Raw genomic sequence first — 57,671 nt, forward strand, 5'->3', positions numbered from 1 at the left:
GGAGGACTCCAGTTTAATTAGGGGGCCTAAGAGCGGACAAGATTTAATACAAATTATTTGTATTGTTGGTCGGTTGGGAGGCGGAATTAGCAGCGCCTACCTCAACCCTGAATGCGCTAGACCATTCGGGCCAGAACTGCCCCCCGCCAAGCCGCCCCACCGACAAGCGGGCGCTAGGCCACTCGGGCCAGAGGTGCCACCCGCCCGGCCGACCGCCCACGGCAAACGCCGGCCACTAGCCAAGCCGTCCCCGCCCCAGCCCCATCCTACCCCTCATAATACACGCGGAAAATGACGTCCTGGTTGTAGTTGCCGAACCCGGCACCGTACAACGTCATGCCGCCGACATGCACGGCGTCCTCTTCAACGGCAAAGCGCAGCGTCCATTGGTTGCGCTCCAAAGGCAAATCCTCAATTGTCGTGTCGGACATGCGCTCCCCGTCAATGTACGTCCCATCCGGCCCGACGCGGATCACCTTCAAGAACCCGTATTGGTTGATTTCATCCCGCCACCAATCCGGGCTGTACGCCCCTCGGCCCTCGCCGGAATCCCCCGGACTCGTCCAATAGCCGAGATCAACTCCGTTAACGTAAAAACGAATATCGGAAGGCCAATTCCGATTGACCCCCGGCGCCTCCGATCCAATCTCAAGCGCCAGCTCCAGCTCACTCACCCGCTGCGAAGGCAGCAAATAATTGGGCACCTTGTATTCTACGAACCCTTTGCCAAGCCATAAAATATTCGCATGCATCCGCTCCGGATGCAGGAAATAGCGCGGGTCGTCCAGCTGGCCGATCAGCTTCTCGGTGGTCGCTAAGCCGCAGGTCGGATGCACATCGAACTGAGTGTAATGTCCGACGGGAACAGAAACCTCGTGAAACGCGCGAGACTGTCCTTGACGCTGCGGAAGCGAAATCTCAATTCCGTCAACGGCAAGGGAATTGACCTTATGTGTCCCGCCCTCAAGGCGAATCATGTTGGACGTGATAATCCCGGCCTGCTGCAGCTTTTTCACATGCATGGACACGATGGCCGCACTAAGCCCGAGCCGGGCTGCCAAGTCTTTATTGTTCATCGGCTGCTCGGCAAGCAGCTCGATCATTTTTAGCCGAACCTCGCTGGCCAGCGCCTCGTAAAGCGGAAGCCATTTTGGATCAACGGATGATTTTATCATGCTTTTCCCTCCTGTAACTCCATAGAAATAATATAAAGGTAAATTCAAAAAAAACAAACCGGAATCTTGGAAAAGGTATTGTCACGTTCTTCCATTCCTTTTACAATGAAAATGGGTTAATAAAAATCAACACTAATTCATGTAATTATTAATCCAATAAATTGTTTATATTTACTCGTTTCTAAATGTGAGGAGGCAATGACGATGGCAAACCGGCTACTAATCAACACGGACGTAACCAATGGCATCATCGATAAAAACATTTACGGGCATTTTGCCGAGCATCTGGGGCGCTGTATTTACGAGGGGCTGTGGGTGGGAGAGGAGTCGCCGATTCCAAATGTGAACGGCATTCGCAGCGATGTATTGGAAGCGCTTAAAAAGCTGCAAATTCCGGTGCTTCGCTGGCCCGGCGGCTGCTTTGCCGACGAATACCATTGGAAGGACGGCGTCGGTCCGCGCGAATCGCGTAAGCGGATGGTCAATACGCACTGGGGCGGCGTGGTGGAGAACAATCATTTTGGCACGCATGAGTTTTTGATGCTTTGCGAACTGCTGGGCTGCGAGCCATACATATCCGGTAATGTCGGCAGCGGCACGGTGCAGGAGATGTCGGAGTGGGTGGAATACATGACGTTTGACGGCGTGTCACCAATGGCGGAATGGCGCAGGCAAAATGGCCGCGAGGAGTCATGGCCGCTCAAATATTTTGGCGTAGGGAACGAAAATTGGGGCTGCGGGGGCAATATGCGGCCGGAATATTATGCGGATTTATACCGTCAATACCAAACCTATGTACGAAATTATGGCGAGAATCGCATTTACAAAATTGCCTGCGGGCCGAACACGGACGATTACCGCTGGATGGAGGTGCTGATGCGCGAAGCGGGGCGGTTTATGGATGCGATCAGCCTGCATTATTACGCTGTTCCCGGAACGTGGACGAACAAAGGGGCAGCAACCGGATTTACGGAGGAGGAGTGGTTCGATACCTTTGTGAAGGCAACGTACATGGAGGAGCTCATTACGAAGCATTCCGCAATTATGGACCGGTATGACCCGGAGAAACGCGTTGCGCTCATCGTCGATGAATGGGGCACGTGGTACACCGTTGAACCCGGCACGAATCCCGGCTTCCTCTATCAGCAAAATACGATCCGCGATGCGCTCGTGGCGGGCGTTACGCTGCATATTTTCCACAACCACTGCGACCGGGTGAAAATGGCGAATATTGCGCAGCTTGTGAACGTTCTACAATCGGTGATCCTAACAGAAGGCGAAAAGATGCTGCTTACCCCGACGTATCATGTGTTTGAAATGTTCAAGGTGCATCACGATGCGGAGCTGCTCTGCTCTCATGTTTCCAGTGACAGCTACGAAATGAACGGCCGCAGTTTGCCGAAAACGTCAATGTCCGCATCTAAGGATGCCCAGGGTCGAATCCACGTCAGCCTTTGCAACCTGGATCATCGTGATGGAGCGGAAGTGCTTGTTGATTTGCGGGGCACTGAGGGCGGAAGCTATCAGGTGCACGGCAGGGAGCTGACGGCGGACGCACTGGATGCGCGGAATACGTTTGAACAGCCGGAGGCGGTGAAGCCGTCTGAGTTTCAATCCTTTGCTTGGGAAAATGGCCGGCTTAGGGTAACTCTTTCGCCTAGATCAGTCACCGTGCTGGAGCTGGTGTGTGAATGAGCGCGGGTTATGGACAGAGAGGCAGGGCTGCAAGGGCTGCGACGACCGGTATCGCGTGACGGATCAAAGCATTGCACGGCTCGTTGCAGCGGTGGATATGGACCCTGAAAATTGTGTGCCTGGTGAGGAATACGAGCGAAGGCTTGCGGTTTGCGAAAGCTGCATGAAACTCTCTGACGGGATCACCTGCAGCGTTTGCGGCTGTATTATCCGCGTTCGAGCAAAGCTGAGGAGCCGCGGCTGTCCAAACCCGTCCGGCGATCTTTGGCGCCCTGCGATAGCAGAGTAAGGTGCGGCGCATTGATTTACCCGCGGCCCAGCACACCTAAGACATTGTTTCCGGGATGGTGGAAATGCCTAAACGTTAGCGGTGATGCTTGGGACAGTGTTGGCATGTGCTGGTGTGTAGTGCGAACGAGGCAATGAGGAGGGGCAGTGATGACGGTACGAAGCCTGGCGCGGCAGTTATCCGGGAAATCCATTATCCGGACGATGCTGTTTTCGTATCTTGGCGTGAATCTGCTCCTCCTTTTTGCGCTTGGCTTTGTCGCCATCCGCGACTCGTCTTCCACTATGACAAAGCAAATAACGGCAGCCCGCAACGAGGTAATGGAGCAAGCGGCACGGGGCTTTGATCTCCACTTGGAGGAAGTGAAGCGGCCGCTGATCCAATATGCTGTGCATCATTCCGTGGTTACGCTGATGAGCCGTGCGGGGAGCATGAGCGTCGAGGAGCGGATACGTCACGAACGCAGCATCGGCGAGCTTTCTGCAGGGGTGACGTCCCTTCAATCCTTGATCAGTGATGTTCTCATCCTGGGCAGCAACGGTTATGTAAACAACCTCGATAATCGTAAATCGCTGCATTGGAATTACCCGTTTCAGGAGCAGTCCTGGTTTCGCGAAGCAGTTTCATCGATACCTAGTAAAGGGTTTATTCCGCTGTCGCTGCATATACAGGATTACTATGTAGACACTTACTTGTCCAAACAAAATCAACCGACGCTATCCATCTCTATCCCGGTAAAAGGATACAGCCAGCAGGTGATCGGAACAGTCATTGCCAATTTGGATTTGCAAAAGGTGAATGCGCTGTTTGAGAGGGATCGCCGGATCGGCGATGAAACTACGTTTATGCTGGATAAGGAGCATGTCGTAATCGCACACCCTAATCCGCAAAAAATAGGCTCAACACTGCGTTTTGCAGGTGATGAGAATGTATTTGCGAAGATGTCGGGAAGCTTTGTTTCGGAAATGGAGGGGCAGGAGACCCTGATCTTATTTCACCCGTCGTCGCTGGAAGGATTGCGGCTTGTTTCCACGGTTCCCATGGAACAAATCCGCGCACAAACGGGGCCGCTCAAAGCGAAATTGGCCCAATTTTTATACCTGTGCCTTCTATTAAACACCCTCCTGTCCGTTATGATTACGGTGCGGATTACTAAGCCGTTCAGCCGTCTGCTGCATGCGATTGACAGACTTGGCGAGGACAGCTTGTATGTCGTTCCCAAGCGGTACCGTTACCGTGAGCTCAACTTAATCGGTAATAAATTCAAAGAGCTCGTCGGGCGGATTGAACAGCTTGTGAAGCAAAATTACGTATCGCAGATTGCCGTGCGGGATGCTCGACTCAAAGCACTGCAAGCGCAGATGAATCCGCATTTCTTATTTAATACGCTGCAGCTGCTGCAAACGGAAATTGTTTGCGGCAGTGCGGAGCAATCCAATCAGCTTTTGTTATCGCTAAGCAATTTGCTGCGTTATTCTTTGCATGCCGGAGATCCATTGGTGATGCTGTCGGAAGAGCTGCGAAACGCGGAGGATTATTTATTCATCATGAACAAAACCTTCGACGAAAGGATCTCTATTCAGGTCGATGTCGAGGACCCTGCGGCCCTGCGCTGTCATGCGGTGAAGCTGATGCTTCAGCCGGTGCTGGAAAATGCGTTAATACACGCCTTTCGTGAAAATCCACGCGAGGCTGCGATCCGAATTTCGGTGTCCAAGGGGCGAAAAGGAGTGCTGGTCGCGATCGCGGATAACGGTGCCGGGATCGAGAAAGGGCGTCTCGCTTGGCTGAAAGCTCGTCTTCGTGCAGTGGAAACGGACCAGGATAAGCTGGACCCGGTATATGAATGGAATTCCCAACGCGATAAGGGGGGTCGCAGGATTGGAGAAGCGGATGCTGGCGAGGCGGGGGGAGCTGTTTGGGGAGGTGCGCCGCCCGCGACAGGTACCGCTTCGGAAGTGCCTGAGCAGCCCGCGACAGGTACCGCCGCGGAAGTGCCCGCGCCGCCCGCGGCAGGCACCGCTTCGGAAGTGCCCGCACGGCCCGCCACGGACGCCGCAGCACAAGGCACCTCGCTTCGCGAGAGCATCGGCCTCGCCAACGTCCATCAGCGAATACAGCTGCACTTTGGGGCCAGCTATGGGGTACGCGTTAGAAGCCGGCAAGGCCGGGGAACGATCGTATATCTTCTTCTGCCCCATCCCGCGCTTACCCATGAGGAGGGATGCTCATGAAGCTGATCATAGCCGACGACCAAACGTCTATTCACCGTTTTCTCCATAAAATGATAGAGTGGCACACACTCGGAATTACCGAGGTGCGAAGCGCCTTCACCGGCAAGGAGGCGGCCGAAATGACCGAGTCCTGGGAGGCGGACATTTTACTGATCGACATCCGGATGCCGGAATGGGACGGAATCGAGGCGCTGCGGCAAATCGGAGAACGGCTGGGGCGCAAGCCGAAGGTGCTTATTCTAAGCGCATACGACGAATTCGCTTATGCGCGGGATGCGCTGGCGCTCGGCGTTTCGCAATATTTGCTGAAGCCGATCGATACGGTACAGCTGAAGGAGGCGCTGCAAAGGCTGACCGCAGAAATTCAAGCGGAATGCGGGCAGGCCCTTACGCAAGAGCTGGAGCTGGCGGCGTTGGAGAGCCGCAGGGCCACCGCCGCTCTCACCACCCCCAGCGCAGCCGCTGAATGTTTTCCTGAGCTCCAGCGTGCCTTCCGAGTGTTTGGCATTCACGGTTTCGCCGTTATCGCCGTTCGAAGCTGTCAGGAGAACGGGCTCGCTGCAGAGTTGTTTTCTTTCCTCACAGCGGATCATTTTCTCATCCTAGCATCGATTGACCGGCGTGACGGTGAGGGCGGAGCCATTGTTTTGTTAGGCTTTCGCGAACCCGACGTCACAATAGATCACTTGACGCAGGCGTGGCTGCATGGGGCTTCACACAGTGAAGAAAGGCATGATTATCCCCCCGCTGTACTCGGTATCAGCTCCTTGACCGCCAACTCCGATGAGCTGCCGAACAAGATAAATGAAAGCCTTCTAGCGCTCCAAGCCACCTTTTACCACAGCGAAAAAATGGTGTTTACATACGAAGAAGCTCGTCTTTCGAGCCGCCGGACAGGCTGGAACGAAAATGAAAATCGTGGGAATGCCATCGATCCCGGAATCCTCCTTACGCTTGAGGAACACATTCGCAGAGGGTACGATTACGCAGCATTGCAGAGCGGAATATCGAAGCTGTTTGCACATATTCGGGAACAAAAGCCCGAGCCGCAAAAGGTGTATGAGGCGGTGTACCGGATTTTACTGGTCGGCTCGTCCATGTTCGAACGCAGGCAGCGTGAAGGCGGAGGGCAGCAGGCCCAGCTTCCCTTCGGAGGGGCTGAGGACCTGCTTTACTTAAAGCGGAGCTTTCGGACGCTGCCAGAGCTGGAGCATTTCCTTCATTCCATGCTGCCTAGGTATGTCGGAGCTGCATTCCCCCGCGAGGCATCGGATCGAGGAACGGCTCCCAGCCAAGTTATCCGCACGATTAAATGCTACGTTGATGAGCATTTTGATGCCGATCTTAGTTTGCAAGCCGTCTCCGACCGTTTCGCAATTGATAAGTATCGGCTGAGCCGTGAGTTTAAAGCCGCATTCGACGAAAATTATTGGACTTATGTTACCAGAGTTCGTATGGAACGGGCGGCCGCCTTTCTGCGGGAAACCGACTGGAAAATTAGTACGATTGCCGAGCGGGCTGGGTACTGGGATGAGAGCCATTTTAGCCGGACGTTCAAAAAGGTTTATCGAGTATCGCCCAAGGAATACCGCTGCAGCAACAATTGACAAGTCGAGACGCAACAATATGCATTCAGAACGAAAGTAAAAGTCAATATACTCCTATATGTAAGTGCTTACAATTCCAATTATTAGGAGGAGACTTGATGAGGTTGAAGAGCAGAATCTGGATGTCTATATGCATGGTATTAACGGTTTGTCTTGCAGTAGTTGGCTGCAGCACCCCGGCTGGAACGGGGCCTGAGGGAGAGGACTCCAAGCCAAAGGGCGGCGATAAGGTGAAGCTCAGCATTCTTTCCTGGAACAATGAGAAAGAAATGACGCCGGTGATTCAGGGCTTCCAGGCGAAATATCCGAATATCTCCTTCGACTTTCAGCACGCGCCGCCGGTTAAAGATTACATCGCGAAGCTGCAGACGATGCTGCTCTCCGACTCGGCAACGGATATTTTTATTATCGCGGCGGAAAACCGCAACGAAATTATTGACGGAGGCTACGCGATCGATTTAACGGATCAGCCGTTTATGTCGGCTATGATTGAGAGCAACAAGCCGATGCTCAGTAAAGACGGCCGAACGTATGCCTTCACGCAAACGGGCTGGGCAGGCGGCCTTTACTACAACAAAGAGCTGTTTGCGAAAGCGGGTATCGATAAGCTGCCTGAGACATGGGAGCAGTTCATCGAGGTTTGCTTAAAGCTGAAGGCGGCGGGTATACAGCCTCTTTACGATAACATGCAGGATGTAACGACCATTCACAACACACTCTTTGCCAATCTGACTTATTCGAAGGACCCGAAATTTGATGAAAAGCTGTTTAAAGGGGAAAAAACGTTTGCCGATGGTTGGGGTGAGGTATTTAAGCTGTGGAAGCGGGATTTGATCGATAATGAAATCTTAACCGCGGATATGATCGGACTGACCAACGATCAAATCGTCAATGAGTTTGCTCTCGGCAACGTGGCGATGTTTCCCGGGGGACCGTGGAACATTAATACGCTGGAGGAAACGAACCCGGATTTGCAGTACGGCATGATGGCTGTGCCGGGACCGAACGCGACCGGTGGCAATTATTTTGCGGGGGCTCCGGGGGTAGGCTATGCCGTGAACAGCAAAACGAAGTATAAGAAAGAAGCGCTGCTATTTATTGAGTATTTGGCATCGCCGGAAGGGCTGCAGAAGTTTGAAGAAGGTACAGGAGCAATGATTACCGCGCACGGTTACGAAAGCAAGGTGCATCCGGCAATGGAAAGCGCTTATAAGGACGGCCTGCTGGCCGGCAAGGTGTATTTGCCGATGGTATCGTGGCCCCGTCATCAGGAGGCGCTGCGCAGCCAGTTTGTAATCTCGATACAGGATTTGGCGGTTCATAAGGTAACGCCGGAGCAGGTGTCGGAGGCGCTTGACAAAAAGCTGAAGGAAATGGACAGCAAGTAGGAGGTACGCATGGTGAAATGGAAAAGGCATCTGCAGTATCAGTGGTTTCTGCTGCCGATCCTGCTCATTTATACAGTTTTTACAATCTTTCCGCTGCTCAAGTCTGTGTATCTCAGCTTTACGAACTTCGACGGTTACCAAAAAACCTATGATTTTGTCGGGCTGCAAAACTATGCGCGAATTTTTACCGATAATGCGATCGTTTCCGGCATCAGCTTTACATTGCTCTTTGCGTTCGCGAGCACCTTGGTGATTACGATCCTCGCGATTCCTCTGGCCATCGTCCTGGACCGGAACTTTTATACAAAAAACATCCATCGGGCGATCTTTTTCTTTCCCTCGATACCGAGCGGGCTGCTGCTGGCTTATATTTGGGGCTTTATTTTGGCGCCGATCTCTTCCGGGGTGCTGAATGACGTGCTGCATACACTGTTCGGGATGAAAGCGCAGCCTTGGCTGTCCGATCCTGTGCTGGCGAAGGTGTCAACCGTCATGGTAGCGGCCTGGGCGGCGACCGGCTGGCATGCGGTGCTGTATTTGGCGTTTCTGCAGTCGATTCCTAAGGATTATTATGAAGCGGCCTCGATTGACGGCGCGTCGCGTTTGCAGCAGATACGGTATATCACGCTTCCGCTGCTGGCACCGGCCATGACAGTGAGCGTCATGCTGCTGCTGACCGGCGGCTTTAAAGTTTTTGAAATTCCGTTTGCGCTGACCCGCGGCGGGCCCGGCTTCGAGACGCATACGATTACGCAGGTGATCGTGCTGCGCGGCATCTCTGAAACGCAGTATGGGTTAGCGTCGGCAATGTCGGTAGTCTTTTTCGCCATCGTGCTCGTTATCGCTTGCTTCCAAGTCAAGCTCATGCAAAGACGGGAGGAGCGCATCCAATGACGAATGAGCATAAACGGAGCTGGCTGCTTGATCTTGTCATGCTGCCCATAGGTCTGATCACGTTTTTCCCGTTCTATTATATTCTCATTAATACGTTCAAAACGATGAAGGAAACGGCAGCCTCCCCGCTCCACTTGCCGAAGCAGTGGGTATTCACGAATTATGTCACCGTTTTTCAAGAAACGCCGCTGCTGCGCAGCTTTGGCAATACCCTTACGATCACCGTCATTTCTGTGCTGCTGATGGTGCTGATCGGCGCGATGGCCGCTTACCCGATCGTTTATAACCCGGGCCGGGTAAACCGGATCGTCATGCTATATCTGCTTGCCGGATTTATGATCCCGTTCCAAACGACGCTCATTCCGCTGTTCCAGCTTATGACCGACCTGCAGCTGGTTGATCGGCTATACGGGCTGATTATGCTGTACTTGGGTGGTGCGGTGTTCGTTTTTTTCTTAATGATGGGCTATATGAAAACGATCCCGAGGGAGCTGTCTGAGGCGGCGATTATTGACGGCTGCGGCATCGCGGGCATTTTTTGGAGGATTATCCTTCCGCTGCTGAAGCCGATTACGGTTACGTGCATTATTTTTCAAACGATGTGGATTTGGAACGATTTTTTGGCGCCCATGCTGTTTCTGAATTCTAGGAGCAATGCGACATTAGTGCTGCAAATCTACACGGCGAAGGGCGAGTTTTCCGTCAATTGGCCGATGTTTATGACGCTTACGGTGATTACGCTCGTTCCGATTTTCATATTTTTTATTGTCATGCAGAAGCAAATCGTCAAAGGCATTGTCGGCGGGGCTATTAAAGGCTAACGGAGAAAAGGGTTCGGAAGTAGTTGCAGCGAAGCGCTCGTGGTATGATGGATTGGAGCCAAGCCTTGCCTTGCAAAGATTTGGAAGGCTGAAGGCTGGCTCCAATTCACAGAAGCGAGGGAACATTCATGATTGACCACATTGTATTAGTAAAATTCAGCGAAAGCACTACACAGGAGCAGCTTAACGAGGTTTGCGAACGCTTTAAGGCGTTGAAGCCCCACTTGACGGGCATCGTTGATCTGCAGGCCGGTATCAATTTTTCGGAAAAAAACCAAGGCTACCAAGTAGTGCTGAGCGTTCGGTTCGAAGATCGGGCTGCGCTTGAAGCGTACGGCCCGAATCCGCAGCACCAGGCAGTGGCTGCTTATATCCGCGAAGTCGGCAGAGTAGACAGCATCGTCGTAGACATCGAAGTATAAGGCTCCGGCTTTGCCGCATTCCAATTCATAGGAGTGGTTCGGCTTATGAAAAATTTGTCCATCGGAGCTGCGCAGCACGCTCAGATTACGGACCCATTCTGGTCCCGATATACGTCGCTCGTTTGCGAAACGATAATTCCTTATCAATGGAAAGCGTTAAACGATCAGATTCCGGATGCGGAGCCAAGCTATGCAGTCCGTAACTTTCGCATCGCCGCCGGTCTGGAAGAAGGCGAATTCGGCGGCATGGTGTTTCAGGACAGCGACCCGGCCAAATGGCTGGAGGCGGTTGGTTACAGTCTGCAATCGTATCCCGATCCCCAGCTGGAGCAGATGGCTGATGGGCTGATTGATGTCATCGTATCGGCCCAGCAGGAGGACGGGTACCTGAACACGTACTTTACGATTAAAGAGCCCGGCGCCCGATGGACGAATCTTCATGAATGCCACGAGCTGTACTGCGCCGGCCACCTGATTGAAGCGGCGGTAGCTTATTACGCGGCGACTGGCAAACGCAAGCTGCTTGATGCGATGTGCAAATATGCGGATTACATTGACACGGTGTTTGGAGCGGAGCCGGGCAAGCTGCAGGGCTACGACGGACATCAGGAAATCGAGCTCGCGTTAGTGAAGCTGTATGAGGTGACCGGCGAAAGCAGGTACTTGCGGCTCAGCCAATACTTCATCGACCAGCGCGGCCAAAAGCCGTATTTTTTCGTCGGCGAGTGGAAGGCGCGGGGAGGTATTTCGCATTGGCGCGGCGGTCCGGTGCCCGAGCCGGACATGGAATACGGACAGAGCCATCTGCCCGTAAGAGAGCAGACGGTTGCGGTAGGGCATGCGGTGCGTGCCGTTTATATGTATACGGCGATGGCTGATCTCGCCCGGCTGCAAAATGACGAAGAGCTGCTGAACGCCTGCCGGCGGTTATGGGGCAATATCGTAACGAAGCAGATGTACATCACCGGCGGAATCGGTTCGACGCATCACGGGGAAGCATTTTCCTTCGATTACGATCTGCCGAACGATACCGTCTATGCGGAAACCTGCGCATCGATTGGGCTCGTATTTTTTGCTCAGCGTATGCTGCGGATCGAGCCTAGGCGCGAGTATGCGGATGTGATGGAACGCGCGCTGTACAATTTGGTGCTCGGCAGCATGTCGCTGGACGGAATGCACTACTTTTATGTTAATCCGTTGGAGGTTTGGCCGGAGGCCTGCAGGTATAACCCCGGCAAGCACCATGTTAAACCCGTCCGGCAAAAATGGTTCGGCTGCTCCTGCTGTCCGCCGAACGCAGCGCGCCTGCTCGCATCGTTGGGACAGTATTTGTATACGGTCGTTGATTCGACGCTTTATGTCCACTTATTCATCGGGCATGAAACGAATGTCGATATCGGCGGCAATCGGGTTCGCATCAACCAGCAGTCTGCCCTGCCTTGGCATGGTCAAACTTCGATCACGTTAGGCATGGACAGTGCGCAGCGGTTTACGCTTGCGATGCGCCTGCCTTCCTGGGTAAGCGGCGAAGCGAGGCTGACTGTGAACGGACAGCAGGTTGAGGCAGCCGCTGGAGAAAAGGGATATGTGCAGTTGGACCGGGAATGGGCCGACAGCGACCGGATCGAATGGCAGCTGCCGATGAAGGCGGAGCTGATTGAGGGGCATCCGTCAGTGCGGGCGGTCGCGGGAAAAGCGGCAATCCAGCGCGGGCCGCTGGTCTACTGCTTTGAGGAGCAGGAGAACGGCCGATCGCTATCCGCCTTGACGATTGACTCCCGCTCGGAGCTTACCGAGAAATTTGATCAGCATTTGCTCGGCGGGGTGTGTGTCATCCAGGCCCAAGGCTGGAAGAATCGAAGCGATTCCTGGAACGACGGGCAGCTTTACCGGCCGCTTAAAGCGGAGACCGTATCCGTTACGCTGACTGCCATTCCGTATTTCCTATGGGGCAACCGCGGTGAAGGCGAAATGTCCGTCTGGCTTCGTGTCCGCTAGAGTTAGTGAATCGCTCACCCCATTTTTAAGAGCCGTCTCTTCAAGTAAATGAAGAGAGGGTTCTTTTTTCATTTGAAGCGATGACAAAGCAGGAATTTTATTAAGAATACACCCATAATTTCGACATTTTTTTCTTTTTCGACAGCAGGAATACTGCCAAAAGACACGAATAGTTGAAAGAGATGGAATAGCTGGAAGGACCCATAGAGATGCGGCTGTTTCAGATGTATGATGCATTCGTAGGTAGCGGGAAACGGGAAGAGCTGTGAAATCAATCGGCTGATGGAAGAAAGGGAGATGCGGGAATGGGACAAAAGGTAGTCGTTCTGGGCGGCGGTGTCGCGGGTCTTACAGCGGCGCATGAGCTAATGGAGCGGGGGTTTGAGGTCGAGGTTTACGAATTTAAAATGATTCCCGGCGGCAAGGCAAGAAGCATGCCGTTTACCGGTTCGGGAAAGGATGGGCGTGCGGATTTGCCCGGCGAGCATGGTTTCCGGCTGTTTCCGAAGTTTTATCGTCATGTGATCGACACAATGAAGCGGATCCCGGACGAAAAGGGGACGGTTTTTAACCATTTGGTAGAGGTTCCGCGTCTGGACATCGCAACGACTACCCACCCGCTTGTTGAGCTTGTGGCAAAAATGAACTTTACGATTGAGGATCTTAAGGCTGAAATGCGTGTGCTGTTCGATAACGGATTAGGGCTTAGCGGTGAGGACCTTGATCACTACGTAGCGAAGCTTTGGCAGGTCATGACCAGCTCCGATGAACGGATCGAAAACGAATACCAGGACATTCCTTGGTGGGAGTTTATTGACGCCGACAAATATTCCCCTGCATTCCGCAATGTGTTCGGAAATATTACGAAGACACTCGTCGCCTGTAAGTCAACCCGGGCCAACACGAAGACGGTCGGTACGGTGGCCGCGCAGATGACGATGGATATTCTTACTCCGGGTACGTCCTTTGTACGAATTTTGAACGGTCCGACAAATGACCGCTGGATCAACCCGTGGGTCAGCTTCCTGCGGGCTAACGGTGTGAAGTATTATACCGAGGCGAAGGCGGAGCGTATTCATTATAGCGATGATCGTATCACCGGCGCGGAGGTTTCCATAAAGGGCGGCGAACCGGTTACGGTTACCGGCGATTATTATATTTGCGCTTTTCCTGTTGAGGTTATGGCTGGATTTATTCCTGACGATATGGCGGAGGCCCATCACGATATGGCGAATATTCGCCTGCTGGCGAAGTCGGTCGACTGGATGAACGGCATTCAGTTTTATTTAAAGGAAGATGTGCCGGTTACTCCGGGCCATGTCATGTATTTTGATTCGCCTTGGGCGCTTACGTCGATCTCCCAGCGCCAGTTCTGGCCGGCATTTGACTGGAGCAAGTACGGGGACGGTACGGTCAAGGGCGTTCTGTCGGTTGACATCTCGGATTGGGAAACCGAGGGCGTACTGTTCGGCAAGCCGGCTATGCACTGTACTCCGGAAGAAATTCGCCAGGAGGTTTGGGAGCAGCTCAAGCGCGGCCTGAACGTAGGGCAAGAACTATTGCGGGATGACGTACTGCATTCGTACTTCCTCGATACGGACATTCATTTTGACAACCCGCATGAAACCGTTAATTTGGAGCCGCTGCTCATTAACGAGGTCGGTACGTGGCAGCTGCGCCCGAATGCATATACATCCATCCCGAATTTATTCCTGGCATCGGATTATGTGCGGACGAATACGGATCTTGCCACGATGGAAGGGGCGAACGAGGCGGCTCGCCGCGCGGTTAACGCCATTTTGCATGCGGCTAACTCCAAAGCAAAGCCGTGCAAAATTTGGGAGATGTATCAATACGACGTTCTCGGCATCGATTGGCTTGCTCCTTGGCATGCACATGACCGGCACCGGTTTCATCGGGGCCAGCCGTGGGACGGAAAAATTTTATAAAAACGAGCTTTACATTCAAGGTCCTTCGGGTGCATTTCAGTCCCGGAGGGCTTTTTTTCATTTGCATGCGACCGTCCGTCTTTAAACGATCTTTAGCTCTCTTTAACAGATCTTTAGGTTTCCTTGATTAGGTCTTGAAGTAGGGGCTGTACTATAAAGTCAATAAGATCAGTGAAGGCAAGGGAGCTGGTAGCATGAATTACACTAGATCGCGTCCGGTGATTACAAAAATTGCGGTAAGTCTTTTTGTCGGCGAGGAAACCTTAGTTGCAGTGAAAGACTCCGCTGCTGCTACAGGCTACAGCTGGTCCATTCAGCCAAGTCCTGGAATCGAGGTGGAAAGCGAGTATTACACTTCGAAGGATAGCGGCGGCAAGGAGATGAACGGTGAGTCGCAGCTCCGTGTGTTTCGGATTAAACCCATTCGTGCGGCTGATCCGATTTTTATCGAAAGAATCGAGCTGCTTCCTCCGCAAAAGGGAGAGGGACCTGTGCAGGTCATCGAGGTTTACATCACGACGAACGTCAACGTCTAAGGGACTGCCGCATGAATAGCCGCTTGCTTTTTGATTGCAGCCGGATCATCGGGGCAATTCTTTCCGAGATGAACGGCGAATTGGAAAGGACGAGATCATATTGACACGAGTGATGACGGAGAGTCGGAAAGACCCTGTACAGGAAAGGAAGCAGAAAAATAACTTCAATAAGCTCCCCCGCTTATTCGCTGGAACCGGGATGATAACGGCTGCACTCGGATGGAGTGAGAAGCTGTATGCCAGTATCTGCAGCACGTTTGCCAAGAAGGATGAATTTCTTTCTCTAGAGGAGCAGCAGCGGAAGAAAAAGATCAGCGAGCTCGCTAGGGAATGGCATTCGAAGCCGGATGAGCTGTTTTGGAACGACCTAGCAAATTACGTATCGGACCAAAATAATAAGACGGATCTTACCATCCATGATCAAATCCGGTTCATGAATTTCACGATTGAATTGGTTCCGGAAGAGGTGTGGATTTGGGATAAGGCGAAGCATAAGGCGGATATGGTAGCTCGTTTTATACAGCTTTACAAGGATGGCGGTATGCGAACGGAAGCGATGTACCGCTGTGTGTCTCTAGAGAAGTACGGGGACAAGACGATGCCAAGACATGTAGCTGCGGACGTGCTTCGTTACGCGCTGACCGAAATATTGATTCTGATCGAATAGGGTGAAGCGAAGGAGGTGAGGGGCTTTGTCGGAAACGGTGATCAGCTTGCCGAATCAGACGGTTTTGCAAACCGCGCTTGCAGTGAGCGAAAGCTTAGTCTGGGTTATGCCGCCTCCATGGGGCCTGGCTGAATCAAGACCGCAAACACTACCCGATTTGTTGATCGGCGGTGGAAGCTCGGGATTGCATATGTTGCAAATGGCGATTCATCAAACCGAAAGCTGCATCACGCAGGGAGAGCTTAGCAGCTGGGTGAACGACATTCAAGAGCTGGCAAAGTGGGTGCAGCAGCAAATCGTCCTTCGGGATTTTAATGTCGAGAACAGCAGCTACATAACGGAAAGCTTGCTTCCCGAGCTTCGGCGCATGACCTCTCCCGGAACAGGTACGGTATATACGGCAATTGAGAATATGAAAAAGGAGCCGTTTATTCGTAGAGAAGGCGCATTTGGCGTTCTTGTTTTAGGGGTATCGATGTATTTGCTCGGATTGAAAATGACCGTGCAGCTTGATGCGCAGCTGGCCGCGAATCATAAGGCGCAAAATGATTTTGAGGGATTTAATTTTTACACCTCTCTATGGGTGGCCGATTATGCAAAGTATGTGATCGCGGTGAACGGCGATGTGAAGACACAGTTTAGCGGCTGGGCCAGTGAAGTCGCACAGCTTGTGAACAAATTCGAATCGAGTCGTCTCTCCCAAATCGGACCGGTTCAGCAAAAGCCCTCGGGTGTATGGGGATTTACGGATCACGGTGTACAGGGGAAGGAGACGTTCATCCCCGAGCCGGCTTATGAGCAGGCGGCCAAAAGACGCGCCGACTATGCCAAAGGAATTGCAGTTGAACTGGATGAAACGTATGGCGTGGCGGTGAAAACGTTGAAAGCATGGCTGTCCGCTGTGAAACAGTGGGACGAGCGTTTGCCGCCGACGCGGCCCAAGCTTGCGCCTGCCATCGACGCCGGCAGCCGGCAAGCGTTCGAGCCCCATGGGCCGAATTGGGTCGAAGGCAATGCCGTTAGCTATGCCGTTGCCTTTGTAAACGGCAGGGGCCCATCTCCGCCTGGACCGTGGTCTTCCCCGGCACAAATTAACGCGCGGGCGTTTCCTACGGTTACAAACATTCCGGTAGACCCGCTGCAGCTAACGACGGAGCGTTGGATTTACCGGAAATTTGCGAAACGCTCCGGCCACGTCCAGCTGGTGAAAATTGTTCCCGACAATACGACCACCTCTTTCATCGATACGAAAGAGTAAGAATAGAATGGTCGCTTCTTGATGTGAAGTGGAAGCAGCCGGAGCCTCGCTGATTGCAGCTTCGAGCTGCATCAACCTGAACACCGCGGGTTGTCAAATTCATGTGTTCAAGGCTCACTTCGCAATCATGCACACGCCGTTCGTATCTGATCCTGCCCGACTTCCTCCCTTTTAAGCGGCTTCCGCTGCTTCCCCTAAGTCGGGCACAGATGCGGACTCCATCAACCTCCATACCGCAGATGAGCACAGCCTTGTCCAGCAGTATTAATTTCGGCAAGTGGATACTTGCTGATAAGTTTGAATACAGGTTAGGAAAGAGGCGAGGCCGACCGGCCTCTCTTTTTCATTCCCAGTCCTAACGAAGTCCAGTATAATGAAGATTAGGTACTGTATTTGATCCTTGTACAATAGATAGCATTTTATACATTTCATACATGTCATACTTTACAACAGTCGGGAGCGTTAGCAGATGAATGCGGTTGCGGGCTTTAAGCTGAACGAGCGAATCCATGAGGGCACAAGAACAGCGATTTATCGGGGGATTCGAGAAGAGACAGGAGAGAAAGTAATTGTAAAGCTCTTGAAATCGGATCGTCCGATACGGGATGAGGTCATTAAGCTGCGGAAGGAATTCGAGCTTGCTTCCGGTCTGGACCGGGAGAAGATTGTTGTCCCGCTGGAGCTTGTTGAGCACCCAAGGGGATTTGCGCTTGTCCTCGAGGATTACGGCGGGATTGCACTGCAGCAGCTGCTTAAAACGCGGCCAACCGGCTTAGATACGATTTTAAATATATCGGTCCAATTAAGTATAATCGTCGGTTATTTGCACCGGAACAAGTTGATTCATAAAGATATAAAGACTAACAACTTCATTATTCACCCGGAGACGCTTCAGGTGAAGCTGACCGATTTCGGAATTTCCACTCCTTTTGGATCGGGAGAGGAGTGGGAGCTGCCTTCAGTACGAAGCGGGGAGCTGGAGGGTACGATGGCGTACATTTCGCCTGAGCAGACGGGCCGGGTGCATCGCCGGATTGATTATCGGACGGATTTTTATTCCCTGGGCGTTACCCTGTACGAAATGTTCACCGGAAGACTGCCCTTCCGCGCTCAGGAGCCTGCAGAGCTGATGCACAGCCACATTGCCAAGCAGCCGATCTCCCCTTCGATGCAGGACGTTCGGATCCCCATCCCGATCTCGGAAATTATTATGAAATGCTTGGCCAAAAATCCGGAGGATCGATATCAGAGCGCTTACGGGCTTCAATACGATTTACAGCAATGTTTAGAGCAGGTTCAGCAGTACGGTCATGTTGCACCCTTCGAAATCGGAACGAAGGATTTAAAAGATATTTTTCTCATCCCGCAAAAGCTGTACGGAAGGGAAGAGGAGCTGCATGCCGCAGCATCCTTCTACGAACGGCTTCCGTATGGAGGCGGCGGGCTGATTCTGGTATCGGGCAGCCCGGGCTCCGGTAAGACAAGCTATGTCCAGGAAATTCAAACGACGGTGCTTAAGCCCGGCGAGCTACGGTTAACCGGGAAATTCAACGAGCTGCAAAAGCATATTCCGTATTATGGATTTATCCGTGCATTCCGCCGCGTTCTCCGCCAGCTTCTCGCCGGACCGGAGGATGAGCTGGATTTGTACCGTCAGCGCTTTACAGCCAAGCTGAAGGAAAATGGCCGTGTATTGGCACAGGTAATGCCGGAGCTGGAATGGATCATCGGCAAGCAGCCGGAGCTGGAGGCGATGCCCTCCGCAGAGGCTGTAAACCGGTTCCATTATGCGGTGTACCATTTCCTTGAATGCTTGACTGAAACTTCATTTGTTACGGTCGTTTTGGATGATCTGCAGTGGGCCGACGCGAGCTCGATCCAGCTGCTTCATTTTTTGACGATAGAGCTGCAGATGTCCTCCGTTTTGTTCATTGCAATGTACCGCAGCGAGGAGGTGCGGGAGTCGCACTTCCTCTCGTGGTTAATCGATGAGGCTGCGTCGGCCGGTCATCCTCTGCAGCTGGAGCTTCAGCCGCTTTCCGGAAAAGCCATTCATGAGCTGCTCTGCGATACATTGGGCTGCAGTAAGGAGCGGAACGAAGCTTTGCTTCGCAGCGTTGTGCATAAAACCGGCGGAAATCCATTTTTTGTCAAGCGGCTGCTGAGTGAGCTGCATGAACGGAAGCTGATTTATTTTGATTATGAAGCGGGAATTTGGGCATGGGATGAACGGGCGATCGCTGCATTGCAGGTAAGCGACCAGGCGGCCGGCTTTATTGCCGAGCAAATGGTACGTCTTCATCCGGCTGCGCTAAAGCTGCTGAAGCACGCTTCCTTTATCGGCGGGGAGTTTTATGTCGATTTGCTCGGAAGATTGACGCAATTGGAGGAGGAGGAAATTTCCCGCCGCCTGCGCGATGCGGAGCTTTCCCCGTTTGTAGCCCCTATCCATGAAACGGGCGAGCCGGAAAAATACCGCTTTCTGCACGATAAGATCCGAGAGTATTGCTATTCCTTATGGTCGTCAGAGGAGATTCGGGAAGGACATTTGCAGCTGGCCCGCATGTATACGCAGTCGGAAATCAATCCGCAGGCCTCGGAAGAAACGCTGTTTGCCGCCGTCAATCATTACAATTTTTGCTATGATGCTGTGACGGATGCGGCAGAACGAAGCGCTGTCGCCGCGCTGCACGTAACCGCCGGTAAACAGGCGATGAGCTGCGCGGCCTTCGCTTCCGCCGGAACCTATTTTGAAAGCGGATTGAAGTGGCTTTCAAAGAACAGCTGGAAACATGAATACGAGCTCGCGTTCGGCATGAACCTTGGTCTGATGGAGACCGCGTTTTTAAACGGACGGTTTGGCGATGCGGAGCAGGTTTTTTCCTTACTCAAGGAGCATTCTCAGACATGGCAGCACCGGGCGGCGGCCTATCAGGTTTGCGTCAATCTCTATACGCAAATGGGTCAGCATGCGAAGGCGGTGGAAACGGGAATCGAAGGCTTGGCAGCCTACGGAATACGGATCAGCCCTTCGCCTACCCAGCTGGAGCTATTGCAAGCACTGGCTAAAGTTCGACTGCGAATGACGGGGAAAACGGAGGACCGTGTCGTTCACCGGCACAGTAAAGCGGATGACAGTCTCGGCGCTCTCATGAAGCTGATGAATGAAACGGCGACCTCCGCGTATTTTACCAATCCGAACTTATATATTTTTATGATGCTAGAAATCGTAAGCTTATCGCTGAAGCACGGTCATTCGGTAGAAACCTCGAACGGCTTTATCGCGTATGGGCTGCTGCTTGGCTTTGGCATGGGACGTTACAGTAAAAGCATGGATGCAGGTCAGATTGGCCTTGAGCTCAGTGAAACTTATTTCCATCGCGGGATGAAATGCAAGGTCAACTTTACCTTCGGCGTGTTTCTTAGTCCATGGAAGCAGCCTTTGCAGGCTTCGCTTGATTATTTGTGGAAGTCGTTCCATTACGGAATTGAATCGGGAGATCTGGTGTATGCCGGCTATGCCGTGACGTATATCGTACTTGTACATGATTTCCTCGGACGCCCGCTGCAGGATGTGCGCCAGGAGCTGGAGCGGCAAATTTTATTTGTGCAGAAAACGCGAAATCCGGAGACCTTGTGGATGCTGGAGATGTTCCGGTATATTTTTGCGAGTCTGGACGGAAGCGCGGTGCTGCCGCTGGTGATCGGCGACAGTCCCGAAGAAGAGGAGCTCAGGCTCGAGCGGTTGAAGGGTAGCCATAATCAAGTCATCGTTCAAGTGTTCTACATGAAGAAAGCGATGCTAAATTATTTGTTCGGCGAATACGAAGAGGCGCTGCGTATGGCAAGGCTTTCGGAATCGGTTGTTTCCGTGTCGTTCGGATTGTTCCACGCCGTTGAACATGCCTATTTTTCCGCTTTAGCGGCATGCGCGTGTTATAGCAGAGCGGAAGGAAAAGAACGGCACAGGCTGCAAAAGGAGATTCGCACCTATGCGGCAAGGCTGCGTAAGTGGGCCCGGGAATGCCCGGAAAATTACGCCCATCTGTACGGGCTGGTTCAAGCCGAGCGTCACCGCTTGGCCGGCAGAAGCAGGCAGGCCGAGCTGGCGTACGAGCAGGCGATGGAAGCGGCGCTCGATCACGGCTTTACTCAGCATTACGCGATCACAGCGGAGCGGGCGGCATTATTTTACCGGGAGCAAGGCCGAAAGCAGGCGTGTTCTTTCTATATGACAGCGGCATATCAAGCTTATGAGCAGTGGGGGGCTTCCGCGAAGACGGCCCATATGGAAGGCGCTTATGGCCCGTTAATCTCCCAGCCTTCACCGCAGGCCCCGGGCATTTCAGCTACGATGACGAAGAGCACCAACACCTCTGCGCAATCGATCGATTTTGCGGCGGTGCTGAAGGCGACGCAAACGGTTGCCGGGGAAATTGTTATGGAGCGTCTTTTGACACGGCTCCTTAATATTTTGCTGCAGACGACCGGTGCCAGCCGCGGGGTCATTGTGGTGAAGAAAAAGGAAGGCTTGTTTGTGGAAGCGGAATCCGATCCGGGGCAGCGGATGGATGGCGCGGCGGACGGGGAAGCGAAAGCGGAACCGGAAGCGGTCCGGGTGCTGCAGGGGCAGGAGATTGGAAGCTTCGCAAGGCTTCCGCTGTCCGTTGTGCACTATACGGCGCGTACGTTGGAAACGATGGTGCTGAATGACGCTGCATCCGAAGGGATATTCATCAGCGATCCGTATATTCAGCGTTATCGTCCGCATTCCGTGCTGTGCACGCCGATTTTACTGCACGGCCAATTGGCCGCCATTATTTACTTGGAAAATGAAATGACGACGCATGTGTTTAACGCCCAGAAACGGGCGATTATCGATATTATCGCCGGACAAGCGGTGATCTCACTCGAGCATGCGCGCTGGGTTCTCCATTTGGAGGAACGTGTGAAAGAGCGGACAGATGAAATTATCCGCATGGAGGAATCACGGCGTAATCTGCTTTCGAATATTTCGCATGATCTTGGCACGCCTTTAACGTCGATTCAAGGCTACGTGGAGGCGATCTTGGATGGAGTAATTACGGGAGAAGAGGCGCAGGCAAAGGTTCTGAAGGTCGTGCACAGCCGTGTGCTCGGCATTCAAAGGCTGATGAAGGATTTGAAGCAGCTGAGCCGGATGGAAACAGGGCAGCTTACGATGAATAAAGAAGCGTATCCTGCACTGGAGTTAATGCGCCAGCTGTTTTCAAAGCATGAGATGGATGCGGAAAAAGCGGGAATTCGCTATTCACTGACAATAGGCAATTTGCTGCCGGAATCGCGGGATGCGGAGGGATCCGAGCCTTTTGTGATCGCGGACAACGACCGGATCGGCCAGGTGGTAAGCAATCTTGTTTTCAATGCACTGCGTTATACCCCGGCCGGCGGGGAGCTGCATGTGCATATATCCAAGGAAGCGGATTGCAAGCAGCTCCTGATCAAAATATCGGATACGGGGGCCGGCATTGCCGAGCATGATGTCCCCTTCGTATTTGACCGGTTTTACCGGGGAAGCAAAGCACGCAGCTCGTCCGATGGGGGAAGCGGCTTGGGCCTTGCCATTGCCAAAGAAATCATTGAGCTTCACGATGGGCAAATATGGGTTGAAAGCGAGTTGGAAAAAGGAAGTACCTTTTACTTTACGCTTCCTTTGGTTTGGAGCGAGCCGAAACGCTCGCTGCGCTGAATTTATACCCGACCCCCCGGACCGTTTGAACAAAGTCCGGGCGGGACGGGTCTTTTTCTATCTTTTTGCGTAAATTGCTGATGTGCACCATGACGGTGCGCGTATCGCCATAGCTGTCGGACCCCCAAATGAGGTCGAACAGCTGCTCCACCGGATACACTCGCCCCGGAGTTAAGGCCATTTTGCTGAGTAGGCTGAATTCGGTTGCTGAAAGCGCAACGGGGGCTCCGTCCAACCGCACCTCGTGCGAGACGATATCGATTTCAAGCGGGCCAAAGACCATCGCGGAAGCCGGTTCCGGCTGTATTTCCGAGGTGGTCCGGAGATTGCGGCGCAAATGCGCCTTCACCCTGGCAACCAGCTCTCCGGGACTGAACGGCTTCGTCATATAGTCGTCGCCGCCAACGTTCAGGGCAATAATTTTATCCCAGTCCTCACCCTTGCAGCTTAAAAATAGTATCGGATTATGCGTCAGCTCCCGAAGCTGGCGGCAAACCTCCAAGCCGTCCTTCTCAGGCAGCAGCACGTCCAAAATAATCAGATCCGGCTTATGCCGGCGCACAGCCTCTACCGCTTCAATTCCGTTGCAAGCAGTCACTACCTCGAACTGCTCTTTTTCGAGATAGAGCCGGATGACATCAATAATCTCCTCCTCGTCGTCTACAATGAGAATCCGTCCGTTATTCACATCCGTTCACCTCGATCGAAAAAACTAAACATATGTCGTGAATGTCAAATACTATCGAAATTGTAACACACCTTAAGCTGAATGTAGGTATACTTTTGTAAAATATGAGAAAACAGATGTGCTTGATGGCTGTGAAGAAAAGGATTGACAAAAACGATACGCTCGTTTATATTCGTAAACGTAATAATTACGATTATATGCAAATGATTATAGGAAACAACTTCATTGAATGGATAGGGGGTCAAGCTTCGGCTTGGCTTTAAAAAAAGAGTCAAATCGTAATGTCTACGATCAGTATAGAGCGCATAAGCTTTAGTGTGTGTATGCTCTTGATCAACGCAGCAAAGGTATCTTTCTGTTTCTGTTTAATCGTAAAAATTACGTTTATAAACCATGGGGAGTGGAGTAATACATATGAAAACGTTGGTACATAAGAAAATGTCGCTGCTGCTGGCGGCAGCATTAGTTTTCACAGCGGGTTGTGCGGTGAAGGAGGGCTCGGACAATACCTCGGTTCCGGCTGCTGCAGTTGATTCCAAGAAAATCACCCTCATGCTGCATTTTAAATCGGGTACGCTTGATCCGCATAATGATTTCACGCCCCTCCGCGCCGGGGTGACGGAGACACTCGTGAAGCTCGACGATCAATTGCAGCTGAAGGGCTGGCTTGCCGAAACATGGGTGGCCAAGGATGAGCTTACCTGGGAATTTACGATTCGGGATCACATCACCTTTCATGACGGAACGAAGCTGGACGCAGCCGCGGTGAAGGCGTCCTTCGAGAGGGGTCTGAAGGTAAGCAAACGACTTGCAGGCCTTAAGATCAAATCTATGGATGCGAATGGACAGTTATTCACAGTGGTTACCTCTGAACCGAATCCGGCGCTGCCGTCCGAGCTGGTTAATCCGTACGCGTCGGTCGTCAGTGTAGAAGCGGAAAAAAAGATGGGCACAGAGGCATTTAATATGGCGCCTGTAGGAACGGGGCCGTTTGTAGTTAAGCAGTTCACGCCGAACATTGAGGCGAAGCTGGAACGTTACGATGCGTATTGGAACGGAAAGGCGAAGCTGAAGGAAGCGGTTGTTAAGTTTAATGAGGACGGCAATGTGCGTGCGCTGGCCCTGCAGTCCAAGGAGGCGGACATCGCATGGAGCCTTCCAGCCGAGAGCATCGAGGTGGTTCGCAAAGAAAAGGAATTAACGGTGGAGTCGATTCCGAGTTTGCGTGTTCATTTTCTACTCTACAATCAGCAAAAACCACAGATGCAGGATGTGAAGGTGCGTCAAGCGATCAGTCTTCTGCTGAACCGTGAAAGCGTAGCGAAGGATATTATGCTGGGCAATGCAACGGCGGCGAACGGTCCGTTTAACGACAAGCTCCCATTTGCGAGCAGCGCTCCTGTTCCGAAGCTGGATCAGGAAAAGGCGGTCAGTCTGCTTAAGGAAGCGGGGTATACACTGACAGCGGATCATAAGCTGGTCAAGGATGGAACGCAGCTTACGCTGGAGCTGGTGACGTACAATGCAAGGCCGGAGCTCCCTCTTATGGCGCAGCTGCTTCAGTCGGATGCGGCCAAGGCCGGCATTAAAGTGAATATTCGCAACGTCGAGGATTCCGACAATTACTTGAAGGAAAACAAAGACTGGGATGTGGCGACGTACAGCAACCTGACAGCCCCTCGCGGGGACGGCGGCTTTTTCTTGAACAGTGCCTTTATGCCAAGCGGCTCATTGAATCCGGGGAAAATTAACATTCCGGAGCTTACACAGGTTATTGAGAGCTTAAATAAACAAAGTGATGTAACGCAGCGAAATAAGCTCATTCAGGAAGCCGTTTCGATTGTGGATAAAGAAGCGGTGCACAGCTACGCAGTGTTTCCGAATTTAATTATCGGTGTAAATAAGCGGGTTACGGATTGGACGCCTGGACGTGAGGAGTTCTACATCCTGACGCCTACAATGGATGTGAAATAGAATGGGGAAACTGGCGGGGCAGAGGCTGATCCAGCTGCTCTGGGTGCTGCTTTTTTTATCGGTTGTTACGTTTACGCTCATGAAGCTGGCACCAGGCGACCCGGTACGATCGATTTTAAAGCCGGATGAATTTCTGGTGACGGAAGCTGATATGGCTGAGCTTCGAGAGGAGCTTGGCCTTAACGAAGCAGTTGTCGTTCAATATGGAGCTTGGCTGTGGAAGGTGCTTCAGCTTGATTTAGGGAATTCCCATTTAACGGGGAAACCAGTTTGGGACCTGATCATGAGCCGGTTGACGGTAACTTTACAGCTGACTGCGGGGGCTTTGCTCGTCATGCTTTTGATCACGTTTCCGCTAGGGATGGCTGCGGCTCGTTATACGGGGAGGTGGCCTGACCATATCAGCAGGCTGCTGGCGATCGTCGGGGCTTCGATTCCGAATTTTTGGCTTGGACTTATTTTGATGTATTGGTTTGCCTACAAGCTGCAGCTGCTTCCCTCGACAGGCATTGGCACGTTGGAGCATATGATTTTACCCTCGATTGCGCTCGGGTTTTCATTTGCCGTTGTCTATGCGCGAATTTTGCGGACAGGGCTGCTGGAAAGCTTGTCGCAGGATTATATTTTGGCGGCAAGAGCAAGAGGGGTTCCGGAACGAACCATTTGGCTCAGGTACGCGCTTCGTGCCGCACTGCAGCCAGTGGTGACTTTATTCGGATTAAATATTGGAACGCTTCTCGGAGGGGCTGTCGTGATCGAAACGATGTTCGGCTGGCCGGGACTCGGGAGCATGGTCGTAAGTGCAATTTTTGGACGGGATTATCCGGTTATCCAAGGCTTTGTCTTATTTTCCGGGTTTGTCGTTGTTGTCATTAACTTCTGCGTGGACCTGATCTATCGGTGGATTGATCCGCGAATCCGGCTTGGAAAGGAAGAGGTTTTGTGAAAATGATTCGTCTTGACAATGCTGCCTCCGCCCTTCCTTTGCGTGGATTTGTGCGGGTAAAGGGGATGCTGGATCAGCCGATGCTGATGCTTGGTTTAGGGATGATTTTGCTGATCGCAGGATTTTGTTTAGCGGGGCCTTATATCACGGGGAACGATCCGCTGACCGTGAACATGGCGGAACGCTTGCAGCCTCCGAGCTTGCAGTATCCCCTTGGGACGGATCACTTAGGACGGTGCATGTTTACAAGATTGGCCGAGGGGGCGAAGGTGACGCTCGGCATTACGGTGCTTGTTGTCATCACAGTGGCTGCGATCGGCATTCCACTCGGCTTATGGACAGGGTATGCGAGAGGCAGGCTTGATGCGTTGGTCATGCGCTTTCTGGATGGGATCATGGCTCTCCCTGAATTTATTTTAGCTATCTCGATTACGGGGTTTCTTGGTCCGAATTTGTTTAATCTGATGATCGCGGTCGTTGCCGTGAAGTGGATCAGCTACGCAAGAATTACAAGAAGCATTGTGCTTTCCGAACGAGAGAAGGAGTACGTTCTTGCGGCAAAGGTAGGGGGCTGCAGCACGTGGAAAATACTGTACAGACATTTGCTGCCCCAGATCATTTCGCCTGTGCTCGTACTTGCATCCTTGGATATTGGAAAGGTCATTTTAGCGATATCGGCGTTGTCGTATTTAGGTCTTGGCGCACAGCCTCCCACACCGGAATGGGGAGCGATGCTGAATGAAGGGAGAACCTATTTTCAATCGGCTCCGCAGCTGATGCTGCTGCCCGGAACGGCGATTTTAATTGTAGTTATGTCCTGTAATATGGTGAGCGACGGGTTAAGAGAGAGGCTGGATGTGAAAAACGGCAGCAGATAAGATACCAAAAGTGCCGAAGATGGCTGGGCTGCAGTGATTGTACGAGACTATGCTGCTAATGAAAAATGGTTCCGGTCGAGCCGGATCAGGGAAGGGAAGTCGTATCGTGTATTCAAGTGTATCCCAGTACCAATCGATCGAGATGGCGCCTAAGTCAACGGAAACGGAGACGGAAACGGAAACGGAAACACCTGTTTTAGACATTCAGCAGCTGGAAATTTCTTCGGTAAACCGCAAGGGAGAAAAGCTGGAGCCGATCGTGCATGGAATTAGCTTATCGGTGAAATCGGGTACAATGACCGGCCTTGTCGGGGAAAGCGGCAGCGGGAAAACATTGACAACGCTGGCCATCCTAGGGCTGCTGCCCTCTTCGCTAAAGGTAACGGGCGGAACGATCAAGCTGAACGGCGAAGAGATTTCAAGCATGCCGGAACGAAAGCTGCGAGCGCTGCGCGGCAAGAAGATATCGTATTTATTTCAAAACTACCAGGGCAGCTTTAGCCCGTTTCGTTCGATCGGAAAGCAGTTAGTAGAGGCGCTTCGCTTTAGTTTGGGGATCGGGCCGACGGAGGCGAAGGCGGTCGTCTTCACATGGCTGGAACGGGTCCGTTTACCGGCGGAGCGTGTGTTTTCCAGTTGTTGTTTTCAGTTGAGCGGCGGGCAGCTGCAGCGGGTGGCTCTTGCGGCCGCGTTAATGGTAAAACCGAGCCTGATTATCGCGGACGAACCGACAACCGCTCTTGATGTATTATCGGGCGAGCAGGTGCTCGATCTGCTCTCTGAGTTGCAAAGGGAAACCGGCTGCGCCGTGCTTTTTATTTCGCATGATCTGGCCCATGTATTGAAACGGACCGATCGTGTCGCGGTAATGTACAAGGGCAGAATCGTGGAAATGGGGCCGACGTCCGCGCTTCCAAGTGCAGCAGGACATCCATACACGCAGCGGCTGCTGCAGGCAAGGCCTTCGTTAAGGGGGACAATTCCTGAGAGGCTTTCCGTGCTTGAAGCGGATGTTCGTGCGTTACCGGGCGGCAGCTTGAGCTTGCAGAATGGGTGTTCATTTGTTCCGTACTGCTCCTGCCGTACGCAGCACTGTGAACATACACCCGAATTACGAAATGAAGGCGCGCATGCCGTCGCATGTCATGAATGGCCGGTGAAGGAGGCGAAGCCGAATGCGGAAAGAACAGCCGCTTCTGCAGGTGAAGCAGCTCGAGAAGTCGTATACAGCTGAGGCGAAGGCGCTTACCGGTCTCTCCCTAGAAGTTGCCGAAGGGGAGTGCCTTGGCGTTGTGGGCGAGAGCGGAAGCGGCAAGAGCACGCTTGGCAAACTCATTCTCGGCTTGGAAAAGCCGGATGCGGGCGAAATATGGCTGGGCGGAGTCCGTTATGATCAGCTTCGCGGCAGGGCGATGCGGGAAGCGAGGAAACATATTCAGGTCGTATTTCAAGATCCGTCTGCATCGCTTAACCCGAAGCTGCCGATTTGGAAAACCGTTATCGAGCCTCTGGAAAATTACCCGGAGGTGAAGCCCTCCTTTCTTGCGGGAGCTGCGCTTACCAAGAAGGAGACAGCCGCCGTTTTGCTGCGAATGGTCGGCTTAAGCGAGGAGCTGCTGGAACGGTATCCGCATCAGCTGAGCGGAGGGCAAAAGCAGCGTGTTGCCATCGCCCGCGGCATCAGCCTGCATCCGCGGCTTCTCGTTTGCGATGAGCCGACCTCGAGCCTGGACGTTTCCGTGCAGGCGCAAATTTTAAATTTGCTGAAGGAATTGAAGGAATCGTATGGCATCGCCTACCTTTTTATCTCGCATGATCTGGCGGCGGTCCGTTTCCTGAGCGACCGGATGATTGTCCTAAAGGACGGGGAGCTGGTCGATCATTTTCCTGCGGATGCGCTTTTTGAAGAAGAGCGTCATCCCTACACGAAAATGCTGGTCGATGCGGCAGCAGGCTAAGACGGGGTTGGAATGTTTTGATGATGTGTTCATATAAGCAATTCGATAGAGGATATTCGCATAGATAGCGAAGTCCTTTTTTTGTTTCCCTTTGATTGTGGGAAATATGCTTTGTTTTTGTTTGAAAAAACCGTATTCAAAGATAAACAAACATGTTATAGTGAAATCAAACAAAAACAAAAACAAAGAAATGCAAACGGAGGGCGAAACAATGGTTCAAAGCTTATGGGATCAATCGAAGGCATCACAGCTGCAAAACGGGTTGGAGGAGCTGGTTTACCGCTCGAATCTGATCGGTTCTGACCGCAGAGTGTGCAACTGGGGCGGTGGCAACACGTCAAGCAAAACGACGGTAACCGACTTCCGCGGCCGTGAGGTGGAAGTGATGTACGTGAAGGGCAGCGGCTCCGACCTGGCCACGATGAAGGCGGGCAATTTCACGGGCCTGCGAATGGAAGACATTCGCCCGCTGTTCGAGCGCGAATCGATGAGCGACGAAGAAATGGTGGCTTACCTGGGCCACTGCATGATCGACGCGAAGCACCCGCGAGCTTCGATTGAAACGCTGCTCCACGCATTTTTGCCGTTTAAGCATGTCGATCATACACATCCGGATGCGATTATCAGCTTATGCTGTGCACATAACGGGAAAGAAATTGCCAAAGAAATTTTCGGGGACCGTTTTGTTTGGGTGCCTTACGTGCGTCCGGGCTTTACCCTGTCCAAGATGATTGCAGAGGGCGTGCTGGCGAACCCGAAGGCAGAGCTGGTGCTGATGGAGAAGCACGGTCTTGTCACGTGGGGAGAAACCTCGGCGGATTGCTATGCCAAGACGATTGCGATTATTAATGAAGCCGAAGCTTATATTGAAGCGCGTGTAAACGAAGAGTCTTTGTTCGGCGGAGTGAAATATGCAGCGCTGCCGGCGGAAGTACGCCGCAGTATTGCCGCTGAAGTGATGCCGGCGGTTCGCGGTGCGGTCAGCGATGCGAAAAAAATGATGCTTACCTTCGATGACGAAGCGGATGTGCTGCAGTTTGTCGGCGGACGTGAAGCGGCACAGCTTTCGCAAATCGGCGCAGCTTGCCCGGATCATCTCGTGCATACGAAGGTTGTTCCCCTGTACATTGATTGGGAGCCGAACGCAGAAGATGTGGATGGCTTGAAAGCGAAGCTGAAGGAAGGCATCGCAAGCTATAAAGAGCAGTACAAGGCTTACTTCGAGCGGAACAAAAATGAAGGCGACGTCATGTTCGAAGCGGCGCCGCGCGTCATCCTCATTCCGGGCGTAGGCATGATCAACACCGGCAAAAGCTGGGCGATGTCCAAGGTCAGCGGGGCATTGTATCATCGTGCGATTGCCGTAATGAGAGGCTCGACAACGCTGGGGCAGTTCGTTTCTCTAAGCGAAAATGAATCGTATAACGTCGAGTATTGGCCGCTCGAGCTGTATAAGCTGACGCTGGCTCCGCAGGAAGCCGAGTTTTCGCGCAAAATTGCGTTCATTACCGGCGGTGCTGGCGGAATCGGCAGCGAAACGGCACGCCGTCTCGTTTCCGAGGGTGCGCATGTCGTACTGGCGGATTTGAATCTTGAAGGCGCGCAAAAGGTTGCGGCGGAAATCAACGAAAAGTATGGCGAAAATCGTGCAATAGCGGTAAAAATGGACGTGACAAAGGAAGATGAGGTTGCTGCTGCGTACGCAGAAACAGCTCTTGTCTATGGCGGCATCGATATCCTGGTTAACAATGCAGGCCTTGCAACCTCCAGCCCGTTCGATGAAACGTCCCTGAAAGAATGGAATTTGAATATGAACGTGCTCGGCACAGGATATTTCCTCGTTGCCCGCGAAGCTTTTAAGATGATGAAAACACAGGGCATCGGCGGCAACATGGTATTCATCGGCTCGAAGAACTCCGTATACGCCGGTAAAAACGCGAGTGCTTACAGTGCGGCGAAGGCGCTGGAGGCGCATCTGGCACGCTGCATCGCGGCAGAGGGCGGAGAGTTCGGCATTCGTGTGAACACGGTATTGCCGGATGCGATTTTGCAGGGTTCGGCCATTTGGAACTCCAGCTGGCGTAATGAGCGTGCGGCGGCATACGGCATTGAGCCGGATCAATTGGAGGAGTACTACCGCAAGCGCACGACGCTGCTCGTGAACATTTATCCGAAGGATATCGCGGAAGGAATTGCCTTCTTTGCTTCCTCGAAAGCGGAGAAGACGACAGGCTGCATGCTGACGATCGATGGCGGCGTCCCGGCAGCATTTACACGCTAAGAGGAGCCGGGACATATAGGCTGTGTTCGCCATTCCGCGGAAGCTGCGCGGCTGCGATGATAGGTTAACTTTCCATATTAGGAGGAGCACCGAATGGAACAGCATATCGAAAGAAGCTACGAGGAAGCAAAGAAGCTGTATGCCCAGCATGGCATTGATGTCGATCAAGCGCTGGCACAGCTTGAGAAAATTAAAATTTCCATGCATTGCTGGCAGGGCGATGATGTTCGCGGCTTTTTATTCCGCGAACAGCAGCTCAGCGGCGGGATTTCGGTCACCGGGAACTACCCGGGGGCCGCTCGCACGCCGGAGGAGCTGCGCTCCGATTTAGAGAAAGCGTTTTCTTTGATCCCGGGTAAGCATAAGGTGAACCTGCATGCGATTTATGCGGATACGGACGAAAAGGTGGACTTGGATCAGCTGGAGCCGAAGCATTTTCAGAAATGGGTCGATTGGGCAAAGCAGCAGGGGCTCGGGCTTGATTTCAACCCGACCTGCTTCTCCCATGAGAAATCGAAGGATGGCTTTACGCTCAGTCATCCCGACCCGGAAATTCGCGGGTTCTGGATTAACCACTGCAAGGCGTCCCGCAAAATCGGCGCGCACTTTGGCGAGCAGCTCGGCCAAACCTGCGTGACGAACGTCTGGATTCCGGACGGCTACAAAGACGTTCCGGCAGACCGTCTGGCACCGCGGCAGCGCCTGAAGGCTGCGCTTGACGAGGTGTTCGCCGAGGAGCTGAATCCGCAGCATAATCTCGACGCGGTGGAGAGCAAGCTGTTTGGCCTTGGCTCCGAGGCTTATGTTGTGGGCTCCCACGAATTTTATATGGGGTATGGCATTCAAAATAATAAGCTGATTTGCTTGGACGCCGGTCACTTCCATCCGACGGAGGTCATTTCCAATAAGCTGTCGGCCTTATCGCTGTTTACGAACGGAATTTTACTGCATGTCAGCCGTCCGATGCGCTGGGACAGCGACCATGTCGTGGTCATGGACGACGAGCTGTTGGATATCGGTCGCGAGCTGGTGCGCGGCGACCTGCTGGGGAAAACGCATATCGGGCTCGATTTCTTCGATGCGAGCATTAACCGTGTCGCGGCTTGGGTGATCGGCACGCGCAATACGATTAAAGCGCTGCTGCGCGCCATGCTGGAGCCGGTGGACGCGCTGAAGAAGGCGGAGCTGGCTGGCGACTATACGACGCGTCTGGCGCTGACGGAAGAATTTAAATCCTACCCGTTCGGCGCGGTATGGGATTATTACTGCGCGAAGCAGGGCGTGCCGGTGCGCGAGCAGTGGCTCGTCGAGGTGAAGGCTTATGAGCAGGAAGTACTGCTGAAGCGAAATTCGTAAGCTCGTGCACGTCAGTATAACGATAAGGTGGTGAACGCGGGTGGCCATTCTCGCGTATGACTTAGGGGCGAGCAGCGGCCGTGCGATTCTCGGCCGGCTGACGAGCCGCAAGATGGAAGTGGAGGAGCTTCACCGCTTTCCGAATGATCCGGTGCAGGCCGGAGACAGGCTGCATTGGGATATCCTTCGGCTGCACCATGAGATCAAGCAGGGGCTGCTGAAGGCAAAGCATCAGGGCTTGAGTCTGGAAAGCATCGGCATCGACACGTGGGCCGTCGATTTCGGATTTATCGGCGGGAACGGCGAGCTGCTCGGCAACCCGTATCATTACCGCGACAACCATACCGACGGCATGATGGAGCGGTTATTCGAAGAAATGGCGCCGGCCGATATTTTCGAGCGCACCGGCATTCAATTTTTGCCTTTTAATACGATATTTCAGCTGTATGCGCTGCGGCAGGCCGATTCGCCGCTGCTTCGCGAGGCGAAGCATTTTCTCATGATCCCGGATCTGCTGCGTTATTTCTTAACGGGGGAAATGTGGAACGAGTTTTCCAACGCAACGACGACACAGCTTTACAACCCGGTTCAGGGAAAATGGGATTCGGTCCTGCTGCAAAAGCTTCAGCTGCCGCAGGAGCTGTTCGGCACGGTGCTGCAGCCGGGCAGTGCTGCGGGGCAGCTGCGGCCATCCGTATGCAGCGAGCTGGGCATCGGCAGCGTGCCGGTGGTCGCCGTCGCGGAGCATGACACGGGCTCGGCGGTAGCCGCCGTTCCGGCGACGGAGCGCTCGTTCGCTTACCTCAGCTGCGGTACGTGGTCGCTGATGGGGACGGAAACCGATCAGCCGGTGATAAATGAAGCGGCGCGGCAGTACAATTTTACGAATGAAGGCGGCGTGTTCGGCACGTACCGACTGCTGAAAAATATTATGGGGCTGTGGATCTTGCAGGAGGCGCGGCGGGAATGGGAGCGCGCAGGTCAGGCCTACAGTTTCCCTGAGCTGGTCGCGAAGGCGGAAGCGGCGCAACCGTTCGGTACCTTCATCGATCCGGACGATGTAAGCTTCCTGCCTCCGGGCGATATGCCGTCGCGCATTCGCGATTACGCGCTGCGCACCGGGCAGCGGCCGCCGCAGGACGTGGGCGAAACGGTTCGCTGTATTCTCGAGAGCCTTGCTATGAAATATCGCCGTGTGCTGGAAATGACGGAAGAGCTGTCGGGGCAAGCCTTCGGCGGACTGCATATGGTTGGCGGCGGAATTCACAATACGCTGCTCTGCCAATGGACCGCGAACGCCATCGGCAAACCGGTTTGGGCGGGTCCGGCAGAAGGCAGTGCCATCGGCAACCTGGCGGTGCAGTGGATCGCCCAAGGCGAGCTCTCCGATATTTGGGAAGCGCGCAGGGTCATCCGCGACTCGTTCCCGGTAGCGGAATACGAGCCGCAGCATGGATCCGATTGGGCCGAGGCTTACGGCCGCTTTTGCCGGGTAACCGGATTGAAATAGGAGGAAGAGAGGGTGCTTCGATGCTGGTCGCAGAACGCTACGAAAAAATTGTGCAGCTCGTGAACGAACGCGGAAGCATCCGGGTTTCGGAGCTCAGCGAGCTGTGCCAAGTGACGGAGGAGACGATCCGCCGGGACTTGGACCGGCTGGAGCAGGCGGGAAGGCTGCGCCGGTCGCATGGCGGAGCCGTCAGTGTGAAGGATGCCGATGCACAGCCGGAGATTCCTTATTCCGAGCGGGAAATTGCCAACGCGGAGGAGAAGAAGCGGATTGCCGAAGAAGCCGTTCAGCTGATCCGGCCCAATGACCGAATCGTGCTGGACGCAAGCTCGACCGCCTGGTACATGGCGAAAATCGTACCGGATCTCCCCATCACCGTGCTGACGAATTCCATTAAAGTAGCGACGGAGCTCAGCACCAAGGATAAAATTGAGGTGATTGCGATCGGCGGGCTGCTGGCTGCGCGCTCGCTCTCCTTTGTCGGTCCTTTGGCCGAGCGCTCCCTGGATGTGTACCACGTCGATAAAGCGTTTGTCTCCTGCAAAGGCGTTCATATGGAGCGGGGAATCAGCGAGTCGAATGAGCTGCAGGCACGTGTAAAGCAGAAAATGGTGTCGATCGCTGATGAGGTTGTGCTGTTAGCCGACTCCACCAAGTTCGGCTTGAAGGCTTTCGCACATGTGGCCGATTTGGCGGATGTCGATACGATGGTGACGGACCGCGGCGCTGCCGAGGAAACGATGGAATGGTTTCGCAGCCAAGGCATGCGCGTTCTTATCGTTTGAAGGACCGCAGCCCGCTTGCGAGTAATACTCCTTGGGAAGCTGGCTGTTTTCAAAGCATATTTTATTGCGATCCCTTACGATATCGAAATGTAGGGGCCGCTTTTTAACTAAACCTGTCTGACAACCTGATGAATAACAGTTCCGTGACGAAAAATGAGGTGCTGCGATGAAGGTATCATTGTTTATTACTTGTTTAAGCGACGCCGTGTACCCGAGAGTCGGGGAAGCCATGGTCCGGCTGCTGGCAAGATACGGTGTCAAGCTGGATTTCCCGGATGTTCAGACCTGCTGCGGTCAGCCGGCGTTTAACAGCGGCTATTGGCAGGAAGCGCGGACGGCGGCCCTGACCATTCTCGAGGCTTTTGAGGACAGCGATTTTGTCATCTCTCCCTCTGGCTCTTGCGCGTACATGATTCATCACTACGGCGATTTGTTTAAGGATGATCCGGTCATGCTGGCGAAAGCAGAGCGGCTGAAGCAAAAAACGTATGAATTTACTCAATTTGTCGTAGAAGTGCTGGGCGTTACCGATCTTGGCGCCGAGTTTCCTCATAAGGTTACGTACCATCCTTCCTGCCACGGCAGCCGCTTGCTTGGAGTGAAAAGCGAGCCGATGGAGCTGCTGAGCCGCGTTAAGGGCTTGGAGCTTGTGCCGCTGCCGTTTGCCGAGGACTGCTGCGGCTTTGGCGGTACGTTTGCGGTGAAAATGTCCGATATTTCCGGAGCCATGGTTACGGAGAAGGTGGATCATGTAAAAGAAACGGAGGCTGAGGTGCTGGTCGGGCTCGACATGGGCTGTCTGATGAACATCGCCGGGAACATGCGTTATCGCGGCGAACGGGTCCGGGTGATGCATTTGGCCGAGCTGCTGTACGAAGGGGTGAAGCAGGCATGAGCGGAATGACAGGGGCAAGAGCTGCAACGGTGAAGGAACGTGCCGAGCTTGCGCTGAACAATGAGTTTTTGCGAAAAGCGGTGCGGTTTACGACCGAGCGGCTCCGCAGCGGCAAAAAGAAAGCGGCGGAGGAGCATGGAAACTGGGAGGATTGGCGGGAGCGCGGACGGCAAATTCGTCTTCACACCATCGCCCACCTCGATTATTATTTAAATTTGTTTGCCGACAATGCGCGGGCGAATGGCGTCCATGTGCATTTTGCCGAAACCGCTGCAGAAGCGGTAAAGCTGACGCTCGCGATTGCCGAGCGTAAATCGGCGAGGTCGGTCGTGAAATCGAAGTCGATGGTGACGGAGGAGCTGCATTTAAATCAGGCGCTGGAATCGATAGGCGTCGAAGCGATTGAGACAGACCTTGGCGAATACATTATTCAGCTGGCCGGGGAAACGCCGTCGCACATCATTATTCCGGCGATCCACAAAAACCGGTATCAGGTGGCGGAGCTGCTCTCAAAGGAGGCTGGAGAAACGCTTCCGCCGGAGACTTCGGTGCTGGCCGGCTTCGTACGCAAAAAGCTGCGCGAAAAATTTCTTGAAGCGGATATCGGTATGACCGGTTGTAATTTTGCCATTGCCGAAACCGGATCGATGGTATTGTTCGAAAATGAAGGCAATGCGCGTATGGTCAGCACCGTGCCGAAGACGCAAATTACATTGATGGGTATGGAGCGAATCATTCCGTCGTGGGCTGATCTGGAGGTGATGGCCACACTGCTGCCACGCTCGGCAACCGGGCAAAAGCTGACCGTCTACATGTCGGGCATCACCGGCCCGAAACGGAGCGCAGACGCTGACGGTCCGGAGGAAATGCACATTATCATTATCGATAACGGCCGTTCGCTGCAGCTCGGAGACCCGGAGTTTCAAGAGCTGCTGAACTGTATCCGCTGCGGCGCCTGCTTGAATGCCTGCCCGGTATACCGGCATATCGGCGGCCATTCATACGGAGGCACGTACAGCGGGCCGATTGGGGCGGTGCTGACCCCGGCGCTCAAGAAGAACGTCGCCGAATGGGATGATATCGCCAACGCATCCAGCCTGTGCGGCGCCTGCTACGAAGCGTGCCCGGTCAAAATTCCGCTGCACGACATGCTGGTCTATCTGCGCCGCCGTAAAGTGGAAAGCGGCCATGGCGACAAGCTTGAGGCAGCCGGTATGAAGGGCTATGCGGCCGTCATGAAAAGCTCCGGACGCCTGAAGGCGGCGCTGAAGCTGGGCAAGGTCGGCCAAAAGCTGGTCGTGCGCGGCGGCGAAATTCGCTCGAAGCTCGGACCGCTCAAGGGCTGGAACAGCTACCGCGTAGCTCCGAGCCTACCGAGTCAGACCTTCCGCGAACGCTGGGATACGCTGGATCAGGAAATCCGCGAAGGGCTGAAGGAGCTGGATCCAGCGGTACGCAGCCGGATGGAGGACATGATTAAGCGCAGGGCGGAGAAAGGAGGGAGCGGGCATGGCGGAAACGGATAAACAGGAGCAAGGGCAAGCTCGCGAGAAGCAAGAGCATGAGCAGTGGCTGGCGCAGCTGGAGGAGCAGTCGCGCCGCAGGCAGCAGGCTTTTATGGACGGAATCGCGCAAAAGCTGGGCCGCGCAAGGGTGACGGAGGCGCCGCAGCATCCATTCCGCGGCGCTCCTAGCTTCTGGCAGGACTACGAGTTGCCTCTTGAGAAGCGAATCGAGCAGTTTACGGAAAACTTTCAAGCCGCGGGTGGTCATGTGATTCGAGCCGGGGGCATGGAGGAGGTAAAGCAGTTTATCGTGAAGAAAGCGGCGGAGCTGAGTGCGAAGTATATGCTTCGTCAGGATGAGCCGCAGCTCGCGGAGCTGGCGTTAGAGCAGGAACTGACAGTTGACGTGCAGCTCTCCGTCTGGAACAGCAGCGAGGAGGAGCGCTCATGGAAAGCTAAGGCGGCGGAGGCCGACATCGGCATCGTGCTTGCCGATTACGCTGCCGCCTATACGGGCTCCCTTACTGTGCTTTCTGCAAAGGAAAAGGGTCGATCCGTCAGTCTGCTGCCGACCGTTCTGATCGTGGTACTTCCCATCGAGCGGTTGAAAACCCGGCTTGGCGAAATTTTGGTTACCTTCGATGAAGCCGGCCGGGAGCAGCTGCCTGCGGGCATTCATTTTATCTCAGGGCCGAGCCGTTCGGCCGATATCGAAAATGACTTGACCATCGGCGTACACGGCCCTGGCATTGTTTATACGCTGATCGTCGGGTAAGGCGGGAGCATGCGATGGATGTGACAAAGCTGGTGAAACGCAATCACTACGAGGAGATCACGGAGCAGCTGAAGCGAATGATCGAAGAGAGCAAGCTGAAGGTGGGCGAGCGGCTGCCTTCCACAAAGGAGCTGTCCGAAAGTTTCGGCGTCGGACGCTCGACCATGCGTGAAGCGCTCAGCGCCTTAAAAGCGATGGGGCTCATCGACATCCGCCAAGGCGGCGGCGCTACGGTCATTCGCAGCAGCGCCATTGGCGGCATGCTGGAGCTGCCGGAGCTGAAGTCGCTGCGCATGAATAAGGCGACGCTCCTCGAGCTGATGGAGGCGCGCCAATCGCTTGAAGCCTCGAATGCGGCGATCGCCGCAGAAAGAGCGGCTGCCGCAGACTTAGATGCGCTGCGGCGGATCGTCGAGGAGATGGAGCTGGCCATCGGGGACGAGGTAAAGGGGGAGCGGACGGATGTGCTCTTCCATCTCACGCTGGTAAAGGCGACGGGAAACTCGATCCTCGTTCGCTTGTATGAAAGCATTATGCAGCAAACGGAAGCGGCGATCCGCGATATCCGCAGAGTGAAGATTTACGCCGATCCCTCAGTCGGGCGGCGGCTTTATGAGGAGCATTTGGCGATCTACGAGGCGATTGCCTTACGCGACCCGCTTCTTGCCTCCCGGCGGATGAAGGAGCATTTGCAGCATGTTGCCGGTATTTTGGCGCAGCTGCTGACGTAAACAGAAGCTCTGCGCGGAGTGCGCCGGTTACATTTTCCATAACTCCAGCCCCCTCTTATATAAAAAAACAAATCCTGTGCTATAATTGTTAAATAGTACGCATGAATGTGAAATAAGTACAAGCCGTTTGGCATTCAAGGATAACATTTGGTCAAATGGAGGGGGCGGTTGGTATCGAACTTACACCTCGGCAGCTCGAGATTATTGAGATTGTCAAGAAGCACGCTCCGATTACGGGAGAACAAATCGCAGACCTGCTCGGTGTAAGTAAGCCGGCCCTGCGCTCTGATCTGGCTATTCTCGTAACGGTTGGCTTCGTTCGCTCGAAGCCAAAGGTCGGCTATTTTCCCGGGGAGGCGTCGGAACCGAATCCGGCCGCGCTGCAGCGGCTGAAGGGTTATAAAGTGAAGGACCTGCAAGGGAAACCGATTTCTATAAAAGGCTCAACGACCGTTCATGATGCGGTTATTATGCTGTTTTCGGAAAATATCGGAACACTGGTCGTGACCGATGAGTTTGATCATCTCGAAGGGATCGTGTCACGCAAGGATTTGCTTAAGGTGACCTTGGGCAATCCGTCTTCAGCCGGTATGCCGATTCACCTTGTCATGACGCGCCACCCGAACATTGTGACGATTTCTCCGGATGAATCGGTCATTGAGGCGGCCCGCAAAATGATTCATCATCAAGTGGATAGTTTGCCGGTGGTCAAGTCCTCGCCCCCGGAGGCGGGAAAAAGCAAGCAAATCGTGGTTGGGCGCATCACCAAGACGCATATGACGAAAGTGCTTTTGGAGATGGCGCTGGAAGGATAGTTTCATGGTATAAGGTACGTTGGCGCTTCAAAGCGAACGGAGGATCGGCTGCCTTGGGATTGGCAGGCACGTGGAGGAAAATGAACTGAATATGGACGAGGTATCGGAGCTCCGCCGTTTGGCGGGGCTCTTTTGTTTCGATTTACTCCGATTAAGAAAGGAAGCGAGGCGCACCCGATGATGCGCGGGACAGTTTAGTTGCTCAAAGCGATTCGTTTTCAGCAGACTAAAGTTTCTTATAGATGTACTTCTATTGAAGCAAGTTATGAGGATTTAGTGCGGTATATATCTCTATGTGGTTAAAAAGTATGGTCTTTTGTGAACGTTTACTTTTAACTATTGCGAATCAATTGGGGTTCGGTGTATATTATTTCATATAAATAGTATACGTTAATGAATTGGTATGATGTACACTTATTCTTCGGTGCAGAGCCAAAGGAAGGATGGATGGACGATGAAGCGTCATGCGGTCGGAACGGTGAGCGAACAGGTTGTTGGGGGCGTAAAGGTATATCGGGATCTGTCCGTTTCCGGACTTATTCAGGAAGCTTTAGCACGAAAGGAAGGAACGTTGAGCTCGACGGGAGCGCTGCAGGTGACAACAGGCGCAATTACCGGCCGCTCGCCGAAGGATAGATACATTGTGCACGAGCCTTCTGTGGAACGTGATATTGACTGGGGCACCGTGAATCAGCCGATGTCGGCCGAGCATTTTGACAGGCTGTACCGCAAAGCGCAGGAGTATATGTCCGGGATCGAGCGCTTTGAGTGGAGCGGGTATGCCGGGACGGACCCCGACTATCAAATCCCCGTCCACGTCATTACCGAATACGCGTGGCACAGCTTGTTTGCTCAGCAGCTGTTCATCCGGCAAGCAAAACGTGATGCGCTGCGGGATTTACAGGGCTTTACGATTATTGATCTTCCGGGACTGAAGGCCGATCCTGCAGAGGACGGGACACGCAGCAGCACCTTTATTTGCATCTCCTTGGAAAAACGAATCGTTCTCATCGGGGGAACCGAATACGCGGGGGAAATGAAGAAGTCGATGTTTTCCGTATTAAATTACTTGCTTCCGCATCAAGGCGTGCTGCCGATGCACTGCTCTGCCAACGTGGGAGTACAAGGCGATGTCGCGCTGTTTTTCGGGCTTTCCGGCACTGGAAAAACAACGCTTTCCGCCGATCCGAAGCGCGCCCTGATCGGAGATGATGAGCACGGCTGGTCCAACAGCGGGGTGTTTAATTTTGAAGGCGGCTGCTATGCAAAATGTGCGGGGCTGGAAGAGGAGAAGGAGCCGCAGATTTGGCGGGCGGTGCGGTTCGGTGCGATTTTGGAAAACGTCGTATTGGACCCGGAAACTCGAGTCGCTGATTACGATGATCTGTCCCTAACGGAAAATACAAGAGCGGCGTACCCTGTCGAATATATTGAAGGGACGTTGATCCCGGGAATCGCCGGTCATCCGAATGTAATCATTTTCTTGACGGCTGACGCGTTCGGTATCCTGCCGCCGATTGCAAAGCTGACGAAGGAACAGGCGCTTTATCACTTTTTGTCAGGGTACACCTCCAAGCTAGCCGGTACCGAGCGCGGGGTGACTGCACCGGAAGCGACGTTTTCTGCCTGCTTCGGAGCACCGTTTCTCCCGCTGCACCCGACAGTCTATGCTTCGATGCTTGGAGATAAGCTGGACCGGCATCAATCACGGGTATATTTAGTAAACACGGGCTGGTCCGGAGGACCTTACGGCGTGGGCCGCAGAATGAATTTATCGTATACACGCGCGATAGTGTCTGATGCGCTTAGCGGAGAAATGGAACAGGCTTCGTTCACGCCGGACCCGGTGTTCGGATTTTTATGCCCGGATGCCGTCACGGGCGTACCGAGCGAGCTGCTTCAGCCGCGTAATACGTGGCAGAACGCGGAGGAGTACGATGCAAAGGCAAAGGAGCTTGCCGCGCGTTTTATCGCAAATTTCGAAAAATACGGAGAGGCCGGGGAATCGTTGCTTTCCGGTGGTCCAAGAAGGAGCTAATGTCGCATGGAGCAAACATTTATTATGGTGAAGCCGGATGGCGTGCAGCGCGGGTTAGTTGGGGAAATTGTAAGCCGCTTAGAGCGGAAGGGGCTGTTGCTTTGCGGAGCGAAGCTGGTGCAGCTGACGAAGGAGCAGGCCGAATTTCATTATAAAGAGCATGAAGGCAAGCCGTTTTACCCGGAGCTTGTTCGTTTTATTACTTCCTCCCCGGTTTTTGCCATGGTATGGGGCGGGGACCAAGCGATTGCGCTGACCCGCATGTTGATTGGAAAAACAAATGTGCTGGATGCGGCTCCCGGCACGATTCGCGGAGATTTCGCCGCACATACGCCGATGAACTTAATCCATGGCTCGGACTCGCAGGAAAGCGCAGCGCGTGAAATCAACAATGTGTTTGCAGCGGATGAGCTGCTGGAGTACAAGAAAGCGATCCAAACGTGGCTTTAGAAAGATGGGGACATCCATGAAAAGAAACAAGCTGCCGGAGTCAAATGCCTGGCAGCTTGTTTCTTATTAGGGCGATATGTGGATTATTCCTTGGTGAGCACAAGCTCTAGCTGTACGCCAAGTTCATTTTGCGTATCGAGAAGAACGGTATGCGGATTCGTCAGGCCGAAATCGGCGAAGGTTACGGTCGTTTTACCGGAAACAAGCAGCTGTCCGCCCTTGTACATCGCCTCTGAAGCGAAGGTAACCGCTTTTTCCACTCCTTTAACCGTAAGCTTTCCGCTCATTTCAAATGGAACGGCCTTTCCTTCCTCCCATTCCTTAGGCAGTCCGCTAAAGCTCTCCGCCTTAAAGGTCGCCTGTGGGTAAGTTTCGACGGCCAGGAAGCGCGCGTCCTTAACATGTCCGTCGCGCTGGCCGTTGCCCGAGCTAAGCGCGCTCATGTCGACAATGCCTTCCCCGGACATCGCAGCGGCATCGTCCAGATTTACATTCCATTTTCCTTCTACGGCTTCGTTGACGAAATTAACGGTTTCTTTGGACGTCGTCACAGACCAGTATACTTTGGACGCATCCGCGAGGACCCAGCTTCCGTTGACCAATTGGGAATTGATAACGGAGCTTGCCTGTGCGGTACCGGATGGTGCGGCCGCACCGTTGGCGGCTGCAGAGCTTTGCGTTTGCGCTGATGCCAATGCCGATTCGATTTCGATGTTATTCCCCATGTACTTGTCCATTGCAAAATATGCGGTAACCCCGCCGGCAATAATAATTCCTCCAGCCAGCATCATTAACGTTTTTTTATTCATGATTTCCCTCCATCATTTCATGTCTTTAGCGTCGGCCACGCTATTTAAAGGCTGTGCGCCCAGCCGATTTATAGCTTTATCATACGATTTGATTGTGTCAGGAAGATGTCAAACGAAAATGGACGGACTGTGCTAAAATGTGTGGTGTAGCGAAGCGAACAAGCGGAACAACGGACATGGAGGGAGCGGCATGAAGACGGTCTTAATCGCCGAGGATGAAGAGGCGATCTCACGTGTGCTTTCCGCCTACTTATCGAAGGCGGGTTATACACCGGTAAGGGCTGCGAACGGGAACCAAGCGCTGGAGCTGTTTAAACAGTCGACACCTGCTCTTGTTTTGCTGGATATTATGATGCCGGGCATGGACGGTTTTGAGCTGCTGTACAAAATACGAGAGCTGAGCAGCTGTCCTGTAATTATGCTGACGGCTCGTGATGAAATTGAAAATCGGCTCGCCGGATTAAACGGAGGGGCCGACGATTATATGTCGAAGCCGTTTGTCCCCGAAGAGGTTGTCGCTCGGGTCAACGCGGTGCTTCGGCGTCCGGTGCAGTGGACGGACGGGAATGTAAAGCGCTGCTATGGCAGTCTACTTATCGATTACACAGCAAGGACGGTTTTGCTTAACGGGGTGGAAATCAGCTTGACTCCGCGAGATCTTTCGTTATTGCTGTTTATGGCGGAGCGGCCCCATCAAATCTACACCCGCGAGCAGCTCATTGAGTACGTGTGGGGAATGGATTACGAGGGCAGCGATCGCGCGGTGGATCTTTCGATCAAAAGGCTTCGCCAAGCCCTTTCCCATTGGCCGCCGGAAGAGGGAGAAATTCGCACATTACGGGGAACGGGGTATCAATTTTGGAGCAAATGAAGAAGCGTACGACGATGCTTTCCTACTGGACGTTTCGCTATCTTTTAATTACAAGTATTGGGCTTGCATTAATTGCATTCATTTCTTATCAATGGATTCAGCAGGAAACGATGGACAACCGCTTGCGGACTGCCGGTATGCTTGCACAGGAAATTGCCGACCGGGCAATTGGGCCGGACGGACGTTTTACGGAAGGCTCACAGCTTGGCGCTTTGATCGGCGATCGAAAACGGTTCTTTCGCCTATCCAAGGAAATGTGTGTGATGGTGATCGACAAGGATGGAAAAACCAGATTTTCCGTCCCGGATCTGACAGACGAAGAGGTCAAGCATAAGCTGAATGACGATTTAACCGAGTCGCGCAATCCGGAATTTAAAGCGGCGGTTGCCTACATTGAGGCCAATGGGGAGCGGTTTGGACGAGTCGTTGTCACACAGGCTAAATGGGAAATGACTTACATTCCGGCGGAGGATCTTCGCTTATTTGGAATTATGCTGGCCGGTTTAGCCGGCTTGAGTTGGCTTACGATTTATTTGTTATCCCGCAAGCTGACTAAGCCCATTCGGGAGATGGTAGCGGCTGCAAAGGAAATCAGCCAAGGGAAATATGACATCGCATTAAACACGGACGCAAAAGAAAGGGAAATTCATGAGCTTCTCTCTTCATTCGACCATATGGCGGGAAGATTGAAGCAGCTGGAGCACGGGCGTGCCGTCATGCTGGCGGGAGTTTCACATGAGCTGAAAACACCGGTCACTTCGATTAAAGGATTGGTTCATGCTGTCCGCGAGGATGTTGTACAAGGGCAGGAGGCGCATGAGTTTCTGGATATCGCCCTTCAGGAATCCGAGCGTCTTCAGAGGATGGTAACTGATCTGCTCGATTACAACTCGCTTTCCGCCGGTGCCGTTACGGTGAGAAGGGAGCGACTGGCCGCCGCGCCATTGATTTCGGAAATCGTCTATCAATGGCGGCTTACCAAAGGAGAGGCGCTGCCGGACGAACCGCAGCTTCTCCTGCCGCAAAGTACGTTGGAGCTTGCCGGCGATCCGCTGCGCATTCAGCAAATTGTCGTGAATTTGCTGAATAACAGCTTGTATGCGCAGAAGCCGGGTCAGCCCATCGGCATTACGGTCGAAGTGTTGGTGAATGACCATGGAAGGGTAGACATCGCCGTTTCTGACCGAGGTAAGGGAGTGCGTCAGGAGGAGCAGGAGCTTATCTTTGAGCCGTTTTATCGCGGGGCGGAGGAGCAGAGCAGATCCCGCGGCTTAGGGCTCGGTCTTCCGTTCAGCCGAAGGCTGGCGCAAGCGATGGGAGGAGAGCTTCGGCTTGATCGCAGCTCCGCAGAGGCTGGAAGCCGCTTTGTTCTCACGCTTCCCGTTTGGACGGAGGAAACGTTGGTCTAACATCGTTCAGAGAAGTTAAAAACATGCCTATTGAGCACAGCCTCAATGGGCTTTTTTCCATCCTATGGTATGGGGGACAGCTCGGTCTAAAATACGATTTAGCGTATGTTTATGGGGTGCCTAAAAAATCTCTATCATGGAATGTGTCGAAATGTGTTACTCTATTGTAGGTATTCATTTCCATTGACTATAGGAGAAAAGGGTGAGTTGTTGTGCAATCTGATGAAATTCGCGTAGACGAACGGCCACCGTTGTTGAAGAGCTTGCCGCTCAGTCTTCAGCACTTATTTGCCATGTTCGGGTCGACCGTCCTCGTACCGGTGCTGTTCAAGGTAGATCCGGCCACCATTCTGTTAATGAACGGGATCGGTACACTGCTGTACTTGTTCATATGCAGAGGAAAGATACCGGCTTATCTCGGATCAAGCTTTGCTTTCTTGTCGCCGGTTTTTGCCGTGCTGAACGCCAATATGCCTTACGAGGCCGCGCTCGGCGGTTTTATTATTACGGGTGCGATCTTTATGATCGTTGCCGGTATTATTCGCGTGGCCGGAACGAAGTGGCTGGATGTCGTGTTTCCTCCGGCAGCGATGGGGGCTATCGTAGCGGTTATCGGCTTGGAGCTGGTCCCCGTTGCGGCACGTATGGCGGGATACATAAGGCCGACTGATTTTGTCGGGGACTGGAGTCCGGACGGCAGGGCGGTGTTCGTTTCGACGGCGACGCTGCTCATTACGATCATCGGTTCAGTGATGTTCCGCGGTTTTATGAAAATCATCCCGATCCTCATCGGGTTTTTATCCGGATATTTGCTGGCGTATTGGACAGGTCTTGTAAACTTCCAAAAGGTCGCGGAAGCGGATTTTATCGCGGCCCCAACCTTCTATGCGCCCCAGTTCGACCCGACGGCGATCGCAATTATCGCTCCGGCTGCTTTGGTGGTCATTGCCGAGCATATCGGACACTTGATCGTAACGGGCAATATCGTAGGTAAAAATTTAAGCAAGGACCCGGGGCTGGACCGCTCCTTATTCGGCAACGGGATTTCCACCGTCATTTCGGGCTTTGTCGGCTCGACGCCCAATACGACTTACGGTGAAAATATCGGGGTAATGGCCATAACGCGCGTGTATTCGGTATGGGTTATCGGCGGCGCGGCGGTCATTGCCATTATCCTCGCGTTTGTCGGAAAGCTGGCTGCGGTCATTTCCGTCATTCCCGATCCGGTAATCGGCGGTGTCTCGCTGCTGCTGTTCGGGGTTATCGCAGCATCGGGCATTCGCATGCTGGTTGAGACGAAGGTGGATTATTCGAAGCCAACGAACCTGATTTTGACGACGGTCGTGCTTGTAATCGGAATTAGCGGGGCAACCGTCAAATTTGAATATCTTTCGTTAAGCGGGATGGCGCTTGCTACGGTGATCGCAATCATTCTCAGCTTATTCTTTAAGCTCCTTGAAGTGCTTCGTTTGTCCAATGACAGCTAATTAAGGATGTACCTAAAAAGCTGCTCCTGACCTTGTAGAACAGCCCTGGCATCAGGCCGCTGTTCTACTGTCGGGAAGCAGCTTTTTTACTGCATCTATACCTTCAAGTCTGCGTGCTCGAGCTGCCGCGTCTCCACTTGAATGGTTGTGTGCTGGATATTAAAAACATCCTCGATACGGCGGATCGCTTTTTGCAAAATGAGCTGGCTGTCTTCGGCGTTTTCGATGACGACGTGACAGCTCAGGGAATCCAGACCGGAGGTGATCGTCCAAACGTGAAGATCATGCACCTCAACAACGCCGTCGATGGCGAGCAGCGTTTGTTCCACTTCTGCAGCATTGACAGTCACAGGGGTGCCTTCCATTAGAATGTGAATGGCATGCTTGATGACTCCCCAAGCGCCTTTGAGAATGAGCAATGCGACGATGACGCTGATCAGCGGATCCGCCCAGTACCATTGAAACAAAAGCATAAGCAGTCCCGCCACAATGGCTCCGACAGAGCCGAGCGCATCACCGATAATGTGCAGGTAGGCGCTTCGCACATTAATGTTGCCCTCCACGTCGCTTTGCCGCATGAGCACCCATGCGCTTATTAGGTTTGCCAGAAGTCCGATGGACGCAATCAGCATCATCGATCCGCTTGCGACAACAGGCGGTTCTTGAAAACGTTCATAAGCTTCGCGGACGATAAACCCGGCAATGACAAATAAAGTGACTCCATTAAATAGTGCTGCTAATATTTCAAACCGATAATAGCCGTACGTTTTGCTTGGAGATGCTGCTCTCGCTGCAAACGAGAGGGCGACAAGGCTGAGTGCCAGAGACCCGGCATCGCTGAGCATATGGGCGGAGTCGCTTAAGAGTGCAAGACTGGACGTTAGAAGGCCGCCGAAAAACTCCAGCAGCATGATGCCGCTTGTGATAAGCAGCGCGATGCTTAGACCTTTTTTATTGTTTGGGCCATGGTGGTGGTGGCCGTGCCCATGCGAATGGCTGTGCCCATGTCCGTGGTGATGTTGCCCATGCCCATGCGAATGGTTGTGCCCATGCCCGTTGTGATCAGATCCATGCGCATGTGTATGCTGCTCTTCATGGTTGTGATCGTGGCCATGATCGTGATTTGTGTGTTTCATGCGAACCTCTCCTTATTTTGCTAGTGTGCCGCTTCTGAATTCAATACATACCTAAATCAAAACAATTACTGTTAATATATGAGTATATATTCATATGTTTTTCTGACTTCATCATAACCGATACTAAGCTGGAATTTCAAGGATTTTTTGAACAACACTCCTCGGATTAGGTATAATACAAGGAAAAGCCGTATAAAAAATGGGGCGAGCCACGATGGACAAATGTGAAACACATTGCGAAGGAACGATCGCAGAAAATATTTCGGAGATCCGAAATCAAATGATTTCAGAGGATAAAGCGGTTGAAATGGCCGATATTTTTAAAGCACTGGGTGACCCTACACGTGTGAAGCTCATCCATGCACTCATTCAAAGGGAGCTTTGCGTTCATGATCTTACGGTCATTCTAGATATGGGGCAATCTGCGGTTTCGCATCAGCTGCGATATTTGCGGAATCTACGGATTGTAAAGCGCAGGAAGGAAGGGAAGACCGTTTTCTATTCCATTGACGATCATCATGTTGAGGAAATCTTCATGCAAACCTTGCAGCATATCAAGCATGAATAAAGCAGCTATGGTCTTGTCAAAAATTATCTCATTTACGAATATATAATTGATGTTATACTGATATTAACTAGTAAAATGATCCTAAAGAGGCCGCGTAGGGGGTCCTGACATGCTTTCATCAAAAACATCTAGAATGAATGAATCGATGCTCGATATTTTAAGCTTGAGAAATCGAACGATTGCCAATAATATTGCCAATGCGGAAACTCCTTATTACAAAGCGCAATCGGTTGTTTTTCAGGACGAGCTTCGCCGGCAGCTTTCGAAAGATAACGGGCGTTCGCTTGCTTTGAAGAAAACGAATGAAAAGCATCTGCCGATGAAAAGCGATCCGTCGGCCATTCCATATCAGGTTGTGGAAAACCAAAGCACGGTGATGAACAACAACTTGAACAATGTCGATATCGAGTTCGAAATGTCCAATTTGGCGAAAAACCAGCTGGCCTATAATGTGGTCGCGGAACGTGTAGGCAAGCATTATACCCGAATAAAAACGCTGCTTACGGATTTAAAATAATCGTACCTAGGTTCACAAATCAACAACAACACTTCAGTGCGGCTGTAGGCCGGGCGACTGAAGTGTTGTTTTTTTGTTATCTATTATTATCCTTTGACGGAGCCGACCAATGCGCCCTTGGCGAAATATTTTTGTAGAAATGGGTATATGATCAGGATCGGAATCGTCGAAATAACGATGACAGCCATCTTAATGGTTTGCTCCGGCGGCTTCACGAAATCGTCTCCCAGTCCGGCGGAGTCGCCCTGGAACTGGCTGGCTACGATAACGATTTGCCGCAGCAGCACCTGAACCGGCCATTTGGCAGGGTCGTTTAAATAAATGATCGCGTTAAAAAATGAATTCCAATAGTTGACGGCATAAAAAAGGGAAACCGTGGCTATGGCAGGCATCGACAACGGAATGACGATGCGGAACAGGATGCCAAGGTCATTGCAGCCGTCGATTTTGGCCGATTCCTCGATGCCGTCGGGCAAATTCATAAAGAACGTACGCATAATGATCAGGTTAAAGGCGTTCACAGCCGTGGGCAGGATTAAAGCCAGGTAGGAATCGATCAAGCCCATATTTTTCACGACGAAGAAGGTAGGGATAAGTCCGCCGTTAAACAGCAGCGTGAAGACGACCATAAACATCATCACGCGGCGCCCGTCCATATCCCGGCGTGTCAGCCCATACGCCATTAAACAGGTCAGAACCATGCTGATCAGCGTTCCGCCCACCGTGATCCCTACGGATACCCCTAACGAACGAAAAATCGTGTCGGTAGACAATACATACTGGTATGCCTTGAGGCTGAACTCCGTCGGAATGAGGACGAAGGGCTTGAGAGCCAGCTCCTCTACGGTCGCAAAGGAAGCCATAACCACATGCATCAGCGGGAGGAAGGTAATCAATGTAATGAGCAGCAGCAAAAGCAGGTTGCAAAGATCAAAGATTCTGCCGCTTATCGTTTTATCATGAAACATAGGTAACCCTCCAAACTTCCGAATCAGAATATTTGCCTATTGTTTAGTAGATGCCTTCCTCGCCAAATTTTTTGGCCAGCTTATTGCAGGCCATTACGAGGAACAAAGCGACGAACGACTTGAAGAAGCCGACAGCGGTACTAAAGCTGAACTGCCCCTGCTTAAGCCCCATGGTATATACATACGTGTCGATAATTTCGGCCACATTCCGGTTCATGGAGTTCAGCAGCAAATACACATGCTCAAAGCTGAGGTCAAGCACATCGCCTACACGTAAAATGAGCAGTACGATGATGACGCTGCGGATCGACGGCAGTGTAATATGCCAAATTTGCCGGAAACGGCCGGCGCCGTCCATTTTGGCTGCCTCGTAGAGGCCGGGATCAATCGATGCAATGGCTGCCAAGTAAATGATGGTACCCCAGCCGGCTTCCTTCCATACGATCTGTCCGATATACATCGGATAAAACCATTCGGAGCTGAGCAGGAAATTAATTTTGGAAAAGCCAAAGTACGCGATGAGCTGATTAATGATCCCCCCGTCCATCGTCAGCATAACGAAGGAAATGGATACGACGATAACCCAGGATAAAAAATGCGGGATATACAGGATCGACTGCATGATGCGTTTGAGGAAGCCACTGGCTACTTCATTCAGCATGACGGCCAGGATGATCGGCACAGGAAAGAAAAACGTGATGTTATAGACAAACAGCAGCAGCGTATTTCGGAATATTTTCCAAAACTCGGGATCGGTAAACAACGTGTGAAAATGCTTCAGCCCGACCCACTCGCTGCCGAGAATGCCCTTGAACGGCTGATAGTCTTGGAAAGCAATGATAAGTCCAAACATGGGAATATAACGAAAGATGATAAAATACAGCATCCCCGGTATGACCATCAGGTACATGTAGCGGTTGCGGATCAATCGTCTAAAAAACGCGCTTTTCGCCGGAGGGTTCGATGGTAAACGAGCTTCGGCTACCGTGTGGTTCATCGGTTCGCACTCCTTTTCCGTATTGTATTTTCTGTGGTGCGGACAGCGGCAGGGGAAAGAGGCAGCATATACCCAGCAATCCCCCCTGCTGTACCGCTAAAATTCGGCCGAGCTGTCGCTATCTACTTCGAGCTTTGGTACTGCGCATTAAATTCCTCGATAATTTTCGCTCCGCCATCCTTCTCCCAGCGCTTGATTTGGTCCTCGAAGCCATTTTCGTCAATGGAACCAAGAATGAAGTTGTAGGTTGCGTCCTTAATAATTTCCTGCAGCCTTTGGCCGCGCTCAATATAGGTTTGGGAGCTGAGCGAGAAGGTCGGATCCTGAATGCCGAAGGAGATCGCTTCTTGCGCGAGAACCTCCGCTTTTTCCCGTGCTTCGGTAGAGAATTGGGCTGGAGTAACATTCGTTGTATCAGCCAGTGCGATCGTGGTGTAGGCGCGCTGTTCTTTATCCTTTAATGATCCGTCGGTGGATACAACCACTTTTCCGTTTTGCAGCGTGTAATGCTCGCCCTCGATGCCATAGCGCAGCAGGTTTGCAAATTCCGGCGACCAGAACTTATCGAAGAAGCCCAGGATTTGCTTCATTTCCTCTTCTGTTTTTACCGCTGTCTTCGGGAACACAACCATGGTGCCGAAGCCTGGCAGCGCCCAAGTGGAATGCTTGCTGTTGAAAGGGCTCGTAATTTTGTTGGTCACATCGAATACGGCATCTTTAATATTTTTCGTAGTGCGCTCCGTCATCGACTCGACGTCAGGCATAGAGCCGATGTACATGCCGGCGCGGCCCGTGTACATCATATTTTGCTGGTCCGTTTTGCTCGTAACCGGGAAGTCTTGATTCATTAGACCTTCATCGCGAAGCTTTTTCAAAAACTTCATCGTTTCCATATAGCCCGGGGTCATAAATTCTGGTACGAGCTTACCATCGACCTCGCCCCAGCCATTCGGTGTTCCAAAATACGAGCTAAGCGTCTTAAAGGAGCCGTAAACGAGATCGCTGCGGTCGACAAGGCCTAGTGTTTTACCGCCGCCGCCCAGATCGGCTTCTTTGAATTTCTTGAGCATGTTGTAAATGTCGTCGGTTGTTTTCGGCTCCTGAAGTCCGAGCTTATCCGCCCAATCCTTACGATAAATAATTCCTTGGCGGGTAAGTGGGCGCTCTTGATACAGGGAATAAATTTTTCCTTCAATCGAAATGTTCTTTAAGGTATCGGGGTTTAGCTTGCTCAGATGCGGGTATTCCTTCAGATAAGGACCAACCTCCCAAAACTGCCCGCTTTTCAACGCATCGCGCAGCTGGGTGAAGGCGCCTCCATTTTTTAAGAAGGCGGCCTGCGGAAGGGAGCCGGTTGCAAAGGCTGCTTGGAACTTTTCCTCATAGGCGCCGTCCGGCACCCATTGGATCTCGATATCGGTTCCTGTTTTTTGCTCAAGAATTTTCTCGATTTTGTCCGAAGGAATTTCCGGCGTACTCAGGTTTGCCATGATGGTAATCTTTTTTAGTGTTTGAGTTTGTCCCGCCTCTCCGGTGGAAGCCGCGTTGGATGTAGCAGGGGCGGCGGTTTCTTTTCCGCAAGCGCCTAGTACGCTGACGGTAAGCATGGCTGCTGCACATAACAGGCTCGTTTTGGCGATCGTCTTTCTTTTTGTACTCATAGGTTGACCTCCGTTTTTGTGTTTTGGTGAATCTGCTTGCATCATATCTCACACCATTCGTGACAGGAACAATCCGCAGCTCGCCCGTGGCGCTGGATGAGGGCGATGTGAGCTAAAGATTATAGTTGGAATACACGCCAGTAAAATGCCCCTTTCCGGGAATGGACGATGGTGTTCAATTTGCAATTTTCGAGACTCGATCTATTCCGATGGTTGCTGGTATAATAGGTACTTGACGAATGAAAGAGTTCTATGACTATCCGACAGGATGGTTTCCATTCATAACGATGATCTAGCAAAGGTAAAGTAGAAGGGAAAAGGGGCGGAGAATAAAAATGTTGAAAACACTTGAAGGTAAACGGATTGTCCTTGCGGGCTCCAGAAAGCTTGAGGAATTATCGGCCATGATTGAAAAAAGAGGGGGAATCCCGATCGTTCGTTCTCTCCAAGGCTTGATGACTCTCGCCGAATCGGATATTGAAGCAGAGCTGAGGGTGTTTACAGAACAAGGGGCGGATTGGTCGATTTTTACGACCGGGACTGGATTGGAAGCACTTTTAGGTCAAACGGACCGATTGGGACTGCGCGAAGCCTTCCTGCAAAAAGTGGAGCAGTCGAAGGTGGGTGTTAGGGGTTATAAAACTTACGGTCTACTGAAAAATTTACATATACAAACCCATGCGGTTGATGAAGACGGGACGACAAAAGGATTAATTGATGCGCTCGCCTCGCATGATTTTAGCGGCAAACGTGTATTCGTACAACTGCATGGAGAGCCGGTTCCCGAGCTTGTGGATTTTCTTGAAAAGAAGCATGCAATCGTGCAGCAGCTATTACCCTATCGTCATGTTCCTCCGGCTGAAGAGGTCGTATTGCAGGTTTGCCGAGAGATCGAGGAAGGTGCAGTCGATGCCATATGCTTTACGACGGGGGTGCAGGTGCGGTATTTATTCGATTTTGCGAAGCAAAGCGGACGATCGGAAACGATCCGGGCAAGCTTTAACAGCAAAATCGCAGCGGTAGCTGTAGGGAGAGTGACGGCCGAGGCCTTGAAAGCGGAAGGAATAACGAACATCCTTACTCCGGAAAGCGAACGAATGGGAGCCATGGTGGTCGAGCTTGGCGCTTTTTTTAGCGGGCAAGAATAAATGGAGGAAATCAAGATGCCTGCGTCGGTGCTGGCATCGGACAAATCATAGAGCAGCAAAAAAGCAGGAGGCATTTTGTCCTCCCGCTTTTTTTAGTGAAGCTTCTTTACGCGTTTATACAAATTTTGACTTTGGCAATTTTCCGCTCATCCGCTTCTTCAACAAAGAACTTGGCCCCGCCTACTTCGACGACAGGGTTTTCCCCGTTTACCGGAATTCTGCCAAGCTGCCCGATTAAAAAGCCGCTTAACGTATCGAATTCCTCATAAGGCAGATCAATGGCAAGATACTCACGGAGGGTGCGTAAATTGATTAGCCCCTTCACAAGATAGGTGCTCTCATCAATTTGATCCAGCTCTTTTTCCTCTTCGTCATGCTCGTCAAAGATGTTACCGACAATTTCTTCAATGACATCCTCTATCGTTACAATGCCGGCGGTGCCGCCGTACTCGTCGATCGCGACCGCGATATGGACTTTATTTACTTGTAATTCTTTAAATAAGATATCGATCTTCTTAGAAGTCGGAATCAGGTACGGCTCACGAATGATACTTCGAATATCGAAATCCGCTTCTTGATGATTTTCAATGACACTGAATAGGTCTTTGACATGCAGAATGCCGACAATCTGGTCGATACTGCCCTCGTATACAGGGAATCTAGTATATTTTTCTTCATTAACTAATTTAGCCACTTGCTTTAACGGAAGCTCTACCGGGATCCCGATGACGTTGCTGCGATGCGTCATGATATCGCTGACGGTTTTATTATCAAATTCAAAGATATTATTAATCATCAGCTTTTCGTTTGCTTGGATCGTCCCGTTCTCGTTGCCGACATCTACCATCATTCGGATTTCTTCTTCGGTTATCTGCTCCTTATTCTCATCGGGGTTTACGCCCGCCAAACGAACAAGAACATTGGTGGAAAGGGTAAGCAGCTTAACAAAAGGGGCAGAAACCTTTAACAAAATCGTTAGCGGCGTAACCGCGAACATGGCAATGGGCTCCGCTTTCTGCATAGCAATCCGCTTCGGTACGAGTTCCCCCAAAACAAGGGTGAAATAGGACAGCAAAAGTGTAATGAGAACCACAGAAATGGTTTCCAATAACGGAAGGGCTAAAGGCACACCCGCTGAGTGTAAGAAGGCTGCCAGTCTACCGGCAAAGCTCTCGGCCGCAAAGGCACTGGCTAAAAATCCTGCAAGTGTAATGCCGATTTGAATTGTGGCTAAAAAGCGGCTCGGCTCGCTCAGAAGATTTTGCAATAATTTCGCTTTTTTATGTCCGCTCTCTGCCATGGCCTTAACTTTGTTGTCATTCAAAGATATTAAGGCAATTTCGGAAGCGGCAAAAAATGCATTGAGCACAATGAGAACAAGTAAGATCAAAATTTCGGTTAGCAATGAATTCTTCCTCCATCATTTTGTAATAAGTGCATCCTCTTGGGGTTACGAATGATGTGTGAAGATTTATTGCCGTCTATGAAATCTTGTTACTCTGCCTGTAATGGGGCTTTCAAGAACCCATTGGCTCCAACTATTGCCCGGTTCCCCCGGCTCATCGTCCATGTCGCTCGTCACCTCTTGAATATAAAGATTACTGATAATTATACAAGAAACGGCGAGTTATGTCTAAACCCTGTTATGAGGCATTCTGCTTCCGATATTCGGTTTCGAGCTCTGATATGATGATGGCGCCGCCTTTGCTTTTCCACGCTTCGATTTCCTGCAAAAATCGCTTCCGATCGAGTTTACCTAAGATGTAGTGATAAGTTGCATTGATAATGATTTCCTGCAGCTCTTCTCCTTTCATATCAAAGGTCGGAGAGGAGAGGGATGCGGCGGGGTCCTTCACGAGCAGGTTTTTGTTGTCCTCCGCCATCTGAAGAGCTTTGAGCATGATCGGCTGCTGCTCCTTCCAGGAATCGGGATCGCTGTATCTACGCAGCGCAAGGGAGCGAAGCGGAGAGGCAGCTGGGTTACCGGAAGGCAGATTTTCTAGAGATGTGTCTTCAAGCCCATAATGAAGCAGGCGCGACGTTTCGTTCTCCAGGCTCCGGTCCCAAAAAGACAGAGCCCGCTGCAAATCCTCCACCGCTGGCAATTCTTTTTTAGAAAAGATAAAGAATCCGCTGTAGCTGGCGTCCGCCCAGGTTTGGTATCCCCCCGGCCCAAAAATCCGGTTGAGCAGCGCCAGCTCCGCCTTCGGCTGAAGACGCTGCATTTCCTGATGAAGGGATGGGGCATCCGCTAAGCTGCCGATATAAACACCAGCCCTGCCTTCAATCATCATATAGCGCTGCACCTGCTCACTCGCCACGGCGAGGTCGTTATTCACGAGCCCCTCCGCATACAGCCTTCTCATATAATCCATAGCATCCCAATACGGCTTGGTCTCGAATTCCGGGATGAATCGGCCATTTTCAACAGCCCAGCGATTGGGAGCGCCAAAGTACGAGGATAACGTTTTAAAGGCTCCGTAGGTTAAGTCGCTGCGGTCAGCGAGTCCGGTCGTATTATGTTCGCCATCCCCATCGGGATCGTCGTATGTAAAGGCGCGAAGCACGGTGTAAAGCTCATCCAATGTGGAAGGCACCTCAAGCTGGAGGTTGTCCAACCAATCCTTGCGGATCATAATTCCATGAGGGGCAGGAGGCTGCTCTATGGGCAATCCGTATATTTTTGCTTGATATGAGCTTTCTTGAAGTAGGTTTGTGTTCAGCTTTGAAAGATTAGGGTAGGACTTTAGGAAGGGTCCAATCTCCCAAAACTGGCCCGACTGAATGAGATTTTTCACATATAAAAAGTCGGATCTCGGAATATAGGTGACTTCTTTAAATTTGTTTGTTTCAAGCAGACTGACGATATGCTCGCGGTACAGATTTGAGGGAACCCACTCCAGATGAACGCGTGTGCCGGTTGCCTGCTCAAGCGCTTGCAGCAGCTCCGGCGTTGGAGGCTTTGGCTGCATAAGGGGCAGCGTGATATGCACTGCGGGCAAAATCTCCTGCACGTGGATTTGGGGCTGCTGCTTGTGCAAACTGCAAGCGCTTAACAAAAGGATGATCGCAAAACATGCCGTAAGGAGATATAACCGGGATGAACTTATACTCTTCGTGCTTTCGAAACGTTTCAAGCTGCTCCCTCCTTGCCAGAAATCTTACCACTTCTATCCTTAGGTGATAAGAGGAAAAGACAGAATTTATGAATCATATGATCTAATGATCATTGTTGGAATTCCCTGCCATTGGTACGATAAGGCAATAAATAGAGCCATTCTTGGCAAGGGGTCCGATGGAGATGAGGAAAAACAGTTATTTTACGAAGCTAATCCTTTTTGGCCTGCTATTATGTACATTGCCTGTGATTTTGTCAGGAATATTTTCCTATTATCAATCCTCGAAGGAGATTCAGAAGCAGGTCAACAAAAGCCAAATGCAGCTTTTAACGCAAATGAACTCCAATGTGGAGCAAACGCTGCAGACGGTTTATCATTCGTTCAACCAATTGGTAAATTCGACGGTGATGTCCCGGGTAATCAGTGAGAGACTGACGTCAACCGATTTTATTTTATATAACGACTTGCGAAAAGAAATTCAAAATACGCAGTCCATGTATACGAAGATCGAAGATATTGTGGTCGTTAATTTCGAGCAGAACTGGATTATTAAAAATTCAGGCTTCACTAGGCTGGACCGATATTTGCATCGTTCCCAGCTTAGCAACCAAATGATGCTGCCGCGAACCACCTCTTGGGTGATGAATCCATCGATGTGGTTTTACAGCGAGGAAAAAACGAATGCGGCGGGCTGTCCGTACACAATCAGTCTGGTAAAAAAGCTGCCGGATCAAA

The 57,671-nt window shown here is 52.2% G+C and carries 46 protein-coding genes (1 of these 46 running past the window's edge); 37 read left to right on the top strand and 9 right to left on the bottom strand.

Features of this window, described 5'->3' with window-relative positions; genetic code table 11:
- Positions 1-266 precede the first annotated feature (266 nt).
- A complete protein-coding gene (locus tag GQS10_RS18440) occupies positions 267-1,175 on the bottom strand; it encodes an ArsR/SmtB family transcription factor (protein WP_166244973.1) in 909 nt (302 codons plus the stop codon).
- A 204-nt stretch (positions 1,176-1,379) separates the two neighbouring features.
- On the opposite strand from GQS10_RS18440, the gene GQS10_RS18445 reads away from it, so the two are divergent.
- The 14 genes from GQS10_RS18445 (at position 1,380) to GQS10_RS18515 (ending at position 22,661) form a co-directional block, all read left to right on the top strand.
- Complete coding sequence (locus GQS10_RS18445) at positions 1,380-2,870, top strand: alpha-N-arabinofuranosidase (RefSeq protein ID WP_166244975.1); 1,491 nt, start codon at positions 1,380-1,382, stop codon at positions 2,868-2,870.
- Entirely contained in the window at positions 2,863-3,159 is a 297-nt protein-coding gene (locus tag GQS10_RS23305; protein WP_166244977.1) for a DUF6171 family protein, read from the top strand. Before GQS10_RS18445 ends, GQS10_RS23305 begins: the two co-directional genes overlap by 8 nt.
- A 149-nt stretch (positions 3,160-3,308) precedes the next feature.
- Positions 3,309-5,393 (top strand): cache domain-containing sensor histidine kinase, encoded by a 2,085-nt coding sequence (locus GQS10_RS18455; RefSeq protein ID WP_166244979.1) that lies wholly within the window; start codon positions 3,309-3,311, stop codon positions 5,391-5,393.
- Positions 5,390-7,000 carry a response regulator transcription factor gene (locus GQS10_RS23310; protein ID WP_243735261.1) on the top strand — a complete coding sequence of 537 codons (1,611 nt, stop codon included), beginning with the start codon at positions 5,390-5,392 and terminating at the stop codon, positions 6,998-7,000. The genes GQS10_RS18455 and GQS10_RS23310 overlap by 4 nt, the downstream gene beginning before the upstream one ends.
- 98 nt (positions 7,001-7,098) lie before the next feature.
- Positions 7,099-8,388, top strand: coding sequence for an ABC transporter substrate-binding protein (locus GQS10_RS18470; protein ID WP_166244981.1), 1,290 nt, complete (start codon positions 7,099-7,101; stop codon positions 8,386-8,388).
- Positions 8,389-8,397: 9 nt separating this feature from the next.
- Positions 8,398-9,282 (top strand): carbohydrate ABC transporter permease, encoded by an 885-nt coding sequence (locus tag GQS10_RS18475; protein WP_166244983.1) that lies wholly within the window; start codon positions 8,398-8,400, stop codon positions 9,280-9,282.
- Complete coding sequence (locus GQS10_RS18480) at positions 9,279-10,103, top strand: carbohydrate ABC transporter permease (RefSeq protein WP_166244985.1); 825 nt, start codon at positions 9,279-9,281, stop codon at positions 10,101-10,103. The genes GQS10_RS18475 and GQS10_RS18480 overlap by 4 nt, the downstream gene beginning before the upstream one ends.
- Positions 10,104-10,231: 128 nt before the next feature.
- Positions 10,232-10,525, top strand: coding sequence for a Dabb family protein (locus GQS10_RS18485; protein ID WP_166244987.1), 294 nt, complete (start codon positions 10,232-10,234; stop codon positions 10,523-10,525).
- 45 nt (positions 10,526-10,570) lie between these two features.
- Complete coding sequence (locus tag GQS10_RS18490; RefSeq protein ID WP_166244989.1) at positions 10,571-12,523, top strand: glycoside hydrolase family 127 protein; 1,953 nt, start codon at positions 10,571-10,573, stop codon at positions 12,521-12,523.
- A 305-nt stretch (positions 12,524-12,828) separates the two neighbouring features.
- Entirely contained in the window at positions 12,829-14,472 is a 1,644-nt protein-coding gene (locus GQS10_RS18495; RefSeq protein ID WP_166244991.1) for a hydroxysqualene dehydroxylase, read from the top strand.
- 194 nt (positions 14,473-14,666) lie between these two features.
- Entirely contained in the window at positions 14,667-15,008 is a 342-nt protein-coding gene (locus GQS10_RS18500) for a hypothetical protein (protein ID WP_166244993.1), read from the top strand.
- 100 nt (positions 15,009-15,108) lie between these two features.
- Positions 15,109-15,675, top strand: a complete 567-nt coding sequence (locus GQS10_RS18505; protein ID WP_166244995.1) for a hypothetical protein — start codon at positions 15,109-15,111, stop codon at positions 15,673-15,675.
- A gap of 25 nt (positions 15,676-15,700) precedes the next feature.
- On the top strand, positions 15,701-16,933 hold the full coding sequence (locus GQS10_RS18510; RefSeq protein ID WP_166244997.1) for a hypothetical protein: 1,233 nt from the start codon (positions 15,701-15,703) through the stop codon (positions 16,931-16,933).
- Positions 16,934-17,402: 469 nt separating this feature from the next.
- Positions 17,403-22,661, top strand: coding sequence for a protein kinase domain-containing protein (locus GQS10_RS18515; protein ID WP_166244999.1), 5,259 nt, complete (start codon positions 17,403-17,405; stop codon positions 22,659-22,661).
- Here GQS10_RS18515 and GQS10_RS18520 read toward each other — a convergent pair.
- The gene (locus tag GQS10_RS18520; protein WP_166245001.1) at positions 22,615-23,349 is read right to left on the bottom strand and encodes a response regulator; all 735 of its coding nucleotides are present in this window, start codon (positions 23,347-23,349) and stop codon (positions 22,615-22,617) included. The two genes, GQS10_RS18515 and GQS10_RS18520, sit on opposite strands and share 47 nt — an antisense overlap.
- Before the next feature lie 414 nt (positions 23,350-23,763).
- Between GQS10_RS18520 and nikA the strand changes: the two genes are divergently transcribed.
- The 16 genes from nikA to ndk all read left to right on the top strand — a co-directional run bounded on the left by nikA (position 23,764) and on the right by ndk (position 42,246).
- On the top strand, positions 23,764-25,323 hold the full coding sequence (gene nikA / locus GQS10_RS18525; protein ID WP_166245002.1) for a nickel ABC transporter substrate-binding protein: 1,560 nt from the start codon (positions 23,764-23,766) through the stop codon (positions 25,321-25,323).
- 1 nt (position 25,324) lies between these two features.
- On the top strand, positions 25,325-26,269 hold the full coding sequence (gene nikB, locus GQS10_RS18530; protein ID WP_166245004.1) for a nickel ABC transporter permease: 945 nt from the start codon (positions 25,325-25,327) through the stop codon (positions 26,267-26,269).
- A 65-nt stretch (positions 26,270-26,334) separates the two neighbouring features.
- Entirely contained in the window at positions 26,335-27,147 is an 813-nt protein-coding gene (gene nikC / locus GQS10_RS18535) for a nickel transporter permease (protein ID WP_424991807.1), read from the top strand.
- 106 nt (positions 27,148-27,253) lie between these two features.
- Positions 27,254-28,381 (top strand): oligopeptide/dipeptide ABC transporter ATP-binding protein, encoded by a 1,128-nt coding sequence (locus tag GQS10_RS18540; protein WP_166245006.1) that lies wholly within the window; start codon positions 27,254-27,256, stop codon positions 28,379-28,381.
- A complete protein-coding gene (locus GQS10_RS18545; protein WP_166245008.1) occupies positions 28,323-29,105 on the top strand; it encodes an ABC transporter ATP-binding protein in 783 nt (260 codons plus the stop codon). The genes GQS10_RS18540 and GQS10_RS18545 overlap by 59 nt, the downstream gene beginning before the upstream one ends.
- 211 nt (positions 29,106-29,316) lie before the next feature.
- Entirely contained in the window at positions 29,317-31,386 is a 2,070-nt protein-coding gene (locus GQS10_RS18550; protein WP_166245010.1) for a bifunctional aldolase/short-chain dehydrogenase, read from the top strand.
- Positions 31,387-31,479: 93 nt separating this feature from the next.
- Positions 31,480-32,742 (top strand): L-rhamnose isomerase, encoded by a 1,263-nt coding sequence (rhaA, locus tag GQS10_RS18555; protein ID WP_166245012.1) that lies wholly within the window; start codon positions 31,480-31,482, stop codon positions 32,740-32,742.
- A gap of 40 nt (positions 32,743-32,782) precedes the next feature.
- Positions 32,783-34,252 (top strand): FGGY-family carbohydrate kinase, encoded by a 1,470-nt coding sequence (locus GQS10_RS18560; protein WP_166245014.1) that lies wholly within the window; start codon positions 32,783-32,785, stop codon positions 34,250-34,252.
- A 20-nt stretch (positions 34,253-34,272) separates the two neighbouring features.
- Positions 34,273-35,037: a DeoR/GlpR family DNA-binding transcription regulator gene (locus GQS10_RS18565; protein ID WP_166245016.1), complete on the top strand. Its 765-nt coding sequence runs from the start codon at positions 34,273-34,275 to the stop codon at positions 35,035-35,037.
- Positions 35,038-35,203: 166 nt separating this feature from the next.
- Complete coding sequence (locus tag GQS10_RS18570) at positions 35,204-35,932, top strand: (Fe-S)-binding protein (protein ID WP_166245018.1); 729 nt, start codon at positions 35,204-35,206, stop codon at positions 35,930-35,932.
- A gap of 5 nt (positions 35,933-35,937) precedes the next feature.
- Positions 35,938-37,458 carry a LutB/LldF family L-lactate oxidation iron-sulfur protein gene (locus GQS10_RS18575; RefSeq protein ID WP_166245126.1) on the top strand — a complete coding sequence of 507 codons (1,521 nt, stop codon included), beginning with the start codon at positions 35,938-35,940 and terminating at the stop codon, positions 37,456-37,458.
- Positions 37,442-38,212 carry a LutC/YkgG family protein gene (locus GQS10_RS18580; protein WP_166245020.1) on the top strand — a complete coding sequence of 257 codons (771 nt, stop codon included), beginning with the start codon at positions 37,442-37,444 and terminating at the stop codon, positions 38,210-38,212. Before GQS10_RS18575 ends, GQS10_RS18580 begins: the two co-directional genes overlap by 17 nt.
- Before the next feature lie 14 nt (positions 38,213-38,226).
- The gene (locus GQS10_RS18585) at positions 38,227-38,943 is read left to right on the top strand and encodes a FadR/GntR family transcriptional regulator (protein WP_166245022.1); all 717 of its coding nucleotides are present in this window, start codon (positions 38,227-38,229) and stop codon (positions 38,941-38,943) included.
- Positions 38,944-39,098: 155 nt separating this feature from the next.
- Positions 39,099-39,758 (top strand): helix-turn-helix transcriptional regulator, encoded by a 660-nt coding sequence (locus GQS10_RS18590; RefSeq protein WP_166245024.1) that lies wholly within the window; start codon positions 39,099-39,101, stop codon positions 39,756-39,758.
- A gap of 454 nt (positions 39,759-40,212) precedes the next feature.
- The gene (gene pckA, locus GQS10_RS18595) at positions 40,213-41,796 is read left to right on the top strand and encodes a phosphoenolpyruvate carboxykinase (ATP) (RefSeq protein ID WP_166245026.1); all 1,584 of its coding nucleotides are present in this window, start codon (positions 40,213-40,215) and stop codon (positions 41,794-41,796) included.
- A gap of 6 nt (positions 41,797-41,802) precedes the next feature.
- Positions 41,803-42,246 (top strand): nucleoside-diphosphate kinase, encoded by a 444-nt coding sequence (ndk, locus tag GQS10_RS18600; protein ID WP_166245028.1) that lies wholly within the window; start codon positions 41,803-41,805, stop codon positions 42,244-42,246.
- Positions 42,247-42,329: 83 nt separating this feature from the next.
- On the opposite strand, the gene GQS10_RS18605 is transcribed toward ndk, so the two are convergent.
- Positions 42,330-43,055, bottom strand: coding sequence for a YceI family protein (locus GQS10_RS18605; RefSeq protein ID WP_166245030.1), 726 nt, complete (start codon positions 43,053-43,055; stop codon positions 42,330-42,332).
- A gap of 190 nt (positions 43,056-43,245) precedes the next feature.
- On the opposite strand from GQS10_RS18605, the gene GQS10_RS18610 reads away from it, so the two are divergent.
- The 3 genes from GQS10_RS18610 to uraA all read left to right on the top strand — a co-directional run bounded on the left by GQS10_RS18610 (position 43,246) and on the right by uraA (position 46,822).
- Complete coding sequence (locus GQS10_RS18610; RefSeq protein ID WP_166245032.1) at positions 43,246-43,926, top strand: response regulator transcription factor; 681 nt, start codon at positions 43,246-43,248, stop codon at positions 43,924-43,926.
- Entirely contained in the window at positions 43,923-45,335 is a 1,413-nt protein-coding gene (locus GQS10_RS18615) for a HAMP domain-containing sensor histidine kinase (RefSeq protein ID WP_243735268.1), read from the top strand. The genes GQS10_RS18610 and GQS10_RS18615 overlap by 4 nt, the downstream gene beginning before the upstream one ends.
- 212 nt (positions 45,336-45,547) lie before the next feature.
- Positions 45,548-46,822: a uracil permease gene (gene uraA / locus GQS10_RS18620; RefSeq protein ID WP_166245036.1), complete on the top strand. Its 1,275-nt coding sequence runs from the start codon at positions 45,548-45,550 to the stop codon at positions 46,820-46,822.
- Between the two features lie 95 nt (positions 46,823-46,917).
- Here the strand turns inward: uraA and GQS10_RS18625 are convergent, their stop codons facing one another.
- Entirely contained in the window at positions 46,918-47,958 is a 1,041-nt protein-coding gene (locus GQS10_RS18625) for a cation diffusion facilitator family transporter (protein WP_166245038.1), read from the bottom strand.
- A 214-nt stretch (positions 47,959-48,172) separates the two neighbouring features.
- Here GQS10_RS18625 and GQS10_RS18630 point away from each other — a divergent pair, with 214 nt between their 5' ends.
- Both GQS10_RS18630 and flgB read left to right on the top strand, forming a co-directional pair.
- Positions 48,173-48,526 carry an ArsR/SmtB family transcription factor gene (locus tag GQS10_RS18630; RefSeq protein WP_424991805.1) on the top strand — a complete coding sequence of 118 codons (354 nt, stop codon included), beginning with the start codon at positions 48,173-48,175 and terminating at the stop codon, positions 48,524-48,526.
- 109 nt (positions 48,527-48,635) lie between these two features.
- A complete protein-coding gene (gene flgB / locus GQS10_RS18635; protein ID WP_166245042.1) occupies positions 48,636-49,043 on the top strand; it encodes a flagellar basal body rod protein FlgB in 408 nt (135 codons plus the stop codon).
- Between the two features lie 86 nt (positions 49,044-49,129).
- On the opposite strand, the gene GQS10_RS18640 is transcribed toward flgB, so the two are convergent.
- The 3 genes from GQS10_RS18640 to GQS10_RS18650 form a co-directional block, all read right to left on the bottom strand.
- Positions 49,130-50,011, bottom strand: a complete 882-nt coding sequence (locus GQS10_RS18640) for a carbohydrate ABC transporter permease (RefSeq protein WP_166245044.1) — start codon at positions 50,009-50,011, stop codon at positions 49,130-49,132.
- 43 nt (positions 50,012-50,054) lie between these two features.
- Positions 50,055-51,008 carry an ABC transporter permease gene (locus tag GQS10_RS18645; protein ID WP_166245046.1) on the bottom strand — a complete coding sequence of 318 codons (954 nt, stop codon included), beginning with the start codon at positions 51,006-51,008 and terminating at the stop codon, positions 50,055-50,057.
- Between the two features lie 122 nt (positions 51,009-51,130).
- Positions 51,131-52,669 (bottom strand): extracellular solute-binding protein, encoded by a 1,539-nt coding sequence (locus GQS10_RS18650; RefSeq protein ID WP_166245048.1) that lies wholly within the window; start codon positions 52,667-52,669, stop codon positions 51,131-51,133.
- A 335-nt stretch (positions 52,670-53,004) separates the two neighbouring features.
- Here GQS10_RS18650 and GQS10_RS18655 point away from each other — a divergent pair, with 335 nt between their 5' ends.
- Positions 53,005-53,817: a uroporphyrinogen-III synthase gene (locus GQS10_RS18655; protein ID WP_166245050.1), complete on the top strand. Its 813-nt coding sequence runs from the start codon at positions 53,005-53,007 to the stop codon at positions 53,815-53,817.
- 106 nt (positions 53,818-53,923) lie between these two features.
- Here GQS10_RS18655 and GQS10_RS18660 read toward each other — a convergent pair whose 3' ends face one another.
- Both GQS10_RS18660 and GQS10_RS18665 read right to left on the bottom strand, forming a co-directional pair.
- Complete coding sequence (locus tag GQS10_RS18660) at positions 53,924-55,222, bottom strand: hemolysin family protein (RefSeq protein ID WP_166245052.1); 1,299 nt, start codon at positions 55,220-55,222, stop codon at positions 53,924-53,926.
- A 238-nt stretch (positions 55,223-55,460) separates the two neighbouring features.
- Positions 55,461-56,954: an extracellular solute-binding protein gene (locus GQS10_RS18665; RefSeq protein ID WP_166245054.1), complete on the bottom strand. Its 1,494-nt coding sequence runs from the start codon at positions 56,952-56,954 to the stop codon at positions 55,461-55,463.
- A gap of 227 nt (positions 56,955-57,181) precedes the next feature.
- On the opposite strand from GQS10_RS18665, the gene GQS10_RS18670 reads away from it, so the two are divergent.
- On the top strand, positions 57,182-57,671 hold the beginning of the coding sequence (locus GQS10_RS18670; protein ID WP_341805099.1) for a helix-turn-helix domain-containing protein. It continues 1,766 nt past the right edge of the window; the window shows 490 of its 2,256 coding nt (coding positions 1-490); it begins with the start codon at positions 57,182-57,184; its stop codon lies beyond the right edge, outside the window.

It is taken from the genome of Paenibacillus turpanensis (genome assembly GCF_011421635.1).
Classification (GTDB): Bacteria; Bacillota; Bacilli; order Paenibacillales; family YIM-B00363; genus Paenibacillus_AK; species Paenibacillus_AK turpanensis.

What these genes read in the sequence shown, in the direction of transcription:
- GQS10_RS18625 (WP_166245038.1), bottom strand. Translation starts at nt 47,958, where the DNA reads ATGAAACACACAAATCACGATCATGGCCACGATCACAACCATGAAGAG.
- GQS10_RS18550 (WP_166245010.1), top strand. Translation starts at nt 29,317, where the DNA reads ATGGTTCAAAGCTTATGGGATCAATCGAAGGCATCACAGCTGCAAAAC.
- GQS10_RS18475 (WP_166244983.1), top strand. Translation starts at nt 8,398, where the DNA reads ATGGTGAAATGGAAAAGGCATCTGCAGTATCAGTGGTTTCTGCTGCCG.
- nikC (WP_424991807.1), top strand. Translation starts at nt 26,335, where the DNA reads ATGCTGGATCAGCCGATGCTGATGCTTGGTTTAGGGATGATTTTGCTG.
- GQS10_RS18480 (WP_166244985.1), top strand. Translation starts at nt 9,279, where the DNA reads ATGACGAATGAGCATAAACGGAGCTGGCTGCTTGATCTTGTCATGCTG.
- GQS10_RS23310 (WP_243735261.1), top strand. Translation starts at nt 5,390, where the DNA reads ATGAAGCTGATCATAGCCGACGACCAAACGTCTATTCACCGTTTTCTC.
- pckA (WP_166245026.1), top strand. Translation starts at nt 40,213, where the DNA reads ATGAAGCGTCATGCGGTCGGAACGGTGAGCGAACAGGTTGTTGGGGGC.
- nikA (WP_166245002.1), top strand. Translation starts at nt 23,764, where the DNA reads ATGAAAACGTTGGTACATAAGAAAATGTCGCTGCTGCTGGCGGCAGCA.
- GQS10_RS18515 (WP_166244999.1), top strand. Translation starts at nt 17,403, where the DNA reads ATGAATGCGGTTGCGGGCTTTAAGCTGAACGAGCGAATCCATGAGGGC.
- GQS10_RS18640 (WP_166245044.1), bottom strand. Translation starts at nt 50,011, where the DNA reads ATGTTTCATGATAAAACGATAAGCGGCAGAATCTTTGATCTTTGCAAC.
- GQS10_RS18590 (WP_166245024.1), top strand. Translation starts at nt 39,099, where the DNA reads ATGGAGGGGGCGGTTGGTATCGAACTTACACCTCGGCAGCTCGAGATT.
- GQS10_RS18565 (WP_166245016.1), top strand. Translation starts at nt 34,273, where the DNA reads ATGCTGGTCGCAGAACGCTACGAAAAAATTGTGCAGCTCGTGAACGAA.
- GQS10_RS18455 (WP_166244979.1), top strand. Translation starts at nt 3,309, where the DNA reads ATGACGGTACGAAGCCTGGCGCGGCAGTTATCCGGGAAATCCATTATC.
- flgB (WP_166245042.1), top strand. Translation starts at nt 48,636, where the DNA reads ATGCTTTCATCAAAAACATCTAGAATGAATGAATCGATGCTCGATATT.
- GQS10_RS18485 (WP_166244987.1), top strand. Translation starts at nt 10,232, where the DNA reads ATGATTGACCACATTGTATTAGTAAAATTCAGCGAAAGCACTACACAG.
- GQS10_RS18605 (WP_166245030.1), bottom strand. Translation starts at nt 43,055, where the DNA reads ATGAATAAAAAAACGTTAATGATGCTGGCTGGAGGAATTATTATTGCC.
- GQS10_RS18545 (WP_166245008.1), top strand. Translation starts at nt 28,323, where the DNA reads ATGCGGAAAGAACAGCCGCTTCTGCAGGTGAAGCAGCTCGAGAAGTCG.
- GQS10_RS18570 (WP_166245018.1), top strand. Translation starts at nt 35,204, where the DNA reads ATGAAGGTATCATTGTTTATTACTTGTTTAAGCGACGCCGTGTACCCG.
- GQS10_RS18500 (WP_166244993.1), top strand. Translation starts at nt 14,667, where the DNA reads ATGAATTACACTAGATCGCGTCCGGTGATTACAAAAATTGCGGTAAGT.
- GQS10_RS18630 (WP_424991805.1), top strand. Translation starts at nt 48,173, where the DNA reads ATGGACAAATGTGAAACACATTGCGAAGGAACGATCGCAGAAAATATT.
- rhaA (WP_166245012.1), top strand. Translation starts at nt 31,480, where the DNA reads ATGGAACAGCATATCGAAAGAAGCTACGAGGAAGCAAAGAAGCTGTAT.
- GQS10_RS18490 (WP_166244989.1), top strand. Translation starts at nt 10,571, where the DNA reads ATGAAAAATTTGTCCATCGGAGCTGCGCAGCACGCTCAGATTACGGAC.
- ndk (WP_166245028.1), top strand. Translation starts at nt 41,803, where the DNA reads ATGGAGCAAACATTTATTATGGTGAAGCCGGATGGCGTGCAGCGCGGG.
- GQS10_RS18585 (WP_166245022.1), top strand. Translation starts at nt 38,227, where the DNA reads ATGGATGTGACAAAGCTGGTGAAACGCAATCACTACGAGGAGATCACG.
- GQS10_RS18440 (WP_166244973.1), bottom strand. Translation starts at nt 1,175, where the DNA reads ATGATAAAATCATCCGTTGATCCAAAATGGCTTCCGCTTTACGAGGCG.
- GQS10_RS18575 (WP_166245126.1), top strand. Translation starts at nt 35,938, where the DNA reads ATGACAGGGGCAAGAGCTGCAACGGTGAAGGAACGTGCCGAGCTTGCG.
- nikB (WP_166245004.1), top strand. Translation starts at nt 25,325, where the DNA reads ATGGGGAAACTGGCGGGGCAGAGGCTGATCCAGCTGCTCTGGGTGCTG.
- GQS10_RS18495 (WP_166244991.1), top strand. Translation starts at nt 12,829, where the DNA reads ATGGGACAAAAGGTAGTCGTTCTGGGCGGCGGTGTCGCGGGTCTTACA.
- GQS10_RS18580 (WP_166245020.1), top strand. Translation starts at nt 37,442, where the DNA reads ATGGCGGAAACGGATAAACAGGAGCAAGGGCAAGCTCGCGAGAAGCAA.
- GQS10_RS18650 (WP_166245048.1), bottom strand. Translation starts at nt 52,669, where the DNA reads ATGAGTACAAAAAGAAAGACGATCGCCAAAACGAGCCTGTTATGTGCA.
- GQS10_RS18445 (WP_166244975.1), top strand. Translation starts at nt 1,380, where the DNA reads ATGGCAAACCGGCTACTAATCAACACGGACGTAACCAATGGCATCATC.
- GQS10_RS18470 (WP_166244981.1), top strand. Translation starts at nt 7,099, where the DNA reads ATGAGGTTGAAGAGCAGAATCTGGATGTCTATATGCATGGTATTAACG.
- GQS10_RS18655 (WP_166245050.1), top strand. Translation starts at nt 53,005, where the DNA reads ATGTTGAAAACACTTGAAGGTAAACGGATTGTCCTTGCGGGCTCCAGA.
- GQS10_RS18615 (WP_243735268.1), top strand. Translation starts at nt 43,923, where the DNA reads ATGAAGAAGCGTACGACGATGCTTTCCTACTGGACGTTTCGCTATCTT.
- GQS10_RS18610 (WP_166245032.1), top strand. Translation starts at nt 43,246, where the DNA reads ATGAAGACGGTCTTAATCGCCGAGGATGAAGAGGCGATCTCACGTGTG.
- GQS10_RS18645 (WP_166245046.1), bottom strand. Translation starts at nt 51,008, where the DNA reads ATGAACCACACGGTAGCCGAAGCTCGTTTACCATCGAACCCTCCGGCG.